Below are 56,085 nucleotides of genomic sequence, written 5' to 3' on the forward strand. Positions count from 1 at the left end.
GCGTCGGTCGCGAAGGCCTTCACCGATGCGCCGATGTGCGCGACGACCTGCAGGTTCGGGAGCCGTGCGAGCAGCGCCTCGTCGAACGGCGGAGCGCCCCAGCTGGTCAGCACCACGCGGGCATCGTCGAGTCGGGCATCGTCGAGTCGGGCGTCGTCGAGTGCGTCGACCCGCGCGAAGGCACCGCCGAGCGCGCGTGCCGCGGCGTGCAGGCGCTGCTCGTCGTCGCGCGAGAACAGCTCGGCGAACAGCGGTGCCGGCACAGCGGCCACGACGACGACCGGTGCGGCGCTCATGCCAGCCAGGCCTCGAGGTGCTCGGCGATGAAGGCGTCGTCGTTCAGGTCGGGGTAGGCCAGGCGCACGCGGCGGATCTCCTCGGCCTGCCCGGGCGAGAGCCCTTCGGCGGGATCGAGGCACCAGGTGCCCTCGAGCAGGCCCTGCTGGCGCAGCAGCTCGTGCACCCCGGCGATCACGCCGTGGAAGTCGTTGCCCGGATCGAACACGGCCTGGTTCACATCGACCATGTCGGACGCGACGAGCCCCAGTTCGCGATAGGCGACGGCATCCCCCTCCATCGCCGTCCTCGCCCGGGCGAGCAGGTCGACCGCGGCCTTGGTACCCACGGCCCATTGCCCCAGCAGCCCGCCGACGAAGCGCAGCGTGCGCGGGCCGTCCGGCGACTCGACGTGGAACTCCGACAGCAGGTCGGCGACGATCGCGTCGTCGTTGCCCGTGTACAGGGCGATCTCGTCGGCGCGGCCGGAGGCGGCGACGCCGCGCACCAGCTCCAGGGTGCGGTACCGGTCGAACGGCGCGGCCTTGACCGCCACGACCGCGGGGATCGCGGCGAACTCGCGCCAGAACTGCCGATCGAGCACAGGACCGCCGATCGCGGTCTGCAGGTAGAAGCCGACGATCGGCAGCACCTCGCCCACCGCGCGCGCCCGGTCGAGCAGAGCCCGATCGTCGGCGCCGGCGACCCGCGGGCTCACGAGCACCGCGTCGTAGCCGAGAGAGCGCGCGAGCTCGGCCTCGGCGACGGCCTGCGCGGTGTCGCCGGCCACGCCGGCGATGCGCACGACACCGGAGTCGGCCCGTGCGTCCATCTCCTCCGCCGCGAGCGCGAGCACCGGCTCGAACAGAGCATGCTCGGGGTCGCGGATCTCGAACTGGGTCGTGTGCACGCCCACCGCGAGGCCGCCGGCTCCCGCATCCAGGTAGTACCGGGTCAGAGCGCGCTGGCGGCGCTCGTCGAGCGTGCGATCGGCGGTCAGGGCGAGCGGATGCGCCGGGATCACGGCCCCCTGCGCGAGGGTCGCGGCGGCCTCCGCGCGGAGCACCGGCACGGTCGAGGCGTGCGCAGCGTACCCGCGCATCAGAACCTGCCGTCCCGCACGGCCCACTTCGTGGGCTTGGCGATCATCGGAAGTCCGGCGGTGATCCACTCGGCCTGCAGACCGATCAGCGTCTCGGCGGCGACGGACGGGTAGCCGAACAGCGCCATGCAGCGGCGGGCGTCGCTGAGGAGCGCGGTCGGCTGCGGCTCGTCGACGAGCGTCACCTCGCGCTCGAACAGCTCGCCGAAGCGCCGGGCGATCGACTCGACGCTCAGCAGTTCGGGACCGGTCAGGTTGATGGTGAACGGGTCGGTCGAGGCGTGCACGAGGCTGCGCAGCACGACCTCGTTCGCATACCCCTGCCACACCACGTTGACGTTCGCCGTCGCGAGAGACACGGGCTGACCCGCATGCACGGCGCTGCCGATGTCGGCGAGCACCCCGTAGCGCAGGTCGATCGCGTAGTTGAGTCGGATGATCGCCACGCGGGTGCCGCGCTCCTGCGCGCCGAACTCGAAGACGCGTTCGCGCCCGAGGCACGACTGCGCGTACTCGCCGATCGGCGCCGGCGTCAGCTGCTCGGAGGCGCCGCCGGACGCGGCGGGCACGAACGGATACACGTTGCCGGTCGAGAGCACCGAGATGGCGCTGTCGCGGTAGCGCCGAGCGACGCGGTCGGGCAGAGCGGCGTTGACCTCCCACGCCCATGACGCATTGGTCGCCGCCCCGAACTTGGCCCCCACCATGAACACGACGTTCGGGGCGTCGGGAAGGCCGCTGAAGTCGTCGTTCTCGATGAGGTCGAACGGCACGACGATGACACCGGTAGCGTCGAGGCGCTCGCGGATCTCGGCGTCGCCGAACCGCGACACCGCGTAGACGGCATCCTTCTCCCGCCCTGCGGCGTCCATGCCCCGACGCGCGAGCATCGCGAGGGTCGGGCCCATCTTGCCGCCTGCGCCGAGGATGACGAGGTCGCCCGAGCCCTGGGCCAGATCGGCGATGAGCGCGTCAGAGGGTGTCGAGAGGACCTCCTCGAGCTGCGCCTCCGAGGTGAATGCGTGCTGAGTCACGTGGTGATTCCCTTTCTTCTCAGCCCTTGATGCCCGTGCCGGTGACGCCCTCCTGCACGTACCTCTGGGCGATGAGGTAGGCGAGGAAGATGGGCAGCAGTGCGACGACGGATCCGGCGAGCATGGTGCTCAGCGGCACGTTCTGCTGCTGCAGAGACGAGATGCCGACGGTGAGCGTGAACATCGAGTTGGACTTCGCGATGATGAGCGGCCACAGGAAGTCGTTCCAGTGCCAGAGGAACACGAAGATGCCGAGGGTCGCGAGAATCGGCTTGCACAACGGCAGCACGATGCGCAGGAAGATCCGGAACTCGCCTGCGCCGTCGATGCCGGCGGCCTCGAAGAGCTCGTCGGGCAGCCCCTGGATGAACTGCCGCATGAGGAACACGGCCTGCGCATTGGCGAGCGTCGGCAGGATGAGGCCCCAGTAGGTGTCGATGCCGCCCAGATTCGCCATGAGGATGAAGGTCGGGATGAGGGTGACGTGGAACGGCACCATCACCATCGCGAGGAACGACCAGAACATCACCTCCTTGCCGGCGAACCGCTTCTTGGCGAAGGCGTATCCGGCCATCGCCGAGAGGAACAGCACGGCCACCACCGACACGAGGGAGTAGATGACCGTGTTCCACAGCCAGCCGAGGATGTTCTGGCCGCCGAGCACCTGCTCGTACGACTCGAACGAGATGTCGGTCCACGGCAGCAGCGAGCCGGGGAGCTCGACCACCAGCCCCGGCTTGAGGCTCAGCACGACCATCGCGTAGAAGGGGAAGAAGCTCAGGATGCCGGCGATGCTCAACCAGATCCACCGCACGACCACACCCATGCGGCTCGGTTCGAGGGCTCGGAACGACCGATGGCGGCGCGGCGCGGCCGGCTTCTTCGGGGGCGCCGAGACCGGCGTCTGCGTGGGCGGCTGGATCAGGGCGGTCATTTCTGCTTTCCGATCACGAGGCGCTGGATGAGGGCGACCGCGAGGGTCATGATGAACAGGGCGACGCCGACCGCGGCCGCATAGCCGTAGTCGAAGTACCGGAAGCCCTGGTCGTACAGCAGGTAGACGAGCGAGTAGCTGGCGTTCGCTGGACCGCCCTGGGTCATGACGTAGATGACGTCGAAGACCTGGAAGGCCGCGGTCGTCTCGATCACCGCGAGGAAGAAGAAGGTGGGGCGCAGGTACGGGAACACGATGTACCGGAAGCGGTTCCACGCGTTCGCGCCGTCGACCAGCGCGGCCTCCTCGAGCTCCCGAGGCACATCCTGCAGCGCGGCGATGACGATCATCATCCCGTAGCCGAACCGCGACCAGACGCCCACGACGACGATCGCGGGGATGACGAGCACGGTGCTGCCGAGCCACGAACCGCCGAGTCCCAGCGGAGCCATGAGCTGCGACCAGGGGCCGTTGCTCGAGAAGATCCAGACGAAGATACTCCCGGCGAGCACGAGCGAGGTGATGACCGGCAGGAAGAAGATCGAGCGGAAGAACCGTGCGCCGCGGAACGCGCGCCGCACGCCGAGCGCCATGATCGTCGACAGCGCCAGCGAGATCGGAACCGCGAAGACCGTGTAGATGAGGGTGGTGCCCATCGCCCGCCAGAACAGCGGATCGGCGACGAGACGCTGGAAGTGATCGAGACCCCGCCACGCCACCTCGCCGGAGATGTCGTAGTCGAAGAAGCTCAACGCGACCCCGGCGATGCTCGGACCGAACCGGAACGCAATGAAGAGCAGGAACGCGGGGAGCACGAACAGGAACGCCACGCGCCCCTCGCGCCTGGCCAGCACCCGCGCCACCCGACCCGGTGGTCGCTTCGCGATGGTTGCCGTCGTCATCAGGAGACCTCACCTCGGTGATGGAAGGGGGACGGGGGTGCACGGCGATCGTCGCGCACCCCCGATGGGGGCTACTTGATGAGCGGGGCGGCCGCGCTCGCGGCATCCTTCAGCGCATCGGCCGGCGACTTCTGGCCGAGCAGCGCCGCCTGGATCTCGGGCGCGAGTACGCCCATCAGCGCGCGGGAGCTCGCATTCAGCTCGCCCACTGTCGTGTCGGGGACGTACTTCTCGACCTCGCCGAGCAGCGGGTCGTCGGCGTACAGCGGCTCCGTGGTGCTGAGAGCCGAGAAGTAGCCGGCCGCCGTCAGGTACGGCTCGACGACATCGGCGCTCGTCGCGTACTCGGCGAAGGCCGCCGCGGCATCCTGCGCCTTCGAGCCCTTGAGCACCGAGAGCGAGCCGACCGTTCCGTACGCCACCGACTCTTCGTCGGTGAGCGGTGCGAGCACCTTGACGTTCTCCTCGCCCCAGAACGGTGCGACCTCGGTCACGCCGTTGTTCCAGGTGCACGCGACCTTGCCCTGGGCGATCGCGGTCTGCTCGAGCGGGACGTTGGTGGTGAGCGCCTCGGGGTCGAGCGCGCCGGCCGCGGCGAGGTCGGTGATGAAGGTCAGTGCCTCCTCGCCCGCCTTGCTGTCGAACCCCACCTCGCCCTCGTCGGTGTATACCGCGCCGCCCGCCTGCCACAGCAGCGGGTAGAAGGTGAGGTTGAGGGTGTTCTCGGCCGAGGCGGGGTAGTTCAGCACGTACATGTCGGCCGCCGTGAACTTCGGGGCGATGTCGACGATGTCGTCCCACGTCTCGGGGTACTCGGTGACGCCGGCCGCCTCGAACGCGGCGGCGTTGCAGATGAGCGGCTGCGCGCTCGTGAGGATGGGGGCGCCGAGGATGTCGCCGTCGATCGTGACGGAGTCCTTGACGTTCGGGAGCAGATCGTCCTGGCGCTGCTCACTGAGCAGATCGTTCAGCGGTGCGATCGACTTCTGGTACGCGGCGAGCTGATCGGGGATCAGGTAGACGACGTCCGGACCCTTGCCCGCGGCGATGGCCGTCTGCAGCGCCTCGTCGCGGTTCGCCCACGGGAAGATCTCGTAGGAGACGTTGATCCCCTCGTTCTCCTTCTCGAAGTCGGCGATCGTGGAGTCCCAGAACTCCTTGTGAGCCGCCTCGTCGGCGATGACCGGGTACAGCCAGACAGTGATGTCCTGCTCGCCCTCTGCGGTGGTGCCTCCGCCGGCCGAACATCCGGCCAACAGGGTGGCGGCCGCGATGCCCGCGGCGACGCCGGTGAACTTGCTGACGCGCATGGTGCTCCTTTGCTCATACCGTGCTGAGTACGGTTTATTATGACATCGGGTTGGGATAATTAGTCAAGTACAACTTCTCAAGCTGTTGTTACAGCCGTGTTTCCGGGAGGAAACGACTGATCTTGATTTGAGAATGCGGTGTGCTATTTTGATCGCACCCCGCGACGACGAGAAGGAGGCCGCACATGGTCGTGCCGACCCAGCTGTCGATCGTCGCCCGCTCGGCGCAGCACCTGCGAGACGCGGGCGCCGCCACGGTGAACGAGATCGCACGCTCGCTCGAGGTCTCCCGCACCTCCGTCGAGAACGCGGTCGCCACCCTCAGCGAGTCGGGGCTCATCGTCGAGGGCTCGGCCGCACCGTCGGCCGGTGCCGGACGCCCCGCGCGCCACTACTCCTTCCATGCGGCAGCCGGCACGGTGGTCGGCATCGACATCGGCGTGGCCAGCGTGCGCGTCATCCTCGCCGACCTCACCGGCCGCGTGATCGCCCAGCAGGCCTTCGCCGGGGTCGCCGCGCAGAGCGACGGCGCCGCCAAGCTCGCCGCCGTGATCGAGGACGTCCGCCGGACGCTCGCCGCCGCCTCGGTTCCCGCATCGCGGGTGCGCGCGATCGGAGTCTCGCTCCCCGGTCTCGTCGACGACGCGGGCCGCGTCGTGATGTCGGTCGTGATCCCCGAGTGGTCGGGCGTCGACATCGGCGCGCAGCTGCACCAGGCCTTCGGCTGCCCCGTGTCCGTCGACAACGGCGTGCGTCTCGCCGCGGTCGCCGAACACCACCTCGGCGTCGCCCAGCTCGTCGACGACGTCGTCTACCTGTCGGTCGGCAACCGCATCTCGATGGGGCTCATCCTGGGCGGTCGGCCGCGTCGCGGCATCCACAACGCCGCCGGCGACATCGGGCGCCTCGCGTTCCGCGGGCTGAACACCGAGACGGGTCAGATCACGTGGCGCACCGCGGGATCCGCCGCCGAGGTCTTCGCCCTCGCCCGCTCGGGCGACGCCGACGCGCAGCACGAGCTGGACGCCTTCATCGACGAGCTCGCCCACGGCATCGCGACCCTCATCATGACCGTCGATCCGGCCATGATCGTGATCGGCGGCGGACTGTCGGCCGCGCACGAGCAGCTGCTCGACCCGCTGCGGGCCGCCCTGCCCGGCCATCTCGGACTCCCGTTTCAAGTGCCCGTGGCCGAAGCGCGGCTGGGCGCCGAGGCCGCCGCTCACGGCGCCGTCGTGCACGCGTTCCGCCGTCACGCCGCGAGCATCTACGGCATCGACGACATGCCGGTGCCGCCCATCACCCCGCTGACCCCCGAGTCGGCGACCCACCCCGCAGAGGAGAAGCAGTGAGCACGCTGACGGTCGGACTCATCGGCGCCGGAGGCATCTCGCGCGTCCACGCCGACGCCTGGCGGGCCCTCGGCGCCCGCGGATACGTGACCTCGCTCGACGGGGCGGAGGAGATCGCCGCCGAATACGGCTTCGAGGTCGTCGCCGACGTCGACGCGCTCATCGACCTGGTCGACCTGGTCGACATCGTCACGCCCAGCGGCACGCACGCCGACTTCGCGCTGCGCGCGATCGCCAGCGGACGCGACGTGATCTGCGAGAAGCCGCTGGCCGCGACGGCCGAAGCCGCCGCGCAGGTCGCAGCCGCCGCCGAGGAGGCGGGCGTGCGGCTCTTCCCCGCCCACGTCGTGCGGTACATGGCCGAGTACGCGGCGATCAAGGATACCGTCGACGCCGGCCGCATCGGCGAGATCGCCGTGCAGCGGTTCAGCCGCACCGGGTCCGCACCCCAGTCGCCCTGGTTCTTCTCGGAGCGGGCGGGCGGAGGCGTCATCCGCGACCTCATGATCCACGACCTCGACCAGGCGCTGTGGTTCGCCGGCCCCGTCGACACCGTCTACGCGGTGCAGAACCCGCCGACGGTCGACGATCGCGTGCCGGTGCCCGTGTCGTCGCACGTCGTGCTCACGCACCGCAGCGGTGTGATCAGCCACGTGCACGCGAGCTGGGGGCTCCCCGGCATGCCGTTCCGCACGAGCGTCGAGGTGGCCGGGTCCGAGGGGCGCGTGCGGTACGACAGCGCCGAGGACCGCACCCAGCGCACGGATGCCGTGCTCGACGACACGGCGACCGACTACCTGCCGCCGATGTCGCCGCAGGAGAGCCCGTACTACGCCGAGATCGCCGACTTCATCGCCGCCGTGCGCGAGCACAGGGACGCGCGGGTGGACCCCGCCGACGGCATCCGTGCGGTGGCCGTGGCGGAGGCGGCGATGGCGTCGATCGCGTCCGGCGCCCCGGTCGCCGTCGTCTCGTCCGAGGAGGTCGTCCGATGACCGCTCCGCTGCGCATCGCCGTGCTCTCGTTCGCCCACACGCACGCCCTCAGCTACGTGCACGCGCTGCAGGCGATGCCCGGGGTCGAGCTCATCGCCACCGACCCCGACGGCGCCTCTGCGCCCGACGATGCGCTGCGCGGCGCCGACCTCGCCGCCGAGCTGGGTGTCTCCTACGTCGACGACTACGACACCGCATTCGCGTGGAAGCCGGATGCCGTCGTGATCGCGGCCGAGAACTCGCGGCATCGTGAGCTCGTCGAACGGGCGGCGAGCGCCGGTGCGCACGTGCTGTGCGAGAAGCCGCTCGCAACGACCGTCGACGACGCGGTCGCGATGCAGCGCGCGTGCGACGAGGCGGGTGTGATCCTCATGGTCGCCTACCCCGTGCGGTTCTCCCCCGTGGTGCGGGACGCCCTCGCCGAGCTGCGCGCGGGACGACTGGGACGCATCCTCTCCGTCACCGGCGTCAACAACGGCAAGCTGCCGGGGGACCGCGCCTGGTTCACCGATCCGGACCTCGCGGGCGGGGGCGCGCTCGTCGACCACGTCGTGCACTGCGCCGACCTGCTCGACGAGCTGCTCGGCGAGCGGGCCTCGTCGGTCAGGGCCGTGTCGAACGGCATCCTGCACGCGCAGCGCGACCTTGCCGTCGAGACGGGCGGGCTCGTCACGATCGGCTACCCGAGCGGCGTGATCGCGACGATCGACTGCTCGTGGAGCTGGCCGATGAGCTCGCCGACGTGGGGCGGGGTGACGCTGCAGGTCGTCGCCGAGCGCGGCACCGTCACCGTGAGCCCGTTCGCGAAGGGCGTCGCCGGGCACGACGCGAGCGGCGAGACGTGGACGCCGGTCGGTGCCGATCTCGACGCGCTGCTGCTCGACGAGTTCGTCGCCGCCGTGCGCGAGGGGCGGCAGCCGCAGCCCGACGCCGGCGTCGGCATCCGCACCGTAGAGATCGTGAAGGCCGCGCAGGCGTCCGCCGCCTCGGGCGGGCAGGTCGTCACCCTGGGCTGATCGATGCCCATTCCCGTCGCAGTTCGTGCCGTCGACACCTGACGCAGGCGGCACGGAGTGCGACGGGAGGCGCCTCGGAGCGGGCACCGCACACATCACGCATCACACGTCCGGGATGCGGGAGTATGCTGGGCGATCGGGTCACGTGGCCCCAGATGCGAGAGGCGGTGATGGCGATGTCCGGTGATAGTAGCGACGCCGCCTTCGTTGCGTCGCGTCTGACGGCATCCGTGCGTTGAGCTCCGGCTCCGCACCGACCGTTCTCCTCCGCAGCGTCGGCGGCGTCATCCGCCCCTGACGATTCCTGCGCACGCCGCCGACCCTTCGCGGCGAGCGCCTGCGAGAACGGAGGCCGCATCATGGCCCTCATCGACAACGGCGTGTACGTCCACGGACGTCGCGTGGAGACCCTGCACAACCTCGACGACACGTCGCGCACCCTCGGCGCGCTCGGCGGCATCGCCTGGATCGGGCTGTACCGCCCGAGCCCGCAGGAGGTCGAATCGGTCGCGCGCGAGTTCGACCTGCATCCGCTCGCCGTCGAGGATGCGCTCTCCGGGCACCAGCGCTCGAAGGTCGAGCGCTACGGCGACACCCTGTTCGCCGTGCTGCGGCCGGCACGCTATCGCGACAAGGAGGAGTCGATCGAGTTCGGCGAACTGCACCTGTTCATCGGACCCGACTTCGTCGTGACCATCCGGCACGCCGAGTCGCCGAACCTCGCCGCCGTTCGGCGGCGGATGGAGGCGAACCCCGAGCTGCTCGCGATGGGGCCGGAGGCCGTGCTGTACGCCATCCTCGACGAGGTCGTCGACGAGTACGAGCCGATCGTCGCCGGACTCGAGAACGACATCGACGAGATCGAGGACCAGCTGTTCGGCGACAGCGACGACGACGCCCTCTCCCGACGCATCTACGAGCTCTCGCGCGAGGTGATCGGCTTCCAGCGCGCCGTGCACCCGCTGGCCGGGATGCTGCAGTGGCTGCGTCGAGGATCCGACAAGTACCGCATCGACGAGGAACTGCAGCGGTCGCTGCGCGACGTGCTCGACCACGTCATCCGCGTGCAGGAGAAGATCGACTCGTTCCGGGCGATCCTCGAGAACGCGCTCACCGTGCAGTCGGCGCTCGTCGCGCGGCGACAGTCGGAGGCGGGGCTCGCGCAGAACGACGAGATCAAGAAGATCTCGTCGTGGGCGGCCATCATCTTCGCCCCGACACTCGTCGGCACCGTCTACGGGATGAACTTCGAGGGGATGCCGGAACTGCAGTGGACCTTCGGATACCCGATGGCGATCGGCGCGATGGCGGCCTTCGCGGTCGGGCTGTACGGGGTGTTCAAGTACAAGCGCTGGCTCTGACGGCATCCCCTTCCTTCCCCTTTCTGCGTCGACGCCCCTGCCGGTCGCCGACGCCCCGCCTGAGTCACGTCGCTGAAGGGGGGCCTCGGCAACCAGGAGGGGCGCCGGCGCATGGACGACGAGGACCGGTAGGGTCGGAGCGTGAGCTCCGCAGCATCCGACCTCGCCCGCCTCGCCGACCTGCTCGCCGGCCCCGAGCCGCTGAACTGGGTCATCACCGGCGACTCGATCACGCACGGACTCGTGCACACCCAGGGTGCGCGCAGCTACGCCGAGCACCTGCATGAGCTGATCCGCGGCGAGCTCGGGCGCACGCGCGACATCGTCGTGAACTCGGCGATCAGCGGACACCGACTGCCTGACATCCTCGGCGACTTCGAGCGGCGCGTCTCGGCGTGGCGTCCCGATGTCGTCACGCTCATGATCGGCACGAACGACATGTCGACGCTGCCGGGCAGCCCCCACGTCGAGCCCGCCGCGTTCACGGCATCCCTGCGCGAGTTCGTGGCGCGGGTGCGCGAGCTCGGCGCGATCCCGGTGCTGCAGACACCGCCGTCGATCGACACCGCGAACGCTCCGGGTCGGGAGCGGATCGCGGAGTTCTCGGATGTCGTGCGCGCCGCCGCGGCGGCAGACGACGTCATCCTCGTAGACCAGAACGCCCGCTTCACCGAGATCGGGGGAGGCGGCGTGCCGTGGGGTCTCATGAACGACCCCTTCCACCCGAACGCCGCCGGTCACGCCGCGCTCGCGCTCGGGCTCGCCGCGACCCTCGGCATCCGCCCTGCCGCATCGCGCGCGCTGCCGCTGCTCGAGGCGCGGGTCGCCGCCGCACGCCTCGTCTGACCTACGCGATCCTTCCTTCGCCCTGTCGCGGCGATCGCCCCGCGCGGCCGTGGCAGTTCATGCCGTCTGCGAGCTCGTCAGGCGGCACGAACTGCGACACGACGCCCGGGAAGAATCTCGGTATTCATTGTTGCTAAGTACCGGTACTCAGTGTTACTTTGTACCGGTACCCAGCATCACTGAGTACCGAGCGATAGAAGGGAGCGTCATGGGCAAGCAGATGACCGAGATGCTCAAAGGCACTCTGGAGGGCATCGTCCTGGCCCTCCTCGCCGAGCAGCCGGCCTACGGATACGAGATCACCGCGCGACTGCGCGATCACGGATTCACCGACATCGCCGAGGGGACGATCTACGCCCTCCTCGTGCGGATCGAGCAGAAGAAGCTCGTCGACGTCGAGAAGGTGCCGAGCGAGAAGGGCCCGCCCCGCAAGGTGTACTCCCTCAACTCCGCCGGCACCCAGGAGCTCGAGGAGTTCTGGACCACCTGGACCTTTCTCGCGCAGCGCATCGACCAGCTGAACAGCACCCCCTCGAACACCACGAACACCCCGAACAGCACCACGAACAAGGAGAACTGACATGGCCGCCAAGTGGCTCGAATTCATCACCGGATCGCTCGAGCAGAAGAAGCAGTACCGCGATGCGAAGAAGCGCATCGAGGCCCTGCCCGAGCCCTACCGCACCGTCGCGAACGCGCAGCACCGCTACACCATGTACTACGGCGGGATCACCGACGGCGACACCCTCGTGCGGATCTTCCTCGACCTCGCCGACCTCTGGGAGCGCGCAGCCGTCGACGGAACCCCCATCGCCGACATCGTCGGAGACGACCCCGTCGAGTACGCCGAGAGCTACGCCGAGGCGTACGGCGGCACCCAGTGGGTCGACAAGGAACGCGCCCGCCTGATCGAGGCGGTCGACGACGCGAAAAAGAAGGAGCACCGCTCATGAACGCACCAGCCGTCAGCGTCCGCGGCATCGAGAAGTCCTATCGCGACCTGCCCGTGCTGCGGGGCGTCGACTTCGAGGTCGAGAAGGGGTCGATCTTCGCCCTCCTCGGCTCGAACGGCGCAGGCAAGACGACGATGGTCCGCATCCTCTCGACGTTGCTCAGAGCGGATGCCGGAACCGCCGTCGTCCAGGGATTCGACGTCGCCGCAGAGCCGCTGCGGGTGCGCGAGTCCATCAGCCTCACCGGGCAGTTCGCCGCGGTCGACGAGATCCTCACCGGACGCGAGAACCTGGTGCTCGTCGCCAAGCTGCGCCACCTGCCGCACCCGGGCGATGTCGCCGACCGGCTGCTCGCGATCTTCCGTCTGACGGATGCCGGAGCACGCAAGGTCGGCACGTACTCCGGCGGCATGCGGCGACGCCTCGACATCGCGATGAGCCTGGTCGGCGACCCCGAGGTCATCTACCTCGACGAGCCCACCACCGGACTCGACCCCGAGGCGCGCATCGAGGTGTGGACCGTCGTCAAGGAGCTCGCGAACACGGGAACGACCGTGCTGCTCACCACGCAGTACCTCGACGAGGCCGAGCACCTCGCCGACCGCATCGGCATCCTGCACGAGGGCCGCATCATCGCGAACGGCACGCTCGGCGAGCTGAAGGCCCTGCTGCCTCCCGCGACCGTCGAGTACGTCGAGAAGCAGCCCACCCTCGAGGAGATCTTCCTCACCCTCATCGGCCCGTCCGGATCGGTCGTCGAGCGGCCGGAGCGAGACGACACGAAAGGACACGCAGCATGACCACGCACTTCGCCGCAGACACGGCGACCCTCACCGGCCGCTCGATGCGGCATATCTTCCGCAGCCCCGACACGATCATCACCACGGCGGTCACCCCGATCGCCCTGATGCTCCTGTTCGTGTACGTGTTCGGAGGGGCGCTGCGCACGAGCACCGGCTCCGAGAACTACGTGAACTATCTGCTTCCCGGCATCCTGCTGATCGCGATCGCATCCGGCATCGCCTACACGGCGTTCCGGCTGTTCACCGACATGCAGAGCGGCATCTTCGAGCGCTTCCACTCCATGCCGATCGCGCGGTCCAGCGTGCTCTGGGCGCACGTGCTGACGTCGCTCACCGCGAACGCGATCACCCTCGCGATCATCTTCGGAGTCGGGTTCCTGATGGGATTCCGCACCGGAGCGGGCGTGCTCGCGTGGCTCGGCGCCATCGGCATCCTCCTGCTGTTCACCCTGGCGCTCACGTGGCTGGCGATCATCGCGGGACTCAGCGCCAAGACGGTCGACGGAGCGAGCGCGTTCTCGTACCCGCTGATCTTCCTGCCCTTCATCAGCTCGGCGTTCGTGCCGACCGACACCATGCCGGGACCGGTGCGCTGGTTCGCCGAGAACCAGCCCGTCACGTCGATCGTGAACACGCTCCAGGCGCTGTTCGCCGAGCAACCCGTCGGCGACGACATCTGGATCGCGCTCGCCTGGTGCGTCGGCATCCTGGTCGTGGCCTATGTGCTCGCGATCGTGACGTACAGGAAGAAGATCAGTTGATCTGGTCGTGCCCCGCCCTTCGGTTGGCACCTCGTGTCGGAATTCTTGAGGAATTGCGACGGGAGGTGCCAACCGAGCTGCGCGCACGCGAACTCGAGTTGGCACCTCGTGTCGGAATTCCTGAGGAGTTGCGGCAGCAGGTGTCAACCGAGCGGAGCGGATGCCGCGGGCTCACCGCAACCCGAGCGGACCGAGCACCACGCGCTGCCGAGTCCGCATCCATCGCACGCCGTGCGCGCGGCGCTCGGCGCGGGTCGCGAAGCGGTACCGGTACGACACCGCCCGCACCCACCGGGGTCGCTCGCCGTCGAAGGGATCGGAGCGCAGCAGCGCCAGCGTCGGCGCATCCGCTTCGAGCAGCCGCAGCAGGAACACGGTGAACCAGTCGTCGAGCGAGCGCCCGAGCGGCAGGAACCACATCAGCCAGTCCAGACGCAGGTGGTACGGCGCGAACTGACGGGGCATTCGCCGCACATCGCCGGGTTTGCCCTTGAACTCGTACTCCCGCCAGAGCAGCGCGTCGTCGTCGAGCGAGCCCTCGACCACGAGTTCGATCCGCTCCTTCGTGACGGTTCCGAACGCGCCGTACGCATTGGCGATCTGCCACCGGTTGAAGCTCGCGTTCATGAGCTGCCGTCGAGCGAACAGGTTCCGCAGAGCCGGCCAGCTCAGCACAGCCACGAGCACGCCGACGGCCGCCGTGATCACGAACCAGTACAGCGGGATGCCGGGCCACGCCGCGCTCGTCGCCTCCTCCGCCGAGCCGACGCCGGGAAGCGCTACCGCGGAGAACGCGATCACGATCGTCACCCAGTTCAGCCACGCGAAGTTCCCGGTCGCGACGAGCCACAGCTGGGTCGCGATCATGATGAGCGCAGCCGTCGTTCCGATGATCTGCGGCACGGGCCCCGGCACCCAGATCGACAGCAGCGGAGCGAACACGAAGAACGGCACGACGAGCTGCGCGAGATGGTTGCCGACGACCTCCGCCCGGTGGAACCAGGTCGGCAGCAGGTGCGCCTGACGGCTCAGCGGTCCGGGCATCGGCTGCGTCTCATGGTGGTACATGAGCGCGGTGAGGTCTCGCCATTCGCGACCGCCGCGGATCTTGATCATGCCGGCCCCGAACTCGACCCGGAAAAGCAGCCACCAGAACAGCACGATCACGACCGTCGGAGGCGGCTGGTCGTACGACCCGAGGAACGCCGCGAGGAACCCCGCCTCGAGCAGCAGCATCTCCCACCCGAAGGAGTAGAACGTCTGCCCGATGCTCACGATCGACATGTACCCGATCCACAGTGCGAGGAACGCGATCATCGGCACCCACGGCGGCGCGAGCTGCGGGATGCCGAGCACGAGCAGCGCGGAGACCGCGATGCCGCACCAGCTCAGCGCGACCAGACGCCGATCGGTGTAGCGGATGCGGAGGAAGAGGGTGGGATGCAGCATCCGCCGTCGTGACGGCTTGTCGCCGACCCAGTCGAGCAGCGTCGGCACCGGGAGCAGGCCGTGCTCGCCGAGCAGGGGCCGGAACTGGTTAAGCGTCGAGACGAAGGCGACGAGGTACAGCGCCGCGATGCCGCGCTGTAGCACCTCTCGGGCGAACCCGAAGTCGACCGCCGCGAACCCGTCCATGAAATCAGGCTACGTCGCGGCGATTCCGACATCGAAGGGGGTTGCGCGATGGCCGCAGGCCCCGGGTCGTTGAGCGAGGAGCGAAGCGACGAGACGAAACGCGGTGAGGCGATCTCGAACCCCACCGCGTTTCGTCTCGCTCCGCTCGCTCAACGACCGCGATTCACCGTTTCGTCTCGCTCCGCTCGCTCAACGACCGGGAGCGCGCCCGCCCTCAGGTCAGTCGACGACCCAGTCGAAGTCCGAGCCGTGCTCGTCGAGCCATGCGTCGACGGCCTCGGCCTCGCGACCCTCGCCGTACTCGTTGACGACGAGGTCCTCCAGCGAGCCGTACTGCGCGTCGTCGAGTTTGATCTTCTCGATGAGCTCGGCTGCCTCGGGGTACTCGGCGGCGAAGCCCTTCGTCCCGAGGAAGTGCAGCCCCTCGGCCTCGCCCATGGCGCCCTTCGGGTCTTCGAGGTCCTTCACGGGATAGGCGTCGTTGGCCCAGAACGGACGCCACAGCGTCACCACGATGTCCTTCTCGTTCTCGGTCGCCGACTTCAGCTCCGTGAGCATCGCGGCGGTCGACGAGGTCACCAGCTCGTACGACCCGTCGAGTCCGTATTCGGGCATCATCTTCTGGGTCTGGCCGGTGAGTCCGGCGCCCGGTTCGATGCCGTAGATCTTGCCGTCGAACCGATCGCTCGCGGCGGCGAGCTCGTCGATCGAGTCGATGTCGGTGTACTCGGGCACCGCGATCGTGAGCTTCGCGTTGTCGTAGTACGTGCCCAGGTCTTCGATCGAGTCGCCGTAGGTCGCCATGTACTCGGCGTGCGTGATCTCGGGCCACGCCGAGGGGAACACGTCGACGTCGCCCTGCGCGAGTCCCGTGTACAGCGGCCCGGCCTCGGTGAGGGTGTTCATCTCCACGGTGTACCCGAGCTTCTCGAGCTGATCCTGCAGCAGGTACGCGGTGCTGAGACCGTCGGTCCACGAGGGCAGGAACCCGAGGGTGATCGTGCCCTTGTCACCGCCGCCCGCGGCATCCGACCCGCCACCGGCGAGTTCGATGGTTCCGCCGGCGCCGTCGCTCGCGCACCCGGCGAGGGCGAGGGATGCCGCGGCGCCGAGCGCCGCGACGGTGATGAGCCTGCGATCACGCATTCTGGAGCTCCTTCTCTTCGACGGACGCGGGTGCGGTTGCGGGTGCCGGGGCTGCCTCGATCGCGGCAGCGCGCTGCTGCGCGCGGCGATCGCGGATCAGAGCCAGCAGCGAACCGCGGTTGCGTCCGAGTGTGCCGAGGGCGGCGGTGACGCGGTCGAGGAAGACGGCGATGAGCACGACCCCCAGACCTGCCTCGACGCCCTTGGCGATGTTCACGGTGGAGATGGCCTCGACGACCATCTTTCCGAGGCCGTCGGCTCCGGCCATACCGGCGATGACGGCCATCGAGAGCGCGAGCATGATGACCTGGTTCACGCCGGCGAGGATGGTCGGCATGGCGAGCGGAAGCTGGATGCCGCGCAGGATCTGCCCCGGCTTCGCGCCGAACGCCTGTCCCGCCTCGACGGTCTCGGAGTCGACGCCGCGGATGCCGAGCTCGGTGAGGCGCACGCCGGGCGGAAGCGCGAAGATCACCGTCGCGACGAGACCCGGCACGACGCCGATGCTGAAGAACACGATCGCGGGGATCAGGTACACGAACGCGGGCATCGTCTGCATGAAGTCGAGCACCGGCTTGAGCACCGCTCGCACGGTCGCGTTGCGTGCCGACCAGATGCCGAGCGGGATCGCGATGATCACGGCGACGAGCGCGGCGACCAGCACCAGGGCGAGCGTCTGCATCGCGGGGACCCAGAGGCCCATCGCCACGATCAGGGTGAACGAGATCACGGTGCCGATCGCAAGCTGCCACGACCGCACGAGCCACGCGATGAGCGCGGCGACCACGATCACGACGTAGAAGTACGGCAGGAGCAGCAGGAAGGTCAGGCCCTGCACGAGCGAGGTGACGACGAACGACACCACGTCGAGGAGGCCGTCGAGGTTGGTCTTGATCCAGTCGACGCCGGATGCGACCCACGAGCCGAGGGGAATGCGGAAGCCGTCCATCAGCGCACCTCCCCTGCCATCGGAGATCCTGCATTCGTCGAGGGCGGTTCGGCGGTCCAGCCGTCATCCAGCACGGCGTCGATCTCCGCCTGCGGCATGGGCAGCAGCGGAAGGGTGAGCTCTCCGGTCGCACCGGGACCGGGGCCGAGCGCTGCGAGCAGCGTGATGCGGGGGATGACGCCGACGAGGCGTCCCTCGGCGTCGACCACGGCGAGAGGCAGCGGCGACTCGACCGAGGGGATGAAGAGGTTCATGAGCACCTCGTCCACGCTCACGCTCTGCGGGACGGGCTTGAGGATCGACTCGAGAGTCGTCACACCCGTGCGAACCAGCTTCACGGCATCCCGGTCGGTGACGATGCCGAGCAGCTTGCGGTCGCGGCCGGTGACGTAGGTCGCCGACATGAAGGCATCCCGCATCTGCCGCAGCGCCGTGCGCGGACCGGCCGTCTCGGCGACGACGGGGCGCGGGCGATCCATGACGTTGCCGGCCGTGAGCACGCGGGCACGGTCGACGTCCTGCACGAACTGCTCGACGTAGTCGTTGGCGGGGTCGGTGAGGATGTCCTCGGGCGTGCCGATCTGCACGATGCGGCCGTCGCGCATCACCGCGATGCGGTCGCCGAGGAACATGGCCTCGTTGAGGTCGTGCGTGATGAAGACGATGGTCTTCTGGAACTTCTCCTGCAGCTCGAGCAGCTGCTCCTGCATCTCGCGGCGGATCAGCGGGTCGAGGGCGCTGAACGCCTCGTCCATCAGGAGGATGTCGGTGTCGGCGGCGAGCGCGCGGGCGATGCCGACGCGCTGCTGCATGCCGCCCGAGAGCTCGGACGGCAGCTTGTCGGCCTGACCTTCGAGACCCACGAGCGACAGGATCTCCTCGGCCTTCGCGAGACGCTCGGCCTTGCCGACGCCCTTCAGCTCGAGCGGGTAGGCGACGTTCGCGGCGACCGTGCGGTGCGGCAGCAGGGCGAAGTGCTGGAACACCATGGAGATGCGGTCGCGGCGGATCTCGCGCAGCCGCGAGCCCGGGATGCCGGTGATGGCGTCTCCCCCGACGAGCACCGAGCCGTCGGTGGCCTCGTGGAGACCGTTCAGCATCCGGATGATGGTGGACTTGCCGGAGCCGGAGAGCCCCATGATGACGAAGATCTCGCCGCGGTTCACGGTGAAGCTGGCGTCGATGACGGCTGCTGTCCCGTTCTCGGCGACGTCGGTGCGGGTCTCACCGGCTTTCAGGCGTCGCACCGCCTGATTCGTGTTCTTGCCGAACACCTTGTACAGATTGCGCGCTTCTAGAGCGATTTCGGACACGTTTCCCCCGCGGCTCGCCTTCGGGTGGCTGAGCCTGCTTCGGTTACGCCCGGGTGACGCTCCCGGCCGTTTCGACATGGTGCTGTGGCGGCACGGACGGCGGATTTCGGATCCCCCGCGATAGAGCATCGACCGTACGCCCACGCCTCTTCGCAGCACAGCACAATCGAAAGAAGGACGTGGTCGCGGACTGGTCTTCGGGCCGTCAGGCCCACAGACCAACGTAACGAAATGGCCGGTCAGCGCCAAATCCGGGTTTGCTAGTCTGCCTGACTTTCCGCGTCTGACCGGGGGATTGCGCGGGGTCCGTCGCGCGTGTCGTCGGGCGTTTCGTCGGGCGTGGCGTCAGCGGCGGATGCTGCGCGTCACCGTGAACTTCGAGGTGCGGTGCAGTTGCTCGGTCGGACCGACGAGACGGGTCAGCTCGGCGCGATAGCCCAGCGACGAGTTGTACACCGTGAAGAGCTCTCCGCCGGGGCGGAGGATGCGCGCGGCGGCGTCGAACAGCCGGGTCGCGGCGCCGGTGTGGACGCTCGCGCCGAGGTGGAACGGCGGGTTGAGCAGCACGACGTCGGCGATGCCGTCGGCAAGTGCGGATGCCGCGTCGTCGTGCATGACCTCGATCCGATCAGCGACGCCGTTCGCCGCGGCCGTGGCCCGCGCGGAGGCGACCGCTGCAGCCGAGCGATCGGTCGCGATGACCCGGGCGTCAGGATGGGCGAGCGCGTAGGAGACGGCGAGCGCGCCGGTGCCGCAGCCGAGGTCGACGACCGTCTGCGCTGTCGAGCCGCCGGGCTCGGCGGCCCAGGCGGCGCGCTCCCGGTCGAGCACATCGAGCAGCACCCGGGTGCCGATGTCGAGCTTCGCGCCGGCGAACGCTCCGCCATGCGCGACCAGCGTGAGTCCGTCGTGCCGCTGCATGACCGGGAAGGGCGGCTCGCCCTCGGCATCCCGCGGTCCCGAGGCGACCACGAGCCGGGACTTCCGCTCCGCCCGCTGCGGCTGGACAGCCGCGAACCGGCGGCCGACCACGTCGTTCTGCGCTAGGGTCATGTGCTTGACCCGGCCGCCGGCGACGAGCACGACGTCCGGTGCCGCCCATCGCGCGACGGCATCCGCGATCTCCTCGAGCTCGGCGAGCGACTTCGGCAGTTGCAGCAGCACGAGTCGCGCACCCGCGAGCAGTTCGGCGTCGAGCTCGTGCGGCGCGAAGCCCGACAGTCCGAGCTCGGCGGCGTTGAGGTCGAGTGCGCGGCGACCGGTGGCGAGGTCCTGGTGCACCCGGATGCCGGAGAGTCCCGCCGCGACGAGAGGCAGCGTGATCGCTCCATACGCGTCGCCGACTACGGCCACCTCGGCGCCGGGGATGCCGGAGGCGAGCGCGCGCTCGACGAGCAGCAGGTCGGTCGCGTCGTGAGCCTGCAGGTTCGCGGCCTCGACGTCTGGCCGCCGACGAAGCCGTGCGTACGGGAATTCCACTCGTTCAGCCTAGGAGCGCCCGGCCCTTGACCCGGACTGAACACGCGTTTAGTCTGCTGTACATGCGTTCAGCATCCGACGATCTCACGACCCGCGCTCGCATCCGCGACACCGCCATCGCCGCTTTCGCTCGCGACGGCTTCGACGCGACGAGCCTGCGCTCCATCGCCCGCGAGGTCGGGGTGAGTCCGGCGCTGATCGTGCATCACTTCGGCGACAAGAACGCGCTGCGCGCCGAGTGCGACGCCTACGTGGTGAGCGTCTTCATCGACGAAGAGCACGTAGTCATCGAGGCGCCGACGCGAGACCGCATCCGGGCGGCGATGCACGACATCGAGCGTTACGGCCCCTACATCGACTACCTGGCGCGCATGCTCGTCGACGGCTCACCTGCGGCAGACGGCCTCTTCGACAGACTGCTCGACGCCACCCGGGGCGTCTTCGAGGATCAGCGCAACGCCGGAGTGCTCGAGCCGATGAGCGACCCCGAGATGACGATCCTCCTGGTCACGCTGATCGGACTCGGCCCGGTGGTGATGCGCGCGCAGATGGCGCGGGCGCTCGGTTCCGATCAGCTCAGCCCGGCGGGGCTCCGGCGCATGACGGTCCCGACGCTGGAGCTGCTCACGCACGGCATCTACTCGACCACTGCGCTGCTCGACGGAGCGCGTGCGGCGCTCGCCGACGACGCGGAAGCGGAGAAGGGATCGGACTCATGAGTGACGCGGTCGAGATCCGGAAACTGCACAAGCGCTACGGTCGCCGGGTGGCGGTGCATGAGCTCGACCTGACCGTGCGGCCGGGCACCGTGTTCGGGCTCATCGGACCCAACGGCGCCGGAAAGACCACGACCCTCCGCACGCTCGTCGACGTCATCCGCCCGTCATCGGGCGACGTGCGAGTGCTCGGGGCCGAACCGAGGCGCGGCGGGGCGGCGCTGCGCCGACGCATCGGCTACGTGCCCGGCGAGCTGCACCTCGAGGGCCGCGCGAGCGGACACCGCACCCTCTCGTTCTACGCCCAGGTGTCGGGCACGCGCGACACCGCCGGTACTCTGCGGACCGCCCACGACCTGGCCGATCGCCTCGGCGTCGACCTCGGCCGTCCCGTCCGCACTCTCTCGAAGGGCAACAAGCAGAAGGTCGGGCTCATCCAGGCGTTCATGCACCGACCGGAGCTGCTCATCCTCGACGAGCCGACCAGCGGCCTCGACCCGCTCGTGCAGCGCGAGTTCTTGGCGATGGTCCGCGAGGCGCGGGACGCCGGACAGACCGTGCTGCTCAGCTCGCACGTACTGAGCGAGATCCAGCAGACGGCCGACGAGGTCGCAGTGCTCGCGAACGGCCGCGTGGTCGCCGACGGAGACGTGTCGTCGCTCCGGCTCGGCTCGATCCGTCGGGTGCGCGCGGAGCTGGCGGCGGATGCCGCGACCGCCCGCCCTGCCCTGGACAGCCTTCCGGGCCTCACCGGTCTCGAGCTGCGCGACGCCGATGGCATCCTGCAGCTCTCCGGCACCGTCGAGGGCGCGATCGATCCGTTCGTGAAGGCGCTCGCGCGGTTCGACGTCCGTGATCTGTCGGTCGAGGAGCCCGACCTCGAGGAGTCGGTGCTGCGCCTCTACGGACGGGCGGCTTCCCTTGCACCCTCTCCTTCCCGACGATCTCGGCGCACACGGCGGGAGGAGCGGGGATGAACGGCATCCTTCCGGTGTTCCGGCGCAGTCTGAGGGAGTCCTGGCGCAGCGCGCTCGGCTGGACCGTCGGTGTCACCGCGGTGCAGGCGCTCTACCTGCCGTTGTACCCGAGCCTCGGCGGCAGCGACCAGTTGCAGGGGCTCATCGATGCGCTGCCCAAGGAACTCGTCGATACGCTCGGTTACGACCAGATCTCCAGTGGCGCGGGTTACACCCAGAGCACGTTCTACGGGCTCATGGGCTTTCTGCTGTTGACCATCGCCGCCGTCTCGTGGGGCTCCGCAGCCCTCGCCGGCGCAGAGGAGAGCGGACGCGCCGAACTCGACCTCGCGCACGGCATCGGACGGGTGCCGTACGCCCTCGAATCGGCGCTCAGCGTGCTCGTGCGACTGCTGTGGTTGGGCGCCTTCTCGGGCCTCGTGGTCTGGGCACTGAACGGACCGGCCGAACTCGAGCTCGAACCGGTGCGCATCGTCGGGGCCAGCGCCGCGCTGACCGGACTCGCATTCCTCACGGCATCCGCCGCCCTGCTCGCGGGCGCAGCCACGGGTCGACGCGTCTGGGCGACCGGCGCGGGCGCGGGCATCGCGGTTCTCGGGTACATCCTGCAGGCGCTCGCGAAGCAGTCCAGCGACCTCGAATGGCTGAACGCCCTGTCGCCGTATGCGTGGGTGTATCGCCAGTCGCCGCTCGCCGAGGGCGTGGATGCCGCTGGTCTCGCGCTCACGTGGGGCGTGGCGCTCGTGCTCGCCTCGGCATCCGCCCTCGCGCTTCGGGCCCGCGACCTGCGGGGCTGAGCCGCCGCCGCCCCTTGCGGAGGAAACACGATCGTCACACAATGGTCATCTAATAGATCAATCTGATCTATTAGATGGATCACGACGACGTATCCCGAGGAGCCCCCGCATGACCCTGACCATCGCCGGACTGCAGCACGACGGCGTCGCCGGCGATGTCGAGGCGAACCTCGCGATCATCGCGGATGCCGCGCGCGACGCGGTCACTCGGGGAGCGAGCATGCTCGTCACCCCCGAGATGTTCGTCACCGGGTACAACATCGGCGATGCGCTGGCGCCGCTCGCCGTGCCCGAGCTCGTCGACCGCATCGCCGCCATCGCCCGAGACGCGGGCGTCGCGATCATCGCCGGCCTCCCCGAGACCCTCCAGGACGGCGCCATCACGAACTCGCTCGTCGCCGTCGATCGCGAGGGCGCCGAACTGCTCCGCTACCGCAAGACGCACCTCTTCGGCGACCTCGACCGCAGTCTCTTCGTACCGGGCGACACCCTGCCACCCACGGTCGACATCGACGGCGTCAAGATCTCGGTGCTCATCTGCTACGACGTCGAGTTCCCCGAGACCGTGCGCGCCGCGGCTCTCAGCGGAGCGGATGCCGTCATCGTCCCGACCGCGCAGATGGAGCCGTACGCCCACATCGCCGAACGGCTCATCCCCGTGCGTGCCTGGGAGAACCAGGTGCACGTCGTCTACGTCAACCGCACCGGCACCGAAGGCGACCTGACCTACGTCGGGCGCAGCAGCATCGTCTCCCCCGAGGGCGTCGTCCTCGACTCCCTCGGACCCACCGACACCGGCCTCCTGATCGCCACGATCGATCCCGAGGCCACGCGACGCGCGCGACGGGAGAACCCGTACCTCGCCGACCGCCGCACCGATCTGTACTGACCCCTCCTCTCCCGCATCCCCTTCGGATGCTCGTCGAAAGAGACCACATGACCGTCTCCCCTCTCGCCGAGCCGCGCCAGCGCCTCAGCGGACAGCTCGGCACCGGCGCGATCGTCTTCATGGTGATCGCCGCCGCCGCTCCCCTCACCGTGATCGGCGGCAACGTGCCGATCGCGATCGGCTCCGGCAACGGCGCCGGCGCCCCGATCGGCTTCGCGCTCGCGGCCGTCATCCTGCTCGTCTTCTCCGTGGGCTTCGTCACCATGACCCCGTTCGTGAAGGAGGCCGGCGCCTTCTTCTCGTACGTGACCGCCGGACTCGGATCCCGGTTCGGACTCGGCTCGGCCTTCACCGCCCTCGTCGCCTACACCGCCATCCAGGTCGGCGTGTACGGCTACATGGGGTGGGCGGTCGACGACCTCGTGACGTTCTTCGGCGGGCCGAGCCTGCCGTGGTGGCTGTACTCCTTCGCGACCATGGCGATCGTCGCCGTGCTCGGATACCGGCACATCGAGCTGAGCGCGAGGGTGCTCGGCATCGCGCTCGCGCTCGAGATCCTCGTCGTGGTCGTGCTCGATGTCGTCATCTTCGCCACCGGAGGCGCCGACGGCGTCGCCCTCGAGACCTTCGACCCGGCGAACGTGTTCACGGGCGGAATCGGCGTGGCCGTGCTCTTCGCGCTCACCGGATTCATCGGATTCGAGGCGACCGCCGTGTTCCGCGACGAGGCCCGCTCGCCCGAGCGCACCATCCCCCGGGCGACGTACCTCGCGGTCATCATCATCGGCGTCTTCTACGCCGTCTCCTGCTGGGCGCTCGTCACCGGAGTCGGCGCGAGCAACGCGGTCGCCGTGGCGCAGCAGACCCTCGCGGGGGAGGGCAACCTGCTGCTCGACACCACGACCCAGTACCTCGGTCCGATCCTCCGCGACGTCGTGCAGGTGCTGCTCATCACGAGCCTGTTCGCCTGCGTGCTCTCGTTCCACAACGTGATCGCGCGCTACCAGTTCACGCTCGCGCACAAGGCGGTCCTCCCCGCTCGACTCGGACGCCGTCACGCGACCCACCACTCCCCGGCGTTCTCGTCGATCGTGCAGACCATCACCGCCGCCATCGTGCTGGCCGTGCTCGCGCTGCTGGGTCTCGACCCTCTCGTCGGCGTGTTCGGCTCCATGGCCGGCGTGGCGACGGTCGGCATGGTGCTGCTGATGCTGACGACCTCGATCGCCGTGCTCGTCTTCTTCGCGCGACGCCCCGAGCTCGCGTCCGGTCGCTCGGTCAAGGCACGGGTGTTCCCGATCCTCGCCGTGATCGGTCTCGCGTTCGCGCTGTGGCTCGTGCTGTCGAACTTCACTCTCGTGACCGGGGGGAGCGTCGCGGTGAGCACCGTGCTCGCGCTGATCCCCGTCGCCGCGATGGCGATCGGTATCGTGGCGGGCAGGCGGTTCCACCTCGACGCCGAACTCGTCGAGGACCCCGCCGCACCGGATCGCACGGAGGAACGCGCGACGAACTGAGTCGGGGGCGCCCGGCCGACCGGTGCCGACCGAGAGACGCACACGATGGACCTGGCCTCCCCGGCACTCGGCGCGATCCGCCGCACGACCGCCGTCGACACGGTGCGTGCGCGGATCTCGCTGGCCGTCGAGCTCGGGATGCTGGCACCGGGGCAGCGTCTGCCCAGCACCGAGGACACGGCTCGCGCGTTCGAGGTCAGCGAGATGACCGTGCGACGCGCATACCGCGCGCTGAGCGACGAGGGCGTCGTCGTCCGGCGCAAGGGCCACGCCGGCGGCACGTTCATCGCCGACGCACCGGCGGTGGGCACGGTCGTCGAGATCGACGCGTACCGGGCGGATGCCGCGCACGTGCACGCCCTGATCGACCAGCGCGCCGCCCTCGAGGCCGGACTCGCTGCGGTCGCCAGCGCCGCCGTCGACGAGGAGGCGCTCGCGCGGCTCGACGCCCTCGTCGAGGAGATGCGGTCCGTGCCCGACTGGACCGGCTTCCGCACCGCCGACGCTGCGTTCCACGAGGTGCTCGTCGGGATGGCGGGCGCAGCCGGCGCCGCCGACCTGCACCAGCGCGTGTCGCACGAGCTCTACGCCTACTTCATCCCGTACCGCATCGACTACCTGCGGGAGTCGAACGAGGAGCACGCCCGACTCGTCGAAGCGCTGCGAGCGAAGGATGCCGCGGCGGCGAGCCGCCTCGCCTTCGACCACGTCGCCGAGCTGCACGGGTCGATGTACGTCGGGAGTCCCCGCGCCTGAGCCGCGGTCGCGCGGGCGCGTTCCCCAGCAGGTCGTTGAGCGAGGAGCGCAGCGACGAGACGAAACGCGGTGTCAGCTCGCACGGCGGGAACCGCGTTTCGTCTCGCTCCGCTCGCTCAACGACCCGGTCCGAGTCCATGGTTGACACACTCAGGGTTCAATGGTTACCTAGTGGAGTAAGTAACCCACCAACCACTGCGGAGGACTCGTGATCGAAGAAGGCAAGCCGCTCTTCCTCCAGATCGCCGAGCAGATCGAGGACTCGATCATCGACGGCTCGCTCCCGGAGGAGACGAAGGCGCCTTCGACCAACGAGCTCGCCGGCTTCTACCGGATCAACCCCGCCACGGCAGCGAAGGGAGTCGCCATGCTCACCGACAAGGGAGTGCTGTACAAGCGTCGCGGCATCGGCATGTTCGTCGCCGAGGGCGCACGCGAGATCGTGCTCGGCGAACGCCGGGCCGCGTTCGCCGACCGCTACCTCGACCCGCTCCTCGCTGAGGCCCGCACTCTGGGCCTCAGCGCCTCCGACCTCGCCGCCCTGCTGACCGAGCGGGCGGCCTCCACAGAAGGGAAGAACCCCGCATGACCGCCGTCATCGAGGTGCAGAACCTCACCAAGCGCTACAAGGACAAGCGTGCCCTCGACAACGTGTCGCTGACGCTCGAGGCCGGTGCGATCTACGGCCTGCTCGGGCGCAATGGCGCCGGCAAGACGACCCTCATGTCGATCCTCACGGCGCAGAACTTCGCCAGCTCCGGAGACGTCAGGGTGTTCGGCGAGCAGCCCTACGAGAACGCCCGCGTGCTCGACCGCATCTGCTTCGTGCGCGAGAGCCAGAAGTACCCCGATGACGCGTACCCGCGCCACGCGTTCAAGGCCGCCAGCCTGTTCTTCCGCAACTGGAACCAGGAGCTGGCCGACGATCTGATCGAGCAGTTCCAGCTGCCGATGAAGCAGACGATCAAAAAGATGTCACGCGGGCAGCTCTCGGCCGTCGGCGTCATCATCGGGCTCGCCTCCCGCGCCGAGCTGACCTTCTTCGACGAGCCCTACCTCGGACTCGACGCCGTGGCCAGGCAGATCTTCTACGACCGCCTGCTCGAGGACTACGCCGAGCATCCGCGCACCATCATCCTGTCGTCGCACCTCATCGACGAGGTGTCGAACCTCATCGAGAAGGTCATCGTGATCGACAACGGTCGGATCCTCCTCGAGGAGGACACGGATGCCGTGCGCGACCGCGCCGTGACGGTCGTCGGCGACGCGGCGAAGGTCGACGCCTGGGCGACCGGGCGCGAGGTGCTCCATCGCGAGTCGCTCGGCCGGGTGGCGTCGGTCACCGTGCTCGGGCACGTGTCGGCCGCCGAGCGGGCCGAGATCTCGGTATCCGGTCTCGATCTCGCGCCGGTCTCGCTGCAGCAGCTGATCGTCCGCCTCACGCAGAAGGCGGAATCCGCGACCAAAGACGCCGCCGTGAAGGAAGGAGCCCGCTGATGCGACGCACACTGAACGTCATCCGCCTCCAGCTGATCAATCGCCAGACGTTCATCTGGGTGCCCCTGATCATCCTCGGCTCCGCCGTCGTGATCTCGGTGCTCATCTACGCGATGATCCCGATCGACACTCCGAAGTACGGCGGCGGCGGGCAGGCTCCGCTCTGGTACTTCTTCGCAATCGGCATGGGCGCGATGACCTACACGTTCCCGTTCTCGCAGGCGATGAGCGTGACCAGGCGAGACTTCTTCCTCGGCACGCTGGCCACTGCCGTGCTGGGAAGCGCTCTGCTGGGGCTGGTCTTCCTTCTCGGCGGAGCGATCGAGCTCGCCACGAACGGATACGGCGTGAACGGATACGTCTTCCACCTGCCGTGGCTGTGGGAGGCAGGACCCGCAGGCGCCTTCATCGTGTTCTTCACGCTCGCCCTCTTCCTGTTCATGCTCGGGTTCACGGGTGCCACGATCTACAAGAGCTGGGGCCCGCTGGTGCTGACGATCGTCGGCGTGGGGCTCGCGCTCGTCCTCCTGGCGCTGGTGTTCCTCGTGACGCGTCTGGAGCTGTGGCTGCAGGTCGGTCGTGCGATCGGCGACCTCGGGGCGCTCGGACTCGCCCTGTGGGGACTCGTCATCGTCGCCGTGCTCGCGACCCTGTCGTTCTTCGCGTTCCGACGCGTCACCCCGTAGCTCGCGGGCTCGCGCCTCGCTCCCGTTCGGGGGCCGACACGCCGATCGGCGGACCGCTTCACGGCATCCGTCCGACATCCGGCGTGTCGGCCCCCGCATCGTCTGCGTGGGCCGGCGGATGCCGGTCGTGACGGCCGCCCTACCCGGCGCGCATCCGAGAGGCAACCCCGTTCGACTGGGCGACGGGAGCGGCTATCGTCTGCCTGCGGGGAGGACGACTGAGAGGATGCCGTGACGAAGATCCGCTCGCGAATCCGCGAACGCCGGCCGGCCGTCGTGGAGTCGCTGCGCGAGGCGGTGCAGCCCGCGCGACTGCTGCTCGTAGCCAAGACCGCTCTCGCCGTGGGGCTGGCATGGTGGATCGCCCCGCACATGCCGGGCGTCACCGATCAGTACCCGTATTACGCGCCGCTCGGCGCCCTCGTGAGCATCTATCCGACCCTCATGGGGTCGGTGCGATCGAGTCTGCAGACGCTCCTCGGCCTGGTCGCCGGCATCGGCCTCGCCACTCTCGTGATCGTGACGGTCGGTCCGAACTGGTGGACGATCCCCGTGGTCGTCGGCCTGGGGGTTCTGCTCTCGGGAACGGGCTGGTTCGGCGCCGGCAAGGAGTACGTGCCGATCGCCGCACTCTTCGTGCTGATCATCGGGGGGCAGAACGCCGACGACTACTCCCTCGGCTACCTCACGCAGATGGCGGTCGGCGTCGTCATCGGCCTGGTCGTCAACCTGCTCATCGCCCCTGCGCCCACGACCCTGGCCGCGGCGGCACGGGTCGACGCGTTCCGCCACCAGCTCAGCGACCACCTGCACGACATCGGCTACGCGATCACCGAGTCGTGGCCGCCGGAGCACGAGCAATGGGCGGAGGATGCCGCGTCGCTCGCCGACACGACGTCGTCGCTGCGCACCGCGCTGGCGGAGGCGGACGACAGCCGCCGCGTGAATCCTCGCGCGCGGGGCGGCCGGGGCGCGACGCAGCACGCGCATGAGGATCTCACCCGTCTCGATCGCATCGCGCATCTGATCCGCGACATCGCCGACGCCACGGCCGACACGATCTGGGACCGCCCGGGCGCGATGCCACTCGACCCCGAACTGCCCGAACCCCTGGCGGCCGCCTGTCACGCCGTCGCCGACGTGATCGCCGCGGAGGACCCGTCGACGGCCGAGGCCCACCGACTGCGGGGCGAGGCGGCCCGAGCCATCCGGATGCTGCTCGAGAGGGTCGACGACCGCACGGCCGATGTCGGCCGCACGACGGGTCCTGGCGTGCTCGCGGCCATGCATCTGCGCCGCATCCTCATCGTGAGCGGCATCGGGAACGAGTCACGCGACTGACGTCCTTCGTCAGGGGAAGCCCAGGCCCGGAGAGCTTCGGACGGCGCGTCGCACCACGACATGCGGATGCCGAGGGCTCGGCATCTCCGTTTTCCGCGCGGCCCCTCTTCCGCTCGGCCCCTACAGGGAACCGGTGAGCGCCGCGATCCCGGCGAGCACCGAGGCCAGGGCCAGCACCAGGGCGATCGAGATCAGCACCACGTGCACGGTGAGGAACGTCGTCGGCTTGCCAGCGGCATCCCGAGCCCGGGGATCCTTCGCGATACGAGCGTAGAACCGCGGCCAGACGAGGGCGTTGAAGGCGGCGTTGGCGAACAGGAGCACGGCGAGCACGGTCACCCCTCCACGGTATCGGCTCGACCGCGCGCGATCCGCCGGGAGAAATCGACCGGGTCCATGTATCAGGAACCTCTTGCCGCGCTCCTGACAGGTGTGATCACAATGAGTCCCATGACCGACGGCGTACCCGGCGCCGGCCACGATCCTGCACCGGAGGACGGCGCGGCACGCTGGAAGCTCGCCGCCGCACACTTCGACGCATGGCGGGGCGGCGACAGCCGCGCGATGGACGACCTCGTGCGGCTGATGACGCCTGTGCTCTGGCATGTCGTGCGCGCCTACGGTCTCGAGCGCACGCTGGCCGAGGACGTCATCCAGACCACGTGGATGCAGTTGGTGCGCGGCGGGCGCTCGATCACCGAGGCCCGGGCCGTCGCCGCCTGGCTCACCACGACCGCGCGCCGTGAGGCGTGGCGCGCCGGCAAGGCGCACGGGCGGATCGACACGACCGACACGGATGCTCTCGACGCGCTGCTGCCGGAGCAGGAATCCGCCGAGGAGCACGCCGCGACGGGCGATGAGAACCGCCGACTCTGGGCAGCCGTGCGGCTCCTCGCCGAGCGCTGCCAGCGGCTTCTGCGCGTCATCGCGTTCGAGGACCGCCCCGACTACTCCCGGCTCGCCGTCGACCTCGGCATGCCCGTCGGCAGCATCGGACCGACGAGGCAGCGATGCCTCGCCAAACTGCGCGTGCTGCTCGACGCTCCGACGACTCGGGCGGAGGGGACGCCATGAGCGGGACCGACCGGCAGGATGCGGCGCTGTTCGCCCGGCTGCGCGATCTGTGGCGGGACGTCGATCCGATGCCGGCCACCCTCATCGACCGGATGATCGCCGCCGTCGCCGCCGAGGGCCTGAGCGAGGAGTACGCCCTGCTGACCCTCGTCGAGCAGCCGCTCGGCGCGGTGCGCAGCGACACCGACGCGCTCACGCTGCAGTTCAGCGACGGCAGGACCAGCATCCTGCTGCACGTGACGCGCACGGCGAGCGGACGCCACCGGGTCGACGGGTGGGTCGACACCGCGGCGGCGGTGATCGAGCTCACGCAGGGCGAGCGGGTCCGTCGCACCGCCCCCAGCGAGACCGGACGCTTCGCGTTCGACGAGGTGCCCGACGGGTTCACGCGTGTGCGCCTCACCACCACGGTCGGCGACGAGGAGCGCACGCTGTCGACACCGCAGTTCGAGTTGTGATCCACCGCGGGTCCGCCCGCACACATCGCGGGACGACCCGCACGGAATGCGGGTGCGCCCGCGAGGAGGGGACCGACCATGGAGCAGCCGAGGGGTTGGAGCTGGCAGGACAGAGCAGAGGGATCGATCCGTCGAGGGACGGCGCTCGATCCGAACGTCGAACCGGTCGACGGGGTCCGCGCCTTCCCGACGGCGTACCTGCCGGAGCGGCTGCTCATCACGTTCGACCGGGACGCCGATCACGAGGCGTACGACGGCGAGGTGACGGCTCTTCGCGACGCCGCGGCATCCTTCGGCTGGCAGCTCGACATCGAGTCGCCCGACTCCCGCCTGTACGCCGACGATCTGCTCCCCGGGGTGCCGGGATTCCTGCGCGCACGCCTCACGACACCCGACGAACCCGTGCGCGGCGAGTCGCCCGTCCCACCGGACGCGTGGCGCGTCCTGCAGCGCGCACGGCGCAGCACCCGGTCGCCGATGCCGCGGACCAGCCTCGAGCACGTGCTGTCGATCGACCCGGTCGGGCTCAACCCGTTCAGCCGCACCAATCCCTTCAGCCGCACGAACCCGTTCAGCCGCACCAACCCGGTGCGCGGCGGCGGAGCCGGCGGCAGCGACGACTACCTCGAGCCCGGTCGAGGGGCGCGGCAGCCGGTGAGCTGGCTCGGACCCGCACCGCGCCGCGGACCGTCGCCGAAGCGCGGGCGGCGACCCGTGGTGGCCGTGCTCGACACCGGATGCGGCGTGCACGACTGGCTGCCCGACGACATCGTGACCCGGCGCATCGAGATCGACGGCGTTCCCGTCGGACTCACCGACGACGCCGATCCGGAGCGCTACCCCGACCTGTACGGCCAGCTCGACGGCGAGATCGACGCCGTCGCCGGACACGGCACGTTCATCGCCGGCATCATCCGCCAGACCGCGCCGGATGCCGACATCCTGTCGGTCCGCATGGCCGGAGCGCTCGGAGTGATCGACGAGAGCACGTTCCTCACGACGGTCGCGCAGGTCGTGGAGCTGTTGCGCCGCCACCGCGAGGATCCGTCGACCGGTCACCCGATCGACGTGCTCAACCTGTCGCTCGGGTACTACCACGAGACCCCGCAGGACGGCCTCTTCAGCACCACGCTCACGGCGCTGCTGACCACGGCCAGAGAGCTCGGGTGCGTCGTGGTGTGCTCGGCCGGCAACGACGCGATCGACCGGCCGTCGTTCCCGGCGTCGCTCTGGCCCTGGCCGGGGTCAGACAACGGCATCCCGCACGACGACGACGCACCGCACGTGTCGGTCGGGGCGCTGAACCCCTCGGCGCACTCGGTCGCCCTGTTCTCGAACGTCGGCCCCTGGGTGCAGGTGTACGCGCCGGGAGCAGCGGTCGTCAGCACGTCGCCGGCGTTCGTCGGCGGGGAGCAGGCGTCGTGCCGCGCCGACGTCGACGGGCTGCGCCGCGAGACGATCGATCCGGATGACTACCGCGGCGGGTTCGCGATCTGGAGCGGCACGTCGTTCGCGGCGCCGTACGTCGCCGGGCGCATCGCGGCGCAGCTCGGGGCCGTGCCAGGCGAGGGCGTATCGACCACCACCGCGGCGAAGGCCGTGGCGGCGGTGCTGAAGACGCTGCCGGTACCGCGGGAGTAGCCCGCCCTGCTGCCGGTGCCCGTGCGCACCTGCATGGCGGAAACACACATGCAGGCCCGAATCGGGCGGATCGGCATGCAGGTGTGTTCCGCCCCTGCACCGGCACTTCCGCTGGGGCCCACGGCCCGGCATCCTGGGACGATGCCCCTGTCTGCGCGCGAGCTGCATCAGCGCGGCGTCGACGCGGCCAACTCCCGGCGGTTCGGTCAGGCGAGACGAGCGCTGGCCACGGCATCCGCCCGCACCGACGACGACGACCTCCGCGCGCGGATCGACGGCACCATGGCGTACGTGCTGGCCCAGACCGGCGAGCCCGCTGCGGCGGAGCGGCTGTCACGCGATGCCCTCGAGCGGCCCGGTCTCCGCGCTGAGACTGTAGCGCTGCTGCACGGCCAGCTCGGCACGCTGCTCATGCACGGCGGCCGACTCGACGAGGCGGGGCAGGCGCTCACGCGGGCGATCGACGCGCTCGACGAGGGATCGATCGAACGCGCGAACCTGCTGATGAGTCGTTCGATCGTCGGGATGCAGCGGCACCGGCTCGACGACTGCACCGCCGACCTGCGCAGCGCCATCGCCGTCTACGAGGCGCTCGGCGAGGAGGAGCCCCTCGCCGAGGCGCGCCACAACCTCGGGTACGCGGCGCTGCTCGGTGGCGATCTCGTCACCGCCCTGAACCTCATGACCGCCTCGCGTCCCGCGCTCGCCGCCACGAGCGACCTGGCGGCCGCGATCAGCGACCTCGACCGGGCGGAGGTGCTGCGTGACGCGGGATTGACCACCGAGGCCGAAGTGCTGCTCGCCGAGGTCGCGAGGCGGTTCGGGGCTCAGCGCATGCGGCAGGCACGCGGAGAGGCCGAGTTCCATCTCGCCCGATCGCTGCTGCGGCACGACCCTTCGGCCGCTGAGCGCACCGCCGCCAAGGCCGCCCGACGCTTCGCGTCGCTCGGCAGCGACGGCTGGTCGGCGCGGGCCGAGGCCGTGCGCCTGGAGGCGTCACTCCGAGCGCACCCGGGGCGCGACGTCGACCTGGAGGCCTTCGCGCGCACCGCGACCGCGCTCGCCGACGGCGGGTTCCGCACGGAGGCCACCGCCCTGGCCCTCACCTCCCGGCTCGCGGACGAACAGCGGATGCCGCGCATCACCGCCGACGCCCCCACCCCGCTGCGATTGCGTGCCCACGAGGTGCGGGCGGTGCGAGCAGTGAAGGCCGGGAAGGATGCCGCCGCCCTGCGCGCCGCGGCTGAGGGCCTCGATCTGCTCACGTCGTGGCAGCAGTCGTTCGGCGCCCTCGACCTTCAGGCGTCGGTCGCGATGCACGGCACCGAGCTGATGTTCGCCGGGCTCGCGGCGGCGGCGCGCACGCGGGATCCGAGCGTGCTTTTCGAGTGGTCGGAGCGCGCCAGACACCTGAGTCAGCAGGTCGCCCCGGTTCGTCCGCCGCGCGACGCGGACCTCGCCTCCGACCTCGCGGAGTTGAGGATGCTGCGCGCCGACCTCGTCGGCGCGGACTGGACCGCGGACGCCAGGGTCAGGGCGCTGCGCGACCGGGTGCGCGACCGGCAGTGGTCGTCGATCGGCGCCGGCGCGAATCGCGGGCGTCTCGATCTGCCGACGACCCTGGCTCGGCTCGACGACGAGACGGCGATCCTCGCCTACGTGTACACGGGTGACGACCTGGTCTGCACGGTCGTCACGGCGGCCGGGGCGTCGATCGTCGAGCTGTCGTGGCCACGCATCCGTGCCGCTCTCGACGGACTCCGCGCGGACCTCGATGTCGCCGCCCTCACGCACGGCGGGCCGATGGCGGCGATCGTCGGCAGATCCCTCGACGAACGGCTGCGCGTGCTCGACGAGGCGCTGTTCGCGCCGGCCCGCGCCGCAGCGCCGCACGCATCGCGGCTGGCGCTGACGATCCCCGGCATCCTCGGCGGCATCCCGTGGGCCATGCTGCCGGGACTCGCCGGCATCCCGTTCACGATCGCGACCTCGGTGTCGCGCCTGCTGGAGGGACGCCCTCCCCTCCGCGAGCGGGATCGCACGGAGAGCGAGCGGCATCGCGCCGGATTCGCCGCGGGGCCTCGGGTCGCCCGCGGGGTCGAGGAGGTGCGCACCGCGGCGAGCGCCTGGTCCTCGGCCGAGGTGTACGTCGGTGAGCACGCTCGGGTCGACGCGGTCACCGACCTGGCCGGGCGCGTCGACGTGCTGCACATCGCCGCGCACGGGCGTCATGCGGTCGACAACCCGATGTTCTCGGGGTTCGAGCTCGCGGAAGGAACTCTCTTCGGGTATGACGTCGACCTCATCCCCCGTACGCCCGACACGGTCGTGCTGTCGGCGTGTGAGCTCGGTCGGTCCTCGGTGCGGTGGGGGGAGGAGGCGCTGGGCATGACGCGTGTCTGGCTGCATGCCGGTACGCGATGCGTGATCGCAGCGCCGGTCGTGGTCGCCGACGATGTGGCGTGCGAGCTGCTGGGAGCGGTGCACTCACGGCTCGCCGCGGGCGCTGCACCGTCCGTGGCGTTGGCCGCGGCATCCGAGTCCACCGGCCTCCTCGCCCCTTTTCAGTGCCACGGCGACGGGTTCTAGACATTTCCTCCACTCGATGTATCAGAGGAGGGTGCGCCCTCTCCTGATCTGCAGAGGGTGCCATGCGAAGGGCTTCGGGAACGGAGCGCGAGGGAGGCGCAGTCGGAAATGGGGAATCTCGTGCACTGGGGAGTGCGAGAGACGACATGGACACCATCTACCTCGGGGATGTCGCGAGAGGGGTCGCGACATCCCCACCATCGATCGACGGAGGGCGGGTCGGCCGGATGCCGCGACGGGAGGGGACCCGGTCGCGGCACCGGCCGATCCGAGCGGAAGGGACCGGACGATCAGCGATACACCTCACGCCGGTGGCCGGCGTGCACGACCACCACCGTGAGGATCTGATCCTCGATGCGGTAAAGCACCCGGTAGTCACCACTCCGAACCCGCCATTCGGGGCGCCCCGTGAGCTTTCTCGCCGCTGGCGGGCGCGGCTCCTCTGCCAGCGTCTCGATGACGCCTTGGATCCGACGCTTCGCCTCGGGCGGCAGCTTCCGGATCGCGCGAGCGGCGACGGGAAGTACCTGAAGCTTGTAGGTCACTGCACCAGGCCGAGGTCGCGCTTGACCTCCGCCCACGGAATCGGCGTCTCCTGAAGGCGTTGGGTCTCGTCCCAGGCCTCGTCGACAGCCCTGATGTCGGCGAGCTCCTCGGCATCCTCGAGCAGCTTTTCGAGGAACGAGGAGTCGACGACCGCCGCCACCGCACGATTTCGGCGTGTGAGGTAGACCGGTTCCGTGCGCGCTTCATCGATGATCGACGCCAGTCGTCCCCGAGCCTCTGTGATCGCGATCTCGCTCATGGTTCGAGAATACCGTGGAACGTACGTCATGGGGCGATTCGGTGCAAAACGTACAACCTTCGCGAAACTATCAATCCGCGACGATCACGCGGTACCCCGCCGACGTGAACTCATCCCGCATGGCGGACGGAAGTCCGTCGTCCGTGATGAGGGTCTGGAAGAGATCCGCCCCGCCGATCGACGCGAACGATCCGGCTCCGACCTTCGACGAATCGGCGACGATCACGGCACGCTGTGCCCGCTGCGCCATCACGCTGTTGACCGCCGCCTCCCGCTCGTCGTCGGTCCTGGCGCCATCGGCGGGGTCCACCGCGTTCACGCCGATGAACGCCACGTCGAGTCGCACGCCGCGCAGCAGCTGCTCCACGAACGGCCCGACCAGCTCATAGCTGCGCGAATGAATGACGCCGCCCGTCACCACGACCTTGATGTCGGGCCGCGTCGCGAGCTGCGCGGCGATGTTCACGGCGTTCGTGACGATCGTGATTCCCGGCCCTTCTGTGAGGTCGGGGCGCGCCGCGAGTGCCGCGGCGATCGCCGTGGTGGTCGTGCCGCCCGAGAGGCCGACGACCATGCCGGGCGACACGAGCGCCGCCGCGGCGCGGGCGATGCTCTCCTTCTGCCGCGTGCGCAGATGGCTCTTGTAGCGCACCGGGAGCTCATAGGCGACCGAGTGCGCGACCGCTCCGCCGTGGGTGCGGGTGAGCAGGCGCTGCTCGGCGAGGCTGTCGAGGTCGCGGCGGGTCGTGGCGGCGGAGGCGCCGAAGCGCTCGACGAGGTCGTCGACGGTGACCTCTCCGTCGACAGCCAGCAGGTCGAGGATCGCGGCGAGTCGAGCGGCGCGCTTCATGAGCTCAGCCCGCCGCCGGTTCGAGGGCGAACAGCTGCAGCATCCGCTCCGCCTCGCTCGCGAGCGCCTCCCGTGCCGGCGCGAGGTACTTGCGCGAGTCGACGAGCCGCTCGTCGGCGTCGAGCCTCTCGCGGACGGCGCGCGTGAAGAAACCGTTGAGGTGCGTGGAGACGTTGATCTTCGTCATGCCCGCGCGGACGGCCTGGGCGATCACGTCGTCGGCGACGCCGGACGAGCCGTGCAGCACGAGCGGCACGTCGAGCGCGGACCTCAGTCGCGAGATCAGGTCGAGGTCGAGGGATGCCGTGCGATCGGTCATCGCGTGCGACGATCCGACCGCGACGGCGAGCGCGTCGACGCCGGTCGCCGCGACGAAGGCCCTGGCCTCCTCGGGGTCGGTGCGGACGCCCGGCGCATGCGCCCCGTCCTTACCGCCGACCTCACCCAGCTCCCCCTCGACGAAGACGCCGGCGCGGTGGGCGCGTTCGACGACGGCCGCGGTGAGCGCGACGTTCTCGTCGTAGGGCAGCGCTCCCCCGTCGAACATGACCGAGCCGAAGCCGAGATCGACGGCCTCGTCGACGAGCTCGGGGCGCTCGGCGTGGTCGAGGTGCACGGCGACGGGCACGCTCGCCCGACGGGCGATGGCGAGCGTGGCCAGCGAGATCGGCTCGAGGCCGCCGTGATAGTCGGCGCAGTTCTGCGAGATCTGCAGGATCACCGGCAGCTGGGCGGCCTCGGCGGCGCGCACGAGGCCCTCGCCGGTCTCCAGATGGATGACGTTGAACGCACCGATTCCGATGCCGCGGGTCGCGGCATCCGTCACCAGTTCGCGGGCGGAGACGAGTGTCACGGTGAATCCTCTCGGAGGGTGGACGTGTGGGGGGCGACGACGAGACGGGATTCGAGCGTGCGCCAGTCGTCGGAGATCTCGCCGGCGAGCGGCATCAGCACCGCGGCGGCCGACCACGCGGTGGCGCGGCGCAGGACCGTCTCAGGGTCGCGCACGCCGTCGGCGTAGAGCACGGCGCACGCGGCGACCCCGGCATCGCCCGCTCCGGTGGGATTGCCTGCGAGGGGTGCGTCGAGTCGGGCGTGCAGGACCTCGGATGCCGTCACCGCCAGCATCCCGTCGGCTCCGAGCGAGAGCAGCACCAGCTCGACGCCTCGGGCGATGAGCGACCGCGCGCCGGCGACCGGGTCGGCGATGCCTGTGGCCTCGACGAGTTCGGCGGCGTTGGGCTTGAGGACGGATGCTCCCGCATCCGCCGCGTGCAGCAGCGCCGGCCCCGACGTGTCGACGATCGCCGGCACGCCCGCATCACGAGCCGTGCCGATCAGCAGCGGGACGAACGACTCGGGGGCGCCGGGCGGCAGGCTCCCCGAGATGACGAGCACGCGCGCGCTCGGCAGGGCATCGACGACCTCTCCGAACAGCGCCGCCCATTCCGGGTCGGCCGGGTTCACGCCTCGCTCGTTGATGATCGTGGTGTCGCCGAGCTGCTCGTCGACGATCGCGACGCTCTGCCTCGTCGCCGCGGCGACGGACACCACGCGGTGCGGCACGCCGCTCGCGGCGAGTTCGGCCGAGAACGCGATGCCGGTGCGCCCGCCCGCCGTCGTGAGGGCGAGAGTCGATGCCCCCTGCGCGTGCGCCACCCGCGCGACGTTGAGTCCCTTGCCGCCGGCACGCGCCGCCCCGGCATCCGCCCGGTGCGTCGCTCCGACCGTCAGTCGGTCGACCCGCCACGTCAGGTCCAGGGCGGGGTTCGGGGTGACCGTGAGAATCATGCGAGCTCCCGTGCGCGAAGAGCGGCGCCGAGGATGCCGGCGTTCCCGGAGAGCTCCGCGGGGACGAGGTCGGGGAGGCGGTGGAAGCTGAGCCGTGCAGCGAGGCGGCGGCGGAGTTCGTCGAACAGGGCATCGCCGGCGCGCGAGAGCCCGCCGCCGATCACGATCGCCTGCGGCGCGATCACCGCGGTGAGCTGCGCGAGCGAGAGGGCGAGGGCGTCGAGCGCCGACTCCCAGATCTCGGCGGCGACCGGATCGCCGGCAGCGGCCCGGGCGATGACGTCTTTCGCGCCGCCCGGTGTGTCGCCGGTGGCCTCGGCGTACCGGCGGGTGATCGCGCCGGCCGACGCGACGGCCTCGAGGCATCCGCGGGCGCCGCACGGGCAGACCGGGCCGTCGGCGATCGGGGAGTGGCCGATCTCTCCCGCGTACCCGCCCGCGGTGTACGGGGCGCCACCCACGATCAGCGCGCCGGCGATCCCGGTGCCGATCACGAGAACGACCGAGTCGTCGTAGGCCCGCGCTCCGCCGAGCACGTTCTCGGCCCAGCTGGCCGCCCGCACGTCGTGATCGAATGCGACCGGAAGACCGAGGCGAGCGGACGCGAGGTTCCGGATCGGGCTGTCACGCCAGCCCATGTTGCTCGCGAAGACGCCGACTCCCGCATCGGGATCGACGATGCCGGGGACCACGAGCCCCACCGCCCGAGGCTCCGTCGAGGGGAAGGCCGCGCGATACTCGGCGGCGAGCGCGCCCAAGCGCTCGATGATCGCGGTCGTGCGGTCGCCGGTCGCACCCGGTGTCGGGGTGCGCCGCAGATCGAGCGCCGTGCCGTCGGCGTCGAAGAGGGCCGACTTGATGTCGGTGCCGCCGACGTCGAAGGCGAGCACCGGAGCACCCGCCCCCAGCGATCGCGCGGCGCCGGGGCGTTCTACGGCTCCGGCGTCAGGCGCGGTCACGGGGCACTCCGGTGTGGCTCTGCGGTGTGGCTGAGGTCATGCATCCAGGATGACGGATCGCGCGAGGTTGCGCGGCTGGTCGGGCTCGAGGCCCTTCGCGACAGCGCGGTCGAGCGCGACCCGGTGCAGACGCACGAGGTCGGCCAGGGGGTCGATCGGATGCTGCACGAAACGCGCCCCGGTGGCCTCGACCTGCGCGGCCAGGCCCTCGGGAGCCTCGCCGAACTGCCAGGTCACGCGACCGGGAGCGGCGATCGCGATCGGACCGTGCCGGTACTCCATGGACGCATACGACTCCGTCCATGACTGTGACGACTCGCGCATCTTCAGCGCCGCCTCGTGCGCGAGACCGACGGTCCAGCCGCGACCGAGGAACGTGTACTGCTCGGCATCCCCGAGCTCGGCGTCGTCGGGTGCGGCGAGCACGGCCGCAGCATCCTCGATCGCAGACGTGAGATCCTCCCCGAGCGATGCGCGGAAGAGGGCGAGGGCGGTCGTCGCGAACCGCGTCTGCACGACCGACTTCTCGTCCGCGAAGGGCAGCAGCACGGCCTCGTCGACGAGGGACACGAGCGGAGAGGTCTCGTCGCCGATGACTCCGATGACGCGAGCCCGGCCGCGCACGCGCTCGACGAGCTCGAGCACCTCGGTGGTCGTGCCCGAGCGGGTCAGCGCGACGACGGCGTCGTAGCCGCGGTCGACGAAGGCCTCGGATGCCGCGAAGGCGTCAATCTCGCCCTGGCCCGAACCCTCTCGAAGCGCCGCATACGCCTGCGCCATGAACCAGGAGGTCCCGCACCCGATGACGGCGACGCGCTCCCCTGCGGCGGGGAGGCGCTTCTGCTCATTGCGCATCTCTACCGCGCGCGCCCAGGTCTCGGGCTGCGAGGTGAGCTCTGCGCGCATGAACGCGCCGGGAAGGTTCTCAGTCATGGCGTCCTCCGGGACGAGTGATGCAATATTGTGATCGTTTAGTTGCTGTATCGCTCATACTATTGCTCCATCGAGAGGGTCCGCAAGATTCCTCTTGATTTGTTTATTCGCCTGACAAATAATCGAACAACTCCACGTCGATCCTTCGGGAGAGGCGACCACGCACTGTCGCGTGCTGTACTCGCGGCTGTGCCACCCTCCGCTCCATCCGAGCGGTTCCTGACACAGTGAGGAATGCCACACAGATGAAGAAGTCACTGCGATTCGGCGCCGTCGCACTCGCGGCAACCGCCACACTCACGCTCACCTCCTGCGGTTTCGGTGGTTCTTCGGGAGGGGGCGGCGGCGGAGACGACGCGAACACGCTGAGCCTGCTCGTCCCGAGCTACTCCGACGCGACCAAGGGCCTGTGGGAAGACGTGATCGAGGGGTTCGAGAAGGAGAACCCCGACATCACCGTCGACCTCGAGGTGCAGTCCTGGGACAACCTCGAGAAGGTCATCTCGACGAAGATCCAAGCGGGTGAGGCCCCGGACATCTACAACGGCGGTCCCTTCGCCGGCTTCGTGGGCGACGAGCTGCTCTACCCGGTCTCCGACGTCGTGTCCGAGGACACCCTGGCCGACTTCCAGGACGCGTTCATCGCGAACGCCGAGGTCGACGGCACGGCGTACGCGCTGCCCCTCATCGCATCGGCCCGTGCCCTGTTCGTCAACAACACGCTGCTGCAGCAGGCGGGCGTGACAGAGGCACCCAAGACCTGGGACGAGCTGCTGGATGCCGCGACCAAGGTCTCGGCTCTCGGCGGTGGCGTCGCGGGCTACGGCATGCCGCTCGGCTCCGAGGAGGCTCAGGCCGAGGCAGCCGTGTGGCTGTGGGGCGGCGGCGGCTCGTTCGGCGACGCCTCGGAGATCACGATCGACACCCCGGAGAACCTCGCCGGTGCCGAGCAGATCAAGAAGATGATCGACGCCGGCGCGACGCAGGCCGACCCGGGTTCCACGCAGCGGTCGCCGCTGATGGACATCTTCATCCAGGGCAAGATCGGGATGCAGGTGGGCCTGCCGCCCACGGTCGGTCAGATCGAGGAGGGCAACCCGGAGCTCGACTACTCGATCGTCCCGATCCCGACGAAGGACGGCTCGCCGTTCACGCTCGGCGTCATGGACCAGCTGATGGCGTTCCAGAACGACGGCGACAAGCAGGAGGCGATCACCAAGTTCTTCGACTACTACTACTCGGCCGACGTGTACGTGCCGTGGGTGCAGGCCGAGGGCTTCCTGCCCGTCACGAAGTCGGGCGCCGAGCAGCTGTCGGGTGAAGAGGCGCTCGCGCCGTTCCTCGAGGTGCTGCCCGACGCCCAGTTCTACCCGTCGACGAACCCGAAGTGGTCGGCGACCGACGGTGCGTTCAAGTCGCTGTTCGGCCAGCTGCAGACCAAGCCGGCGCAGGACGTGCTCACCGAGATCCAGGCGCAGGTCGACGCGGGCTGAGCCCCGCGGAAGGAGAGGTTCGGGGATTCCCATGAGCCAGACCACAGAGTCCCAGACCCTCACGGGGGCGGCCACCGGCCGCCCCCGCCCCTCGGGCACCGCGCCGCGCGCGCGCTCCCGCGGCAAGGATCTCCTCCAGGCCCTGCCCTGGATCGCACCGGCCCTCGTGCTCATCGTCGGGGTGGTGTTCTTCCCCGCCGGGGTCATGTTCTACAACTCCACCCGCGACATCTCGCTCTCCGGCCTCGACAAGGGCTCGGTCGGGTTCGACAACTTCGCGACCGTGTTCGGATTCGCGGAGTTCTGGCCGATCCTGTTCCGCACGATCGTGTGGGTCGTGGTGGTCGTCGCGTTCACCGTGATCATCTCGCTCGGGCTCGCGCAGGTCCTCAACAAGGCCTTCCCCGGGCGGCAGATCGTGCGCATGGCCGTGATCGTGCCGTGGGCGGCGTCTGTCGTCATGACCACGATGGTCTTCTACTACAGCCTCGAGCCGTACTTCGGGGTGTTCAACAAGTTCCTCTACGACATCGGGCTCACCGACGACGCGGTCGGCTACGGCTGGACCAAGAACCCGGCCACGGCGTTCGCCTGGTCGATCGTCATCGCAATCTTCGTCTCGCTGCCGTTCACCACCTACACGATCCTCGCCGGCCTCCAGTCGGTGCCCGCCGATGCCATCGAGGCCGCCAAGATGGACGGCGCCGGGCCTGCGCGCACCTACTGGTCGATCGTGCTGCCGCAGCTGCGGAGCGCCCTCGCCGTCGCGGTGCTTATCAACATCATCAACGTCTTCAACTCGCTGCCGATCCTCAAGGTGATGACAGGGTCGATCCCCGGCTACGGCGCCGACACGATCATGACGATGATCTTCAAGTACATCGAGCTGCAGAAGAAGGTCGACGTCGCGAGCGCGCTGTCGGTCGTGGCCTTCCTCATCGTGATCGTGATCGTCGCGATCTACGTCAAGGCCGTCAAGCCCATGAAGGAGGTCTGATCGTGACCATGACCGAGACCGCCCTGGTCACCACTGCCGGCTCGACGCCCGCCCCGCGCATCCCCGGCCGCAAGCGCCGGTACACCGAGGACCAGGTCACGCTGCCGCGCGTCATCCTGCGCACCGCCGCCGGCTTCCTCGTGCTCGCGATCTTCGTGCTGCCGTACCTGATCATGTTCTTCGGCTCCGTGAAGACCAAGCCGCAGATCCGCTCGGTCGACCCGACCTACCTCCCGGTCGAGTGGCACTGGGAGAACTACATCTCCATGTGGTCGACCCCCGAGACGCCGCTGCCCTACAACCTCATCTCGACGATCATCATCGCCGTGTTCGCGACCCTGCTCGTGCTGCTCGTGTCGCTCCCCGCGGCGTACTACACGGCACGGTTCCGGTTCCCCGGCCGCATGGTCTTCCTGTTCCTCGTGATCGTCACGCAGATGCTGCAGCCCGCGGTGCTGACGTCGGGTCTGTTCCGCCAGTTCACCACCCTCGGCCTCGGCGACACCTGGGCGGCGATGATCTTCATCAACGCCGCGTTCAACCTGTCGTTCGCGGTGTGGATCATGCACTCCTTCTTCGCCGGCATCCCGAAGGAGGTCGACGAGGCCGCGCAGATCGACGGCGCCGGTCGCTTCACCGTGCTCTTCAAGATCAATCTGCCGCTGGTCTGGCCGGGCATCGTGACGGCCATCGTGTTCACGTTCGTCGCCTGCTGGAACGAGTTCGCCGCATCGCTCGTCATCCTGTCCACCGACAAGAACCAGCCCCTGTCGGTCGCCCTCACCAAGTTCGTCGGTCAATACGAGACGAGCTGGCAGTACGTCTTCGGGGTCTCGATCGTGGCGATCCTGCCTGTCGTCATCCTCTTCATGCTCATCGAGAAGCGGCTCGTCGGCGGCCTCACCGCGGGCAGCGTCAAGTAAGCGGCGCGAGGCCCGTCACTTCTGCGGCCATCGGTGACTTCTGCGGCCACGCAGGGTCGGCATGGCCGCAGAAGTGACGATTCACCGCAGAACCTGCTCCCCCTGCATGCCGGCGGGTATCGGCATCCGCCTCTGCTCGTCGCGGAACATGCTCGGCGAGCGTCCGAGGCGCTGCGTGAACTGCCGGGAGAAGTACGACGGGTCGTCGAAACCGATCTGCCGAGCGATCGCCCCCACCTCGAGGTCGGTCTCGACCAGAAGGGACTGCGCCCGCGCGAGGCGCGACTCGATGAGAAGCTGCAAGGGTGTGCGTCCGGTCGCCGCGACGGCGGCCGAGCGCAGTTGGCCGATACTGAGGCCGAGCTCCCGTGCGCGCGTCTCCATCGGGATCTGTCGCGCCGCCCCCCGCGTGAACGCCTCGATGAGATCGGGCGCGGAATCGGGCATGGTCGTCGCCGCGAGCTCGGCAATCCACGCGTAGCCGGCGGCAGAGGCACGCAGGGCGGCGGCGGATCCGCTGTCGACGAGGTCGGAGTGCAGACGGTCGAAGGTGGAGCGCAGCGAACCGGGCACCCGGTCCAACGGGACGATCGGATTCGCGCGCCGCCAGGCCCCCAACTCGTCGAGCGCGCGGGTCGCCGCCCCCGAGAACAGCACCCAGTGCTCGGTCCACCCGGAGCGCAGCGGGCCGTAGCCGTGCACGACACCGGGGAAGAGCCAGAGCAGAGAGGGCGCATCGATCCGCACGTCGCCCGTCAACGGGCTGGAGTACCACCCGCTTCCCTCGCTCACCACGACGACGGCGTGCGATCGCAGCTGCCGGTCGCGGAATCCCTCGTTGCGACCCGAGTACTCGCCCGCCCCGAGGCACGCGATCGTGACGTCAGTCAGCGTGCGAGCCGGTGTCGCGTAGATCGCCCAGTTCTGCATAATCCTCCTAGTGTCCGGAGCGACGCGCGAAAGTACAACCGGATTTCGCCGGATTGCATGGCTCGATCGTCCTACCGCCACAAGACTCGACCCATGATCACCTCCAACGGGTACACCCTCGACGCGAGCCCCGCCCGCCTGGGACGACTCAAGGCCGTGCCGGCCGACGGACGCGGCGGCCGGGATGCGCTCTGGCAGCGGCTGCGGCGCGACGGCTACCTCTACCTCAGCCGGCACCTCGACGCCGGCCTCCTCGAGGACTTCCGTCGGTACTACTTCGAGACCCTCGCCCCCACCGGTCTCGTCTCCGCCGACGGCATCCGAGAAGGCATCGACGCGGGAGGCGCGGTCGATCCCGCCCTGATGCGCAGGCTGCTGTTCGACGACATCGTGCCGGGCGACAAGTACGCGGCTCTGACGACTCATCCGTCGATCCGCGGCTGGTTCCAGTGGTTCCTCGGTGACGACGTGCACCTGCACAAGCGACGCATCATCCGACACACCCGGCCCGGGGAGAGCGGCATCGGCACAGCCACGCAGGCGCACTACGACCTCGTGTATCTGCGGGAAGGCACCGACCGGGTGCTGTCGATGTGGATTCCGCTCGGCGACTGCGCCGTCGAGACCGGCGGCCTCGCCTACCTCGAGGGCAGTCATCACCGTGTGATGGCACAGGAGCGCGCCGGGACCCTGCGGATGCCGGCGGCGTCGATCACAGCCGACCTTCCCTCGCTGGCGGAGGAGTACGACGCGCGCTGGCTGGTCGCCGACTACCGCGCCGGTGACGTCATGGTCCACTCGGCCCACATCGTGCACGCGTCGACCGACAACGTCGACCCGCGATCACGCATCCGGCTCTCCACCGACATCCGCTACCAGCGGGTCGCCGATCCCATCGACTGGCGCTGGCAGGAGCACTGGTTCGAGGGCGACGGCCTCTGAGCGCGTCGATCATCCCCCGCGGGACGATCATGGATGCCGGGGCACCTGCTGCGGCATCCACCGCACTCCGAGGGATGCCGTCAGTGCGGCCTGCGCGGGACCGGCCGCGAGCGAGATCGCGGGGTCGGCGTACCGGACGGGAACCTGTGCGGTTCCCGTCGCCGCATAGTCCGTCTCGGCGCGGACCAGATCGAGGAAGCGATCGCCGAGCACCGCACCCGGCCCGCCGAGCACGATCTCGGCGGGGTCGAGGAGCGCGCTGAGAAGCTTGATCGCCCGCGCCAGCGCTCGGGCGCCCTCGTCGAGAGCGCGCTGATCAGCACGGGCGACGAGGGCCCTGATCCGGTCGACGTCGAGCGCATCGGAGAAGTCGTCGCCGAGCATCGGTCCGAGCGCGGCGGCGGATTCCAGGCAGCCCGTCCGACCGCAGCGACAGTCGCGCGCGGCATCGCCGAAGACCACCTGGACATGGCCGATCTCGCCGGCGCGTTGGCGGGGCCCCGGGGCCAGCTCACCGTCGAGGGTGACGGCCGCACCGATGCCTCCGCCGACGTGGATGAAGAGGCGGTGACCCGAGCGTGGGCCGTCGGCCGCGGCCTCGGCGATGGCCTCGGCATCCACGTCGTTGACGAGCAGCACCGGGGTGCCCAGCACCGTCTCGAGGCGTTCGGCGAGCGGAACGTCGCGCCAGTCGAGCTGCACGCTCTCGAGCACGGCGCGTCCGTCGGTCGTGCCCGGCAGCTGCACCGCGGCGATGAGGAGCCGGGGGCCGTACTCGTCTGCGACGGCGGCGAGAGCGGTCGTCAGCATCCGCTCTCGTGTTGCCGCCGTGAAGTCCACCCCGCGCGCGTCGACCTCTCCGCCCGCGAGAGAGAGGAGGCTGATCCGCGCATCGGTGGGGCGCAGGATCACGACGAGGATCACATGATGCTCGGCGTCGATGTCGAGCGTGGTGGCGCGCTTGCCGCCGGTGCTCGCGGCCTGCGCGCCCTCGACGATCAACCGGTCATCGATGAGTTCCGCGACGAGCGATGACGCGGTGGCCGCGGTGAGCCCGGTGGCGCGGGAGATGCCGGCGCGCGTCTGAGTCCCCGGTGCGTCGAACACGAGCTGCAGCGCGCGTCGCAGGTTCGCACGCCGAACCGCTGCCTGGGTGTCGAGTGCGTCGTCGGCGTGGAGCATGAGGCGGTTCCTGCGGGAAAACGGTTGACAGGTGGGATTCGGGTGCGTACTCTCTTACATAGTTTAGTCGCTGAACTAAGTCGGGTTCCGGGCGGGCGAGTGCTGCACACACCGTCGCTCGCCCGGAGAACCCGTCATCGCCCTTCGGCTGCCTCGGTGTGGTGACGGATCACCTCGGCCACCACGAAGTTGAACCACTTCTCGGCGAACTCCGGGTCGAGGTGAGCTTCCTCTGCGAGCGCCCGAAGGCGGGCGACCTGCTGTTCCTCGCGTCCGGGGTCGGATGCCGGCATCGCGTGCTCCGCCTTGAGCCGGCCGACCTGCTGCGTCGCGCGGAAACGCTCCGCGAGCATGAAGATGAGAGCGGCGTCGACGTTGTCGATGCTGGAGCGCAGTCGGAGGAGTTCAGCCCGGGGATCTTCGGCGGCGGTCATGCCCCTACTCTACGGAAACACGGGCGTGAACGACCCTGCGGGCGAGGGCGGATGCGGAGGGCGCGACGACTCCCGACCGCTATCGTGAGCACATGAGCGACGACGAGCGGCCTCGGTCCGAGAGCGCACAGGGCGCGGCATCCGAGCGAGCGGAGCACGGGTCCTCGACGACGGACTCGGGCGCGTCCTCGGCAGAGACGGGGAGCACGGTGGATGCGGCCGCGCTGCCGGACGCGTCCGCGCCCGCACCCGCGCCCGCCAAGGTCGTGGAGCCCATGACGCCCAGCCGCTCGTTCTGGACGCGCATCGACCGCCCGTTCGTGTTCGGGTTCCTCGTCACGCTGGGTGGACTGGCCGCGGTGCTGCTGGGCCTGGCCCTGGCGAACCTCTCCACGGTGCTGATCTACATCGCCCTCGCACTCTTCGCTGCTCTGGGCCTCGATCCGTCGGTGCGGTTCCTCGAACGCCGCGGCCTGTCACGAGCGCTGTCGGTGGTCACGGTGATCCTCGCGCTCGTCGTCGTCGCCGGATTGCTGCTGTGGATGGTGGTTCCGATCGTGGTCGACCAGATCGCGAGCTTCATCCGCTCGGTGCCCGGCATGATCGCCGAGTTCACCCGCTCCGACATCTACGCGACGCTGGAGCGGCAGTTCGGCGACCAGTTCGAGGACCTCGTCGCCGACGTGCAGAAGTTCCTCACCGACCCGGGCAACATCGCCGTGATCGGAGGTGGGGCGCTGCAGGTCGGTGCGAGCATCGCCTCGGCCATCTCGGGCATCATCGTGGTGCTCGTGCTCACGCTGTACTTCGTCGCCACGCTGCCGACCATCAAATCCGGTCTGCTGCGTCTCGTCCCGGCTCGCGACCGGACTCGCGCGAGCGACATCACCGACCAGATCACAGACTCCGTCGGCGGATATGTCATGGGCATGGTCGTCCTGGCGTTCTGCAACGCGGTGCTGACGTTCGTCCTGTATCTGCTCCTGGGGCTGCCGTTCCCCCCGCTCATGGCGACGGTCGCGTTCTGCATCACCCTGATCCCCCTCGTCGGATCGGTGCTGTTCTGGATCATCGGCACCACCCTCGCCCTCTTCACGAACCCGATCGCGGCCCTCGTGTTCGCGATCGTCTACCTCGTCTACATGCAGATCGAGGCGTACGTCATCACGCCCCGGGTCATGAACCGCGCGATCTCCATCCCCGGCTCTCTCGTCGTGATCGGCGCGCTCGCGGGCGGGACCCTGCTCGGGCTGCTCGGTGCTCTCGTGGCGGTGCCGGTCGCGGCATCCATCCTCATCATCATCAAGCAGGTGTGGGTGCCGAGGCAGGACGCCCGCGTCTGACCCTGTCCGCTCCGCGTCGAGACCCACCGCGAGCGACGTGCGGTGTGGTGGGTCTGGGCGGCAGTGGTGGGTCTGGGCGGCGGTGGTGGGTTTCGGCGGATGGCGTGAGACGCAGAAGTGCCCGGGTCCTGGGACCCGGGCACTTCCGTCAGACTCTGCGACTCAGATGAGGTCGTTGTCGGTGAGCCACTGCTTCGCGATGTCGGCCGAGGACTTCTGGTCGACCGTGCTCTGCACGTTGAGGGCGACGAGCTCCTCACCGGTGAGCTTCGCGCTGATCTCGTTGAGCACGTCGGAGACGTCATCAGCGATGTCGCTCGAGACGATCGGCACGACGTTCGACGAGATGATGAGGTTCTCGGGGTCCTCCAGGGCCACGATGTCCTCGGTCTCGAACGCCGGGTCGGCGGTGTAGATGTCGGCCACCTGGATCGAGCCGGCGAGAAGCGACTCGAGGGTGGTCTGGCCGGTGGCCGAGAACGTCAGGTCGACGCCGTAGACCTCCTTGGCACGAGCCGGGCTGTACGGGCGCTGCTCGAACTCGGGTGCGGCACCGATCGTGACCTGCGACGAGACGTTCTTGAGATCGCCGATCGTCTTGAGGTCGTTCTCCTCGGCGAAGCTCTTCAGCACCGTGTAGGAGTCCTGGTCGGTGGCCTCGGCGAAGTCGAGGGCGGTCAGGGACTCGGGCAGCGCGTCGCCCAGCGCGGTGTAGACGTCCTCCGGGCTCGTGACCGTGACCTCGTCGTCAGAGAGATACTCGAGCAGGCTGCCCGTGTACTCCGGGAAGACATCGATCGCACCGGACTCGACGTCGGGCATGTAGGCGTCACGCTGGCCGATGTTGAGCTTCTTCTCGACGTCGAAGCCGGCAGCCTCGAGCGCCTGGGCGTAGATCTCGGCGATGATCTCGTTGGAGTAGTACGCCTGCGAGCCGACGACGATGGTGTCGCCGCCCGAGCTGTCGCCGGAGTCTGCGGGCTCGTCGAGCGGGTTGCTCGACGCGCAGGCTGACAGGGCGAGTGCCGCGGTGGCGACCAGGCCGACGGCGAAGACGGAGCGCTTGCCTCGTGCTGTGAACATGGATTCCTCTTCTCTGGAACTGCTGCTGTGTGACGAAGGGTCTGGGTGTTTCGAACCGCCGGGTCAGGCGGTGGCTGGTGCGGATGCCGACACGGCGGCGTCGGCTCGGGCGCGGCGCCTGGACGGACGCCCGGTACGGAGCCCGGCCGGGACCGCGGCGTGCTGCACCGCGGCGAGGATCAGGTCGACGACGAGCGCGAGCACTGCGACGAGGAGCGCACCCGCGAGGACCTGGTCGAACCGGCGCAGCGGGATGCCCTGGATGATCGGGTACCCGAGTCCGCCGAGGTTGACGTAGGCCGCGATCGTGACCGTGGCGATCACCTGGAGGAGGGCCGATCGGATGCCGCCGACGAGCAGAGGCAACCCCAGCGGCACCTCGACCTTCCAGAAGACCTGCCATCCGGTCATCCCCATCGACTTGGCGGCGTCGATGACGCGGCGGTCGATGGCTTCGAGACCCGTGTAGGCGCCGGCGAGGAGCGACGGGATCGCGAGCAGGACGAATGTGATGACGGCGGCTTCGGGGATCCGCAGGACTCCGAGAAGGAGGACGAGCAGGATCAGCAGGCCGAACGCCGGGATCGCGCGCGCGGCACCCGAGACGGCGACGGCGATCTCCCGCCCCTTGCCGGTGTGACCGATGAGCCATCCGATCGGCAGCGCGATCGCCGCGGCGATGAGCACCGAGATGGCGGTGAGTGCGAGGTGCTGGCCGAGAAGCTTCGGCAGTGCGTAGTTTCCGGTCCACTGCTCGGGTGCGAACATCCACGCGAAGGCGTCGAGGAAGAGGTTCATGCGGGAGCCCCCACGGCGATGGCACGAGCGGCGGTGGACTTCGTCGCAGCGCGGGTCCACGGCATGAGCGCGCGTCCGAGCAGCAGCAGGATCAGGTCGATCACGAGCGCTATGACGACGACTGCGATGACCCCGGCGAACACCTCGGCGATGATGCGGCGCTCGAGCCCGTTCGTGAAGAGGTAGCCCAGATTCGTCACGCCGATGAGGGTTCCGACCGTGGCGAGGGAGATCGTGCTCACCGCCGTGACCCGCAGACCGGCGAGGATCACGGGCCCCGCGAGGGGGAATTCCACGGCCCAGAATCGCCGGAAAGGTGCGAAGCCCGTCGCGGTGGCGGCCTGGCGCACATCGTCGTCGACGGAATCCAATCCGTCGGAGACCGCGCGGACGAGGATCGCTATGGCGTAGATCGTCAGCGCGACGACGAGGTTCGGCTCCTCCGTCGCCGAGTAGCCGAGCGTGGCCGGCAGCAGGATCAACAGCGCCAGCGACGGGATCGTGTAGAGCAGACCGGTGAGGACGATGATGGGCCCGCGCACGAGGCGGAACCGCCAGGCGACCCACCCGAGCGGCAGCGACAGCACGAAGCCGAGCACGATCGGGATGATGCTCTGGCGCAGGTGCACCAGCGTGAGATCGAGGATCAGCCCGACGTTGTCGCCGACCCAGTTCACGGGTGACCGCCCTGCACCGCGTCGAGGGCTGCGGTGTCGGGCCCGGAGAGCGGGCCGTCGGACGTCTCGGCATCCGCCACGATCGCGCCCTGCGTGCGGCCCTCGCTGTCGACGACGACGGTGCCGTGCGGCGTCTGCTTGAGGTGCAGCGCGCGGCGACCGCGGTCGGCGCCGATGAACGAGGCGACGAAGTCATCGGCCGGGTTCTCGATGATCTCGCTCGGGCTGCCCACCTGGACGATGCGCGCACCCTTGTCGAGGATGACCACCTGGTCGCCGAGCAGGAAGGCCTCGTCGATGTCGTGCGTCACGAAGACGACCGTCTTGTCGAGCTCGTGCTGCAGACGCAGCGTCTCCTGCTGCAGATCGGCCCGCACGATCGGGTCGACCGCGCCGAACGGCTCGTCCATGAGGAGGATGTTCGGGTCGGCCGCGAGGCCGCGCGCCACGCCGACGCGCTGCTGCTGGCCGCCGGACAGCTGGCTCGGGTAGCGCTCGGCGAGCGCCTGGTCGAGGCCGACGGTGTCGAGCAGCTCGCGCGAGCGCCTGTGCGCCTCGGCCTTCTTCACGCCGTTCAGGCGGAGCACCGTGGCGACGTTGTCGATCACCGTGAAGTGCGGCATGAGCCCGGAGTTCTGCATCACGTAGCCGATGCTGCGGCGCAGGGCGACCGGATCGCCCGCCAGCACGCTCTCTCCGTCGATCTCGACCTCACCCGAGGTCGGCTCCACCATGCGGTTGATCATGCGGAGCAGGGTGGTCTTGCCGCATCCGGACGACCCGACGAAGACGGTCGTCTTTCGCGATGGGAGAACCAGGCTGAAGTCGTTCACCGCGACGGCGCCGCCGGGGAACTTCTTCGTGACGTTGCGGAATTCGATCATGGCGCATCTCCAGTCGGTCGATCGACGAGGCGGGCATCGGCGCCCCGGCGCCGGCACACGGTGGTCATGCTTCGATCTGCACGCGGGGATCGAAGGCGACGAAACCGGAGAAGTCCTTGCCGACCCGATCGAAGGCCGACGGGTACGGGGTCGGGTACGACCACGCGTAGTCCTCGTGCAGCTCGCCACCGGCCTGCACCGAGTAGTGCTGCGCCGCGCCCTTCCACGGGCACGTATACGGAGTGGGGCTCTCGACGAGCGCACCCTCGGTGATCGATGCGGGCGGGAAGTACCAGTTGCCTTCGATGCGCGCGAGGTCACTCTCGTCTGCTTCGGCGATGACGGTTCCTGCGAGTACAGCCTTCATGGTCCTGCCTCCTGGGATGTGGGTATGAGCGTAACCGAGGTGTACGACATCCGCTCGGGGTTGCGCGCGGGGTCGTCAATGTGGGAAACAATCTCCCCCGCATGTTCGGCACGGGGGTCGGAACGGATTGCTCCGCCCCGGCGGCGCGATCAGGCCGACTGCCTGCCGTACTCCTCGAGCAGTCGGAGCCAGATCTCGCTGATGGTCGGGTAGGCCGGAACAGCGTGCCACAGCCGGGAGATCGGCACCTCTCCGACGACGGCCACGGTCGCCGCCTGCAGCAGTTCGGCGACCTCGGGTCCGACGAACGTGGCGCCGAGCACGACCTCGCGCTCAGTGTCGATCACGAGCCGGGCCTGGCCCGCGAACCCGTCTTCGTAGACGCTCGCGCCCGCGATGGCTCCGAGGTCGTAGTCGACCGCGGCGACCTCGTGCCCCGCCTTCCGCGCCTCGGCCTCGGTGAGCCCGACCGACGCGACCTCCGGGTACGAGAACGTGACCTGGGGTGCAGCCGCGTGGTCGGCCGTCGCCACGTGGCGGCCCCAGGGGGCGTCGTCGACGGCATCCCCCTTCGCGCGCGCCGCGATCACGTCGCCCGCCGCGCGCGCCTGGTACTTGCCCTGGTGGGTGAGCAGCACGCGGCCGTTGACGTCGCCGACCGCATACAGCCACTCCGACCCGGGCACGCGCTGGGTGTCGTCCACCTCGATGTAGCGCCCCGCCTCGAGGCCCACGACGTCGAGCCCGATGTCGCCGCTGCGCGGAGTGCGCCCGGTGGCGACGAGCACCTCGGCCGTGATGACCGTCGATCCGTCGGAGAGCTCGATCACGACCCCGTCGTCGGTGCGCGTCACGCTGGTCGTGCCGGTGTCGGTGCGCACGTCGACGCCCAACTCGGCGAGCCCCGCGGCCACCCGCTCGCCCGCGAACGGCTCGAACGACCCGAGCAGGCCGCTGCGGGCGATGACCGTGACCTTCGTGCCCAGCGACGCATACACGGTCGCCATCTCGACGGCCACCACGCCGCCGCCGATCACGGCCAGCGACTCGGGCAGCTCCTCGGCGCTGGTCGCCTCGCGGCTGGTCCACGGCTCGGCCTCGCGGAGCCCCGGGATCGGCGGCACCGCGGCATCCGTGCCGGTGCTGATCGCGACCGCCTGGCGGGCGTGGAGCACGCGGGTGCCGCCGTCGGCATCCGTCACCGTGACCTCTCGCTCGCCCGTGAGCCGTCCGTGCCCACGTGCAAGATCGATGCCGGCCGAGTCGAGCCACTTCACCTGCCCGTCGTCCGACCAGTTGCTCGTGAACGAGTCGCGACGATCGAAGACCGCGCGCACGTCGAGATCACCGGTGACGGCCTCGGCCGCGCCGCCGACGTTCTTCACCGCTCGCAGCGCCTGTGCCGGACGCAGCAGCGCCTTCGAGGGCATGCACGCCCAGTAGGAGCACTCGCCGCCGACCAGCTCGCTCTCGACGATGATCGCGGTGAGTCCGCCCTGCACGGCGCGGTCGGCGACGTTCTCGCCCACCGGACCTCCGCCCAGCACGATCAGGTCGTATTCGTCGGTGTTCTCGGCAGTCATGCGGTGCCCCTCTCCGTGGCCCAGTCTTGCTCAAGATCAACGCGCAGTCACGGGGATTGTTCCGGACGCCGTGCTCTGGGCGGGTCGGGGACCACCCTGCATGGCGGTCGACCGGATGCAGGTCGGAACGGGGTGGTCCGGGCCTGCATCTGTTCTCCCGGCCGCCAAGCGGGCGCGGCGCGGATCGCTGCCGCTGCGAGGGAGTTCACTCCGGGGGCCGACACGCCAGATGTCGAACGGATGCCGCGCACGAGATCGCGCTGTGGCGGTCGACCCCCGAAGTGGAAGACGCGGAGGTCAGCGCACGGGGAGGAAGTGCGTCGGCGTCGGGACCTGCGCCTCGTGACGGATGCCGAGGGGCGCGCCCGTGCGCTCGTCGAGGTCGAGCAGCGCGACCGTGTCGGACCGCTGCCCGGCGACGAGGAGCTTCCCCTCGTGCACGAGGTGATGCCGCGGCCAGTCGACGCCCGAGTCGGCGAGCGCGAACGGCTCGAGGCTCTCCCCTGCACCGCGCACCCGCAGCGCCGCGATCGTGTTGCTGCCGCGCAGCGCCGTGTACAGGAACTGTCCGTCGCGGGTGCGCGCGAGCTCGGCGGGGAAGTCGACGCCCACCTGCGCGATCGGGCTCGACAGCACCGACGACACGACGCGCCAGACGCCGTCTGGGCCGGCGGCGAGCGTGAACACCTCGCACGAGTACTCGGTCACGACGTGCAGGTGACCGCTCGGGTGCACGACCATGTGCCGCGGACCCGTGCCCTGCGGCAGCGTGACCTCGTGATCGAGCACGAGGCCGCCCGGCGTCGCGCGCCAGATGCGCACGAGGTCGAAGCCCAGGTCGGTCGTCGCGATGCGACCGTCAGCCAGGAACGCGGCGGCGTGCGCATGCGACACACGGGGATCGCCGGTCGCGGTGAGGGCGCCCGCATAGGGATCGGATGCCGCAGCCGCGACCCCCGCGGGCGCCGAGGTCTCCGCGGGTTCGCCGAGCAGGGCGGCGCGGAGTTCGGCGGCCTTGTTCGCGGCATCCGGAACCAGGGCCCCGTCGGGAGCGATCCCGATGCGTACCACGCGGCCGTCGCCGTAGCAGCTCGCCACGAGGTAGTCGCCGCCGGGCGAGACCGCGATGTGGCACACCGAGCCGCCGGCCTCGACGGGTTCGCCGAGCGGCTGCAGGGTCGATTCGCCGGTCCGGCGGAACGCCTGCACCGCGGCATCCCCCTCCAGCGCCGCGTAGACGACGTCGAGGGTGGGATGCTGCGCGAGCCATGACGGCGACGGGGTCTCGGTGACCGCGCCGCGATACGAGAGCTTCGTCGGCGTCTGCTCGTCGCCGGCGAGGAGGCCGATGCCGTCGGCCGAGCCACCCATGCCGGCGCCGTAGCCGCCGAGCCAGAAACGGGTCATGCGATCAGTCGAGGAGGTCGTGGCGGACGACGACCTGGTCGCGCTCCGGCCCGACGCCGATGACCGAGATGCGGGTGTTGCTCATGCCCTCGAGCGCCAGCACGTAGTCCTGGGCGTTCTTCGGGAGGTCGTCGAAGGTGCGGGCCGTCGAGATGTCCTCCGACCAGCCGGGGAAGTACTCCAGGATCGGCGTCGCGTGGTGGAAGTCGGTCTGGTTGACGGGCACCTCGTCGAAGCGCTCGCCGTCGACGTCGTAGGCCACGCACACCGGGATCTGCTCGAGTCCGGTGAGGATGTCGAGCTTCGTGAGCACGAGATCGGTGATGCCGTTGACGCGTGTCGCGTAGCGGGTGATGGGGGCGTCGTACCAGCCGACGCGGCGCGGACGGCCGGTCGTGGTGCCGAACTCGAACCCGCGCGAGCGCAGCCATTCGCCCTGCTCGTCGAACAGCTCGGTCGGGAACGGACCCGACCCGACGCGGGTCGTGTACGCCTTGACGATGCCGACGATGCGGTCGAGCGCGCCGGGGCCGACACCCGAACCGGATGCCGCGCCCGCCGCCGTCGCGGTGGACGACGTCACGAACGGGTAGGTGCCG

Annotated in this window: 58 protein-coding genes (2 of these 58 running past the window's edge); 28 read left to right on the forward strand and 30 right to left on the reverse strand. The window is 69.6% G+C overall.

Going from position 1 to position 56,085, the window contains the following annotated elements; all coding sequences use genetic code 11:
- The 6 genes from AUC47_RS04540 to AUC47_RS04565 form a co-directional block, all read right to left on the reverse strand.
- Positions 1–296, reverse strand: the beginning of a protein-coding gene (locus AUC47_RS04540; RefSeq protein ID WP_096714013.1) for a hydroxyacid dehydrogenase. 727 nt of this gene lie to the left of the window's left edge; 296 of the gene's 1,023 nt are visible here — the first part of the coding sequence; its start codon is at positions 294–296; its stop codon lies beyond the left edge, outside the window.
- On the reverse strand, positions 293–1,378 hold the full coding sequence (locus tag AUC47_RS04545; RefSeq protein WP_096714014.1) for a dihydrodipicolinate synthase family protein: 1,086 nt from the start codon (positions 1,376–1,378) through the stop codon (positions 293–295). Before AUC47_RS04545 ends, AUC47_RS04540 begins: the two co-directional genes overlap by 4 nt.
- Positions 1,378–2,412, reverse strand: coding sequence for an NAD-dependent epimerase/dehydratase family protein (locus AUC47_RS04550; protein ID WP_096714015.1), 1,035 nt, complete (start codon positions 2,410–2,412; stop codon positions 1,378–1,380). Before AUC47_RS04550 ends, AUC47_RS04545 begins: the two co-directional genes overlap by 1 nt.
- A gap of 19 nt (positions 2,413–2,431) precedes the next feature.
- Entirely contained in the window at positions 2,432–3,346 is a 915-nt protein-coding gene (locus tag AUC47_RS04555) for a carbohydrate ABC transporter permease (RefSeq protein WP_096714016.1), read from the reverse strand.
- A complete protein-coding gene (locus AUC47_RS04560) occupies positions 3,343–4,248 on the reverse strand; it encodes a carbohydrate ABC transporter permease (protein WP_096714017.1) in 906 nt (301 codons plus the stop codon). Before AUC47_RS04560 ends, AUC47_RS04555 begins: the two co-directional genes overlap by 4 nt.
- A gap of 71 nt (positions 4,249–4,319) precedes the next feature.
- On the reverse strand, positions 4,320–5,558 hold the full coding sequence (locus AUC47_RS04565) for an ABC transporter substrate-binding protein (RefSeq protein ID WP_096714018.1): 1,239 nt from the start codon (positions 5,556–5,558) through the stop codon (positions 4,320–4,322).
- Between the two features lie 185 nt (positions 5,559–5,743).
- On the opposite strand from AUC47_RS04565, the gene AUC47_RS04570 reads away from it, so the two are divergent.
- The 9 genes from AUC47_RS04570 (at position 5,744) to AUC47_RS04610 (ending at position 13,645) form a co-directional block, all read left to right on the forward strand.
- Positions 5,744–6,910 (forward strand): ROK family transcriptional regulator, encoded by a 1,167-nt coding sequence (locus tag AUC47_RS04570; protein ID WP_096714019.1) that lies wholly within the window; start codon positions 5,744–5,746, stop codon positions 6,908–6,910.
- Entirely contained in the window at positions 6,907–7,905 is a 999-nt protein-coding gene (locus AUC47_RS04575) for a Gfo/Idh/MocA family protein (protein WP_096714020.1), read from the forward strand. The genes AUC47_RS04570 and AUC47_RS04575 overlap by 4 nt, the downstream gene beginning before the upstream one ends.
- The gene (locus AUC47_RS04580; RefSeq protein ID WP_096714021.1) at positions 7,902–8,921 is read left to right on the forward strand and encodes a Gfo/Idh/MocA family protein; all 1,020 of its coding nucleotides are present in this window, start codon (positions 7,902–7,904) and stop codon (positions 8,919–8,921) included. The genes AUC47_RS04575 and AUC47_RS04580 overlap by 4 nt, the downstream gene beginning before the upstream one ends.
- A 359-nt stretch (positions 8,922–9,280) precedes the next feature.
- Positions 9,281–10,282 (forward strand): magnesium and cobalt transport protein CorA, encoded by a 1,002-nt coding sequence (locus tag AUC47_RS04585; protein WP_096714022.1) that lies wholly within the window; start codon positions 9,281–9,283, stop codon positions 10,280–10,282.
- Positions 10,283–10,423: 141 nt separating this feature from the next.
- Positions 10,424–11,128, forward strand: a complete 705-nt coding sequence (locus AUC47_RS04590; RefSeq protein WP_096714023.1) for an SGNH/GDSL hydrolase family protein — start codon at positions 10,424–10,426, stop codon at positions 11,126–11,128.
- A gap of 208 nt (positions 11,129–11,336) precedes the next feature.
- Positions 11,337–11,708, forward strand: coding sequence for a PadR family transcriptional regulator (locus tag AUC47_RS04595; protein WP_096714024.1), 372 nt, complete (start codon positions 11,337–11,339; stop codon positions 11,706–11,708).
- A gap of 1 nt (position 11,709) precedes the next feature.
- Positions 11,710–12,081 (forward strand): DUF1048 domain-containing protein, encoded by a 372-nt coding sequence (locus AUC47_RS04600; RefSeq protein WP_096714025.1) that lies wholly within the window; start codon positions 11,710–11,712, stop codon positions 12,079–12,081.
- Positions 12,078–12,881 carry an ABC transporter ATP-binding protein gene (locus AUC47_RS04605; RefSeq protein WP_096714026.1) on the forward strand — a complete coding sequence of 268 codons (804 nt, stop codon included), beginning with the start codon at positions 12,078–12,080 and terminating at the stop codon, positions 12,879–12,881. The genes AUC47_RS04600 and AUC47_RS04605 overlap by 4 nt, the downstream gene beginning before the upstream one ends.
- Positions 12,878–13,645: an ABC transporter permease gene (locus tag AUC47_RS04610; protein WP_096714027.1), complete on the forward strand. Its 768-nt coding sequence runs from the start codon at positions 12,878–12,880 to the stop codon at positions 13,643–13,645. The genes AUC47_RS04605 and AUC47_RS04610 overlap by 4 nt, the downstream gene beginning before the upstream one ends.
- Before the next feature lie 171 nt (positions 13,646–13,816).
- Here the strand turns inward: AUC47_RS04610 and AUC47_RS04615 are convergent, their stop codons facing one another.
- From AUC47_RS04615 to AUC47_RS04635, 5 genes are all read right to left on the reverse strand, one after another.
- Complete coding sequence (locus AUC47_RS04615; RefSeq protein ID WP_096714028.1) at positions 13,817–15,280, reverse strand: lipase maturation factor family protein; 1,464 nt, start codon at positions 15,278–15,280, stop codon at positions 13,817–13,819.
- 219 nt (positions 15,281–15,499) lie between these two features.
- Complete coding sequence (locus AUC47_RS04620; protein ID WP_096714029.1) at positions 15,500–16,426, reverse strand: glycine betaine ABC transporter substrate-binding protein; 927 nt, start codon at positions 16,424–16,426, stop codon at positions 15,500–15,502.
- The gene (locus AUC47_RS04625) at positions 16,419–17,375 is read right to left on the reverse strand and encodes an ABC transporter permease (protein ID WP_096714030.1); all 957 of its coding nucleotides are present in this window, start codon (positions 17,373–17,375) and stop codon (positions 16,419–16,421) included. Before AUC47_RS04625 ends, AUC47_RS04620 begins: the two co-directional genes overlap by 8 nt.
- Positions 17,375–18,688, reverse strand: coding sequence for a quaternary amine ABC transporter ATP-binding protein (locus AUC47_RS04630; protein WP_096714031.1), 1,314 nt, complete (start codon positions 18,686–18,688; stop codon positions 17,375–17,377). Before AUC47_RS04630 ends, AUC47_RS04625 begins: the two co-directional genes overlap by 1 nt.
- Positions 18,689–19,033: 345 nt before the next feature.
- On the reverse strand, positions 19,034–20,167 hold the full coding sequence (locus AUC47_RS04635; RefSeq protein WP_096714032.1) for a class I SAM-dependent methyltransferase: 1,134 nt from the start codon (positions 20,165–20,167) through the stop codon (positions 19,034–19,036).
- A gap of 62 nt (positions 20,168–20,229) precedes the next feature.
- Between AUC47_RS04635 and AUC47_RS04640 the strand changes: the two genes are divergently transcribed.
- The 10 genes from AUC47_RS04640 (at position 20,230) to AUC47_RS04685 (ending at position 29,343) form a co-directional block, all read left to right on the forward strand.
- The gene (locus AUC47_RS04640) at positions 20,230–20,886 is read left to right on the forward strand and encodes a TetR family transcriptional regulator (protein WP_096714033.1); all 657 of its coding nucleotides are present in this window, start codon (positions 20,230–20,232) and stop codon (positions 20,884–20,886) included.
- Positions 20,883–21,860, forward strand: coding sequence for an ABC transporter ATP-binding protein (locus AUC47_RS04645; RefSeq protein WP_096714034.1), 978 nt, complete (start codon positions 20,883–20,885; stop codon positions 21,858–21,860). The genes AUC47_RS04640 and AUC47_RS04645 overlap by 4 nt, the downstream gene beginning before the upstream one ends.
- A complete protein-coding gene (locus AUC47_RS04650; protein WP_096714035.1) occupies positions 21,857–22,657 on the forward strand; it encodes an ABC transporter permease subunit in 801 nt (266 codons plus the stop codon). Before AUC47_RS04645 ends, AUC47_RS04650 begins: the two co-directional genes overlap by 4 nt.
- A gap of 109 nt (positions 22,658–22,766) precedes the next feature.
- Positions 22,767–23,546, forward strand: a complete 780-nt coding sequence (locus tag AUC47_RS04655) for a carbon-nitrogen hydrolase family protein (protein WP_179297516.1) — start codon at positions 22,767–22,769, stop codon at positions 23,544–23,546.
- Between the two features lie 47 nt (positions 23,547–23,593).
- Complete coding sequence (locus tag AUC47_RS04660) at positions 23,594–25,063, forward strand: APC family permease (RefSeq protein ID WP_096714036.1); 1,470 nt, start codon at positions 23,594–23,596, stop codon at positions 25,061–25,063.
- A 45-nt stretch (positions 25,064–25,108) separates the two neighbouring features.
- Entirely contained in the window at positions 25,109–25,819 is a 711-nt protein-coding gene (locus AUC47_RS04665; protein ID WP_096714037.1) for a FadR/GntR family transcriptional regulator, read from the forward strand.
- Between the two features lie 208 nt (positions 25,820–26,027).
- Positions 26,028–26,408 carry a GntR family transcriptional regulator gene (locus AUC47_RS04670; protein ID WP_096714038.1) on the forward strand — a complete coding sequence of 127 codons (381 nt, stop codon included), beginning with the start codon at positions 26,028–26,030 and terminating at the stop codon, positions 26,406–26,408.
- Positions 26,405–27,316: an ABC transporter ATP-binding protein gene (locus AUC47_RS04675; protein ID WP_096714039.1), complete on the forward strand. Its 912-nt coding sequence runs from the start codon at positions 26,405–26,407 to the stop codon at positions 27,314–27,316. The genes AUC47_RS04670 and AUC47_RS04675 overlap by 4 nt, the downstream gene beginning before the upstream one ends.
- The gene (locus AUC47_RS04680; RefSeq protein ID WP_096714040.1) at positions 27,316–28,002 is read left to right on the forward strand and encodes a hypothetical protein; all 687 of its coding nucleotides are present in this window, start codon (positions 27,316–27,318) and stop codon (positions 28,000–28,002) included. Before AUC47_RS04675 ends, AUC47_RS04680 begins: the two co-directional genes overlap by 1 nt.
- 231 nt (positions 28,003–28,233) lie before the next feature.
- Positions 28,234–29,343, forward strand: coding sequence for an FUSC family protein (locus tag AUC47_RS04685; protein WP_096714041.1), 1,110 nt, complete (start codon positions 28,234–28,236; stop codon positions 29,341–29,343).
- Positions 29,344–29,463: 120 nt separating this feature from the next.
- Here the strand turns inward: AUC47_RS04685 and AUC47_RS04690 are convergent, their stop codons facing one another.
- On the reverse strand, positions 29,464–29,682 hold the full coding sequence (locus AUC47_RS04690; RefSeq protein WP_096714042.1) for an SCO4848 family membrane protein: 219 nt from the start codon (positions 29,680–29,682) through the stop codon (positions 29,464–29,466).
- Between the two features lie 111 nt (positions 29,683–29,793).
- Here AUC47_RS04690 and AUC47_RS04695 point away from each other — a divergent pair, with 111 nt between their 5' ends.
- The 4 genes from AUC47_RS04695 (at position 29,794) to AUC47_RS04710 (ending at position 35,105) form a co-directional block, all read left to right on the forward strand.
- A complete protein-coding gene (locus AUC47_RS04695; RefSeq protein ID WP_256999442.1) occupies positions 29,794–30,417 on the forward strand; it encodes an RNA polymerase sigma factor in 624 nt (207 codons plus the stop codon).
- A complete protein-coding gene (locus AUC47_RS04700; RefSeq protein WP_096714044.1) occupies positions 30,414–30,875 on the forward strand; it encodes a hypothetical protein in 462 nt (153 codons plus the stop codon). Before AUC47_RS04695 ends, AUC47_RS04700 begins: the two co-directional genes overlap by 4 nt.
- A gap of 78 nt (positions 30,876–30,953) precedes the next feature.
- Positions 30,954–32,516 (forward strand): S8/S53 family peptidase, encoded by a 1,563-nt coding sequence (locus AUC47_RS04705; protein WP_096714045.1) that lies wholly within the window; start codon positions 30,954–30,956, stop codon positions 32,514–32,516.
- 141 nt (positions 32,517–32,657) lie between these two features.
- On the forward strand, positions 32,658–35,105 hold the full coding sequence (locus AUC47_RS04710; protein ID WP_096714046.1) for a CHAT domain-containing protein: 2,448 nt from the start codon (positions 32,658–32,660) through the stop codon (positions 35,103–35,105).
- Positions 35,106–35,395: 290 nt separating this feature from the next.
- Here AUC47_RS04710 and AUC47_RS04715 read toward each other — a convergent pair whose 3' ends face one another.
- From AUC47_RS04715 to AUC47_RS04745, 7 genes are all read right to left on the reverse strand, one after another.
- Positions 35,396–35,650 (reverse strand): type II toxin-antitoxin system RelE family toxin, encoded by a 255-nt coding sequence (locus AUC47_RS04715; protein WP_096714047.1) that lies wholly within the window; start codon positions 35,648–35,650, stop codon positions 35,396–35,398.
- Positions 35,647–35,910, reverse strand: a complete 264-nt coding sequence (locus AUC47_RS04720; protein WP_096714048.1) for a type II toxin-antitoxin system Phd/YefM family antitoxin — start codon at positions 35,908–35,910, stop codon at positions 35,647–35,649. The genes AUC47_RS04715 and AUC47_RS04720 overlap by 4 nt, the downstream gene beginning before the upstream one ends.
- A gap of 70 nt (positions 35,911–35,980) precedes the next feature.
- Complete coding sequence (locus AUC47_RS04725) at positions 35,981–36,760, reverse strand: DeoR/GlpR family DNA-binding transcription regulator (RefSeq protein WP_096714049.1); 780 nt, start codon at positions 36,758–36,760, stop codon at positions 35,981–35,983.
- 4 nt (positions 36,761–36,764) lie between these two features.
- Positions 36,765–37,613: a class II fructose-bisphosphate aldolase gene (locus AUC47_RS04730; RefSeq protein ID WP_096714050.1), complete on the reverse strand. Its 849-nt coding sequence runs from the start codon at positions 37,611–37,613 to the stop codon at positions 36,765–36,767.
- Positions 37,610–38,551, reverse strand: a complete 942-nt coding sequence (locus tag AUC47_RS04735) for a 1-phosphofructokinase family hexose kinase (RefSeq protein WP_096714051.1) — start codon at positions 38,549–38,551, stop codon at positions 37,610–37,612. The genes AUC47_RS04730 and AUC47_RS04735 overlap by 4 nt, the downstream gene beginning before the upstream one ends.
- The gene (locus tag AUC47_RS04740; protein WP_096714052.1) at positions 38,548–39,510 is read right to left on the reverse strand and encodes an ROK family protein; all 963 of its coding nucleotides are present in this window, start codon (positions 39,508–39,510) and stop codon (positions 38,548–38,550) included. Before AUC47_RS04740 ends, AUC47_RS04735 begins: the two co-directional genes overlap by 4 nt.
- A 36-nt stretch (positions 39,511–39,546) precedes the next feature.
- Entirely contained in the window at positions 39,547–40,443 is an 897-nt protein-coding gene (locus tag AUC47_RS04745) for an SIS domain-containing protein (RefSeq protein ID WP_096714053.1), read from the reverse strand.
- Positions 40,444–40,688: 245 nt separating this feature from the next.
- Between AUC47_RS04745 and AUC47_RS04750 the strand changes: the two genes are divergently transcribed.
- The 3 genes from AUC47_RS04750 to AUC47_RS04760 are packed head-to-tail and all read left to right on the forward strand — an operon-like array spanning position 40,689 to position 43,856.
- Positions 40,689–41,936 carry an extracellular solute-binding protein gene (locus AUC47_RS04750; RefSeq protein WP_096714054.1) on the forward strand — a complete coding sequence of 416 codons (1,248 nt, stop codon included), beginning with the start codon at positions 40,689–40,691 and terminating at the stop codon, positions 41,934–41,936.
- A gap of 31 nt (positions 41,937–41,967) precedes the next feature.
- Entirely contained in the window at positions 41,968–42,933 is a 966-nt protein-coding gene (locus tag AUC47_RS04755) for a carbohydrate ABC transporter permease (RefSeq protein WP_096714055.1), read from the forward strand.
- 8 nt (positions 42,934–42,941) lie between these two features.
- On the forward strand, positions 42,942–43,856 hold the full coding sequence (locus AUC47_RS04760; RefSeq protein ID WP_096714199.1) for a carbohydrate ABC transporter permease: 915 nt from the start codon (positions 42,942–42,944) through the stop codon (positions 43,854–43,856).
- Between the two features lie 81 nt (positions 43,857–43,937).
- Here the strand turns inward: AUC47_RS04760 and AUC47_RS04765 are convergent, their stop codons facing one another.
- A complete protein-coding gene (locus AUC47_RS04765; RefSeq protein ID WP_096714056.1) occupies positions 43,938–44,786 on the reverse strand; it encodes a helix-turn-helix transcriptional regulator in 849 nt (282 codons plus the stop codon).
- A 93-nt stretch (positions 44,787–44,879) separates the two neighbouring features.
- Between AUC47_RS04765 and AUC47_RS04770 the strand changes: the two genes are divergently transcribed.
- Positions 44,880–45,728, forward strand: coding sequence for a phytanoyl-CoA dioxygenase family protein (locus AUC47_RS04770; protein ID WP_096714057.1), 849 nt, complete (start codon positions 44,880–44,882; stop codon positions 45,726–45,728).
- Between the two features lie 27 nt (positions 45,729–45,755).
- On the opposite strand, the gene AUC47_RS04775 is transcribed toward AUC47_RS04770, so the two are convergent.
- Both AUC47_RS04775 and AUC47_RS04780 read right to left on the reverse strand, forming a co-directional pair.
- Positions 45,756–46,910, reverse strand: coding sequence for an ROK family protein (locus AUC47_RS04775; RefSeq protein ID WP_096714058.1), 1,155 nt, complete (start codon positions 46,908–46,910; stop codon positions 45,756–45,758).
- Positions 46,911–47,044: 134 nt separating this feature from the next.
- Positions 47,045–47,344 (reverse strand): chorismate mutase, encoded by a 300-nt coding sequence (locus tag AUC47_RS04780; protein ID WP_096714059.1) that lies wholly within the window; start codon positions 47,342–47,344, stop codon positions 47,045–47,047.
- Positions 47,345–47,436: 92 nt separating this feature from the next.
- On the opposite strand from AUC47_RS04780, the gene AUC47_RS04785 reads away from it, so the two are divergent.
- Positions 47,437–48,687 carry an AI-2E family transporter gene (locus AUC47_RS04785; RefSeq protein WP_096714060.1) on the forward strand — a complete coding sequence of 417 codons (1,251 nt, stop codon included), beginning with the start codon at positions 47,437–47,439 and terminating at the stop codon, positions 48,685–48,687.
- A gap of 162 nt (positions 48,688–48,849) precedes the next feature.
- Here AUC47_RS04785 and AUC47_RS04790 read toward each other — a convergent pair whose 3' ends face one another.
- From AUC47_RS04790 to AUC47_RS04825, 8 genes are all read right to left on the reverse strand, one after another.
- On the reverse strand, positions 48,850–49,770 hold the full coding sequence (locus AUC47_RS04790) for an ABC transporter substrate-binding protein (protein ID WP_096714061.1): 921 nt from the start codon (positions 49,768–49,770) through the stop codon (positions 48,850–48,852).
- Positions 49,771–49,833: 63 nt separating this feature from the next.
- Complete coding sequence (locus AUC47_RS04795; protein ID WP_096714062.1) at positions 49,834–50,568, reverse strand: ABC transporter permease; 735 nt, start codon at positions 50,566–50,568, stop codon at positions 49,834–49,836.
- On the reverse strand, positions 50,565–51,245 hold the full coding sequence (locus AUC47_RS04800; RefSeq protein WP_096714063.1) for an ABC transporter permease: 681 nt from the start codon (positions 51,243–51,245) through the stop codon (positions 50,565–50,567). Before AUC47_RS04800 ends, AUC47_RS04795 begins: the two co-directional genes overlap by 4 nt.
- A complete protein-coding gene (locus AUC47_RS04805) occupies positions 51,242–52,129 on the reverse strand; it encodes an ABC transporter ATP-binding protein (protein ID WP_256999443.1) in 888 nt (295 codons plus the stop codon). The genes AUC47_RS04800 and AUC47_RS04805 overlap by 4 nt, the downstream gene beginning before the upstream one ends.
- 64 nt (positions 52,130–52,193) lie before the next feature.
- Positions 52,194–52,496, reverse strand: coding sequence for a DUF427 domain-containing protein (locus AUC47_RS04810; protein ID WP_096714064.1), 303 nt, complete (start codon positions 52,494–52,496; stop codon positions 52,194–52,196).
- A 149-nt stretch (positions 52,497–52,645) separates the two neighbouring features.
- On the reverse strand, positions 52,646–54,079 hold the full coding sequence (locus tag AUC47_RS04815) for a dihydrolipoyl dehydrogenase family protein (RefSeq protein WP_096714065.1): 1,434 nt from the start codon (positions 54,077–54,079) through the stop codon (positions 52,646–52,648).
- Positions 54,080–54,376: 297 nt separating this feature from the next.
- Entirely contained in the window at positions 54,377–55,486 is a 1,110-nt protein-coding gene (locus tag AUC47_RS04820; protein ID WP_096714066.1) for a lactonase family protein, read from the reverse strand.
- A gap of 4 nt (positions 55,487–55,490) precedes the next feature.
- A protein-coding gene (locus AUC47_RS04825; protein ID WP_096714067.1) for an adenylosuccinate synthase crosses the window boundary here: on the reverse strand, positions 55,491–56,085 show its end. 692 nt of this gene lie beyond the right edge of the window; the window shows 595 of its 1,287 coding nt (coding positions 693–1,287); its start codon lies beyond the right edge, outside the window; its stop codon occupies positions 55,491–55,493.

This window comes from Microbacterium sp. SZ1, from assembly GCF_002362255.1.
In the GTDB taxonomy this organism is placed as follows: Bacteria; Actinomycetota; Actinomycetes; order Actinomycetales; family Microbacteriaceae; genus Microbacterium.

Bases quoted from the DNA above. Each gene is read 5' to 3' on its own strand.
- AUC47_RS04545 (WP_096714014.1), bottom strand. From the start codon at position 1,378: ATGCGCGGGTACGCTGCGCACGCCTCGACCGTGCCGGTGCTCCGCGCG.
- AUC47_RS04555 (WP_096714016.1), bottom strand. From the start codon at position 3,346: ATGACCGCCCTGATCCAGCCGCCCACGCAGACGCCGGTCTCGGCGCCC.
- AUC47_RS04560 (WP_096714017.1), bottom strand. From the start codon at position 4,248: ATGACGACGGCAACCATCGCGAAGCGACCACCGGGTCGGGTGGCGCGG.
- AUC47_RS04565 (WP_096714018.1), bottom strand. From the start codon at position 5,558: ATGCGCGTCAGCAAGTTCACCGGCGTCGCCGCGGGCATCGCGGCCGCC.
- AUC47_RS04570 (WP_096714019.1), top strand. From the start codon at position 5,744: ATGGTCGTGCCGACCCAGCTGTCGATCGTCGCCCGCTCGGCGCAGCAC.
- AUC47_RS04580 (WP_096714021.1), top strand. From the start codon at position 7,902: ATGACCGCTCCGCTGCGCATCGCCGTGCTCTCGTTCGCCCACACGCAC.
- AUC47_RS04585 (WP_096714022.1), top strand. From the start codon at position 9,281: ATGGCCCTCATCGACAACGGCGTGTACGTCCACGGACGTCGCGTGGAG.
- AUC47_RS04595 (WP_096714024.1), top strand. From the start codon at position 11,337: ATGGGCAAGCAGATGACCGAGATGCTCAAAGGCACTCTGGAGGGCATC.
- AUC47_RS04600 (WP_096714025.1), top strand. From the start codon at position 11,710: ATGGCCGCCAAGTGGCTCGAATTCATCACCGGATCGCTCGAGCAGAAG.
- AUC47_RS04605 (WP_096714026.1), top strand. From the start codon at position 12,078: ATGAACGCACCAGCCGTCAGCGTCCGCGGCATCGAGAAGTCCTATCGC.
- AUC47_RS04610 (WP_096714027.1), top strand. From the start codon at position 12,878: ATGACCACGCACTTCGCCGCAGACACGGCGACCCTCACCGGCCGCTCG.
- AUC47_RS04615 (WP_096714028.1), bottom strand. From the start codon at position 15,280: ATGGACGGGTTCGCGGCGGTCGACTTCGGGTTCGCCCGAGAGGTGCTA.
- AUC47_RS04620 (WP_096714029.1), bottom strand. From the start codon at position 16,426: ATGCGTGATCGCAGGCTCATCACCGTCGCGGCGCTCGGCGCCGCGGCA.
- AUC47_RS04625 (WP_096714030.1), bottom strand. From the start codon at position 17,375: ATGGACGGCTTCCGCATTCCCCTCGGCTCGTGGGTCGCATCCGGCGTC.
- AUC47_RS04640 (WP_096714033.1), top strand. From the start codon at position 20,230: ATGCGTTCAGCATCCGACGATCTCACGACCCGCGCTCGCATCCGCGAC.
- AUC47_RS04645 (WP_096714034.1), top strand. From the start codon at position 20,883: ATGAGTGACGCGGTCGAGATCCGGAAACTGCACAAGCGCTACGGTCGC.
- AUC47_RS04650 (WP_096714035.1), top strand. From the start codon at position 21,857: ATGAACGGCATCCTTCCGGTGTTCCGGCGCAGTCTGAGGGAGTCCTGG.
- AUC47_RS04655 (WP_179297516.1), top strand. From the start codon at position 22,767: ATGACCCTGACCATCGCCGGACTGCAGCACGACGGCGTCGCCGGCGAT.
- AUC47_RS04660 (WP_096714036.1), top strand. From the start codon at position 23,594: ATGACCGTCTCCCCTCTCGCCGAGCCGCGCCAGCGCCTCAGCGGACAG.
- AUC47_RS04665 (WP_096714037.1), top strand. From the start codon at position 25,109: ATGGACCTGGCCTCCCCGGCACTCGGCGCGATCCGCCGCACGACCGCC.
- AUC47_RS04675 (WP_096714039.1), top strand. From the start codon at position 26,405: ATGACCGCCGTCATCGAGGTGCAGAACCTCACCAAGCGCTACAAGGAC.
- AUC47_RS04680 (WP_096714040.1), top strand. From the start codon at position 27,316: ATGCGACGCACACTGAACGTCATCCGCCTCCAGCTGATCAATCGCCAG.
- AUC47_RS04695 (WP_256999442.1), top strand. From the start codon at position 29,794: ATGACCGACGGCGTACCCGGCGCCGGCCACGATCCTGCACCGGAGGAC.
- AUC47_RS04700 (WP_096714044.1), top strand. From the start codon at position 30,414: ATGAGCGGGACCGACCGGCAGGATGCGGCGCTGTTCGCCCGGCTGCGC.
- AUC47_RS04705 (WP_096714045.1), top strand. From the start codon at position 30,954: ATGGAGCAGCCGAGGGGTTGGAGCTGGCAGGACAGAGCAGAGGGATCG.
- AUC47_RS04710 (WP_096714046.1), top strand. From the start codon at position 32,658: ATGCCCCTGTCTGCGCGCGAGCTGCATCAGCGCGGCGTCGACGCGGCC.
- AUC47_RS04720 (WP_096714048.1), bottom strand. From the start codon at position 35,910: ATGAGCGAGATCGCGATCACAGAGGCTCGGGGACGACTGGCGTCGATC.
- AUC47_RS04725 (WP_096714049.1), bottom strand. From the start codon at position 36,760: ATGAAGCGCGCCGCTCGACTCGCCGCGATCCTCGACCTGCTGGCTGTC.
- AUC47_RS04735 (WP_096714051.1), bottom strand. From the start codon at position 38,551: ATGATTCTCACGGTCACCCCGAACCCCGCCCTGGACCTGACGTGGCGG.
- AUC47_RS04745 (WP_096714053.1), bottom strand. From the start codon at position 40,443: ATGACTGAGAACCTTCCCGGCGCGTTCATGCGCGCAGAGCTCACCTCG.
- AUC47_RS04750 (WP_096714054.1), top strand. From the start codon at position 40,689: ATGAAGAAGTCACTGCGATTCGGCGCCGTCGCACTCGCGGCAACCGCC.
- AUC47_RS04755 (WP_096714055.1), top strand. From the start codon at position 41,968: ATGAGCCAGACCACAGAGTCCCAGACCCTCACGGGGGCGGCCACCGGC.
- AUC47_RS04760 (WP_096714199.1), top strand. From the start codon at position 42,942: ATGACCGAGACCGCCCTGGTCACCACTGCCGGCTCGACGCCCGCCCCG.
- AUC47_RS04765 (WP_096714056.1), bottom strand. From the start codon at position 44,786: ATGCAGAACTGGGCGATCTACGCGACACCGGCTCGCACGCTGACTGAC.
- AUC47_RS04770 (WP_096714057.1), top strand. From the start codon at position 44,880: ATGATCACCTCCAACGGGTACACCCTCGACGCGAGCCCCGCCCGCCTG.
- AUC47_RS04775 (WP_096714058.1), bottom strand. From the start codon at position 46,910: ATGCTCCACGCCGACGACGCACTCGACACCCAGGCAGCGGTTCGGCGT.
- AUC47_RS04780 (WP_096714059.1), bottom strand. From the start codon at position 47,344: ATGACCGCCGCCGAAGATCCCCGGGCTGAACTCCTCCGACTGCGCTCC.
- AUC47_RS04785 (WP_096714060.1), top strand. From the start codon at position 47,437: ATGAGCGACGACGAGCGGCCTCGGTCCGAGAGCGCACAGGGCGCGGCA.
- AUC47_RS04790 (WP_096714061.1), bottom strand. From the start codon at position 49,770: ATGTTCACAGCACGAGGCAAGCGCTCCGTCTTCGCCGTCGGCCTGGTC.
- AUC47_RS04795 (WP_096714062.1), bottom strand. From the start codon at position 50,568: ATGAACCTCTTCCTCGACGCCTTCGCGTGGATGTTCGCACCCGAGCAG.
- AUC47_RS04805 (WP_256999443.1), bottom strand. From the start codon at position 52,129: ATGATCGAATTCCGCAACGTCACGAAGAAGTTCCCCGGCGGCGCCGTC.
- AUC47_RS04810 (WP_096714064.1), bottom strand. From the start codon at position 52,496: ATGAAGGCTGTACTCGCAGGAACCGTCATCGCCGAAGCAGACGAGAGT.
- AUC47_RS04815 (WP_096714065.1), bottom strand. From the start codon at position 54,079: ATGACTGCCGAGAACACCGACGAATACGACCTGATCGTGCTGGGCGGA.
- AUC47_RS04820 (WP_096714066.1), bottom strand. From the start codon at position 55,486: ATGACCCGTTTCTGGCTCGGCGGCTACGGCGCCGGCATGGGTGGCTCG.